General features: G+C 48.2%; 47 protein-coding genes and 2 tRNA genes (2 of these 49 cut by a window edge). 36 read left to right on the top strand and 13 right to left on the bottom strand.

The genetic code is table 11. The features are described 5' to 3' along the window. The 16 genes from ftsH to UF06_RS14875 all read left to right on the top strand — a co-directional run. A protein-coding gene (gene ftsH / locus UF06_RS14950; protein ID WP_082069714.1) for an ATP-dependent zinc metalloprotease FtsH crosses the window boundary here: on the top strand, positions 1-1,538 show its 3' portion. 421 nt of this gene lie to the left of the window's left edge; the window shows 1,538 of its 1,959 coding nt (coding positions 422-1,959); the start codon falls outside the window, past its left edge; it ends in the stop codon at positions 1,536-1,538. Between the two features lie 55 nt (positions 1,539-1,593). Then, positions 1,594-2,424, top strand: a complete 831-nt coding sequence (folP, locus tag UF06_RS14945; protein ID WP_045571145.1) for a dihydropteroate synthase — start codon at positions 1,594-1,596, stop codon at positions 2,422-2,424. 27 nt (positions 2,425-2,451) lie between these two features. Beyond that, positions 2,452-3,792 (top strand): phosphoglucosamine mutase, encoded by a 1,341-nt coding sequence (gene glmM / locus UF06_RS14940; protein WP_045571144.1) that lies wholly within the window; start codon positions 2,452-2,454, stop codon positions 3,790-3,792. 248 nt (positions 3,793-4,040) lie between these two features. Continuing rightward, complete coding sequence (gene secG, locus UF06_RS14935; RefSeq protein ID WP_045571143.1) at positions 4,041-4,373, top strand: preprotein translocase subunit SecG; 333 nt, start codon at positions 4,041-4,043, stop codon at positions 4,371-4,373. A gap of 12 nt (positions 4,374-4,385) precedes the next feature. After that, positions 4,386-4,469, top strand: a tRNA-Leu gene (locus UF06_RS14930). Positions 4,470-4,525: 56 nt separating this feature from the next. After that, positions 4,526-4,602 (top strand) — tRNA-Met (locus tag UF06_RS14925). Positions 4,603-4,815: 213 nt separating this feature from the next. Further along, positions 4,816-5,271, top strand: coding sequence for a ribosome maturation factor RimP (gene rimP, locus UF06_RS14920; RefSeq protein WP_039430384.1), 456 nt, complete (start codon positions 4,816-4,818; stop codon positions 5,269-5,271). A gap of 36 nt (positions 5,272-5,307) precedes the next feature. Further along, complete coding sequence (gene nusA, locus UF06_RS14915) at positions 5,308-6,795, top strand: transcription termination factor NusA (protein WP_045571142.1); 1,488 nt, start codon at positions 5,308-5,310, stop codon at positions 6,793-6,795. A 23-nt stretch (positions 6,796-6,818) separates the two neighbouring features. Continuing rightward, the gene (infB, locus tag UF06_RS14910) at positions 6,819-9,539 is read left to right on the top strand and encodes a translation initiation factor IF-2 (RefSeq protein WP_045571141.1); all 2,721 of its coding nucleotides are present in this window, start codon (positions 6,819-6,821) and stop codon (positions 9,537-9,539) included. Positions 9,540-9,639: 100 nt separating this feature from the next. Next, the gene (gene rbfA / locus UF06_RS14905) at positions 9,640-10,035 is read left to right on the top strand and encodes a 30S ribosome-binding factor RbfA (RefSeq protein WP_039430381.1); all 396 of its coding nucleotides are present in this window, start codon (positions 9,640-9,642) and stop codon (positions 10,033-10,035) included. Then, complete coding sequence (gene truB, locus UF06_RS14900; protein WP_045571140.1) at positions 10,035-10,979, top strand: tRNA pseudouridine(55) synthase TruB; 945 nt, start codon at positions 10,035-10,037, stop codon at positions 10,977-10,979. Before rbfA ends, truB begins: the two co-directional genes overlap by 1 nt. A 151-nt stretch (positions 10,980-11,130) precedes the next feature. After that, complete coding sequence (rpsO, locus tag UF06_RS14895) at positions 11,131-11,400, top strand: 30S ribosomal protein S15 (RefSeq protein WP_011079620.1); 270 nt, start codon at positions 11,131-11,133, stop codon at positions 11,398-11,400. Between the two features lie 304 nt (positions 11,401-11,704). Then, on the top strand, positions 11,705-13,837 hold the full coding sequence (gene pnp, locus UF06_RS14890; RefSeq protein WP_045571139.1) for a polyribonucleotide nucleotidyltransferase: 2,133 nt from the start codon (positions 11,705-11,707) through the stop codon (positions 13,835-13,837). Between the two features lie 119 nt (positions 13,838-13,956). Continuing rightward, positions 13,957-14,850: a lipoprotein NlpI gene (gene nlpI, locus UF06_RS14885; RefSeq protein WP_045571138.1), complete on the top strand. Its 894-nt coding sequence runs from the start codon at positions 13,957-13,959 to the stop codon at positions 14,848-14,850. Positions 14,851-14,963: 113 nt separating this feature from the next. Then, complete coding sequence (locus UF06_RS14880) at positions 14,964-15,374, top strand: MarR family transcriptional regulator (RefSeq protein WP_045571137.1); 411 nt, start codon at positions 14,964-14,966, stop codon at positions 15,372-15,374. Positions 15,375-15,432: 58 nt separating this feature from the next. Next, entirely contained in the window at positions 15,433-16,770 is a 1,338-nt protein-coding gene (locus tag UF06_RS14875; RefSeq protein ID WP_045571136.1) for an MATE family efflux transporter, read from the top strand. Positions 16,771-16,819: 49 nt separating this feature from the next. Here the strand turns inward: UF06_RS14875 and UF06_RS14870 are convergent, their stop codons facing one another. The 3 genes from UF06_RS14870 to UF06_RS14860 all read right to left on the bottom strand — a co-directional run bounded on the left by UF06_RS14870 (position 16,820) and on the right by UF06_RS14860 (position 20,913). Continuing rightward, positions 16,820-17,701 (bottom strand): U32 family peptidase, encoded by an 882-nt coding sequence (locus UF06_RS14870; protein WP_045571135.1) that lies wholly within the window; start codon positions 17,699-17,701, stop codon positions 16,820-16,822. Between the two features lie 12 nt (positions 17,702-17,713). Continuing rightward, a complete protein-coding gene (locus tag UF06_RS14865; protein WP_045571134.1) occupies positions 17,714-18,727 on the bottom strand; it encodes a peptidase U32 family protein in 1,014 nt (337 codons plus the stop codon). A 146-nt stretch (positions 18,728-18,873) separates the two neighbouring features. After that, a complete protein-coding gene (locus UF06_RS14860; protein ID WP_045571133.1) occupies positions 18,874-20,913 on the bottom strand; it encodes a bifunctional diguanylate cyclase/phosphodiesterase in 2,040 nt (679 codons plus the stop codon). A gap of 278 nt (positions 20,914-21,191) precedes the next feature. Between UF06_RS14860 and UF06_RS14855 the strand changes: the two genes are divergently transcribed. From UF06_RS14855 to rimI, 4 genes are all read left to right on the top strand, one after another. Then, positions 21,192-21,719 (top strand): SCP2 domain-containing protein, encoded by a 528-nt coding sequence (locus UF06_RS14855; RefSeq protein ID WP_045571271.1) that lies wholly within the window; start codon positions 21,192-21,194, stop codon positions 21,717-21,719. After that, positions 21,703-22,206, top strand: a complete 504-nt coding sequence (locus UF06_RS14850; protein ID WP_045571132.1) for an N-acetyltransferase — start codon at positions 21,703-21,705, stop codon at positions 22,204-22,206. Before UF06_RS14855 ends, UF06_RS14850 begins: the two co-directional genes overlap by 17 nt. 124 nt (positions 22,207-22,330) lie before the next feature. Next, positions 22,331-22,732: a DNA polymerase III subunit psi gene (locus UF06_RS14845; protein ID WP_045571270.1), complete on the top strand. Its 402-nt coding sequence runs from the start codon at positions 22,331-22,333 to the stop codon at positions 22,730-22,732. A 6-nt stretch (positions 22,733-22,738) separates the two neighbouring features. Next, positions 22,739-23,191 carry a ribosomal protein S18-alanine N-acetyltransferase gene (rimI, locus tag UF06_RS14840; protein WP_045571131.1) on the top strand — a complete coding sequence of 151 codons (453 nt, stop codon included), beginning with the start codon at positions 22,739-22,741 and terminating at the stop codon, positions 23,189-23,191. On the opposite strand, the gene UF06_RS14835 is transcribed toward rimI, so the two are convergent. Further along, positions 23,178-25,226, bottom strand: coding sequence for an EAL domain-containing protein (locus UF06_RS14835; RefSeq protein WP_045571130.1), 2,049 nt, complete (start codon positions 25,224-25,226; stop codon positions 23,178-23,180). The two genes, rimI and UF06_RS14835, sit on opposite strands and share 14 nt — an antisense overlap. Before the next feature lie 338 nt (positions 25,227-25,564). Here UF06_RS14835 and prfC point away from each other — a divergent pair, with 338 nt between their 5' ends. From prfC to deoD, 8 genes are all read left to right on the top strand, one after another. After that, positions 25,565-27,154: a peptide chain release factor 3 gene (prfC, locus tag UF06_RS14830; protein WP_045571129.1), complete on the top strand. Its 1,590-nt coding sequence runs from the start codon at positions 25,565-25,567 to the stop codon at positions 27,152-27,154. An 88-nt stretch (positions 27,155-27,242) separates the two neighbouring features. Next, positions 27,243-27,380 (top strand): DUF5363 family protein, encoded by a 138-nt coding sequence (locus tag UF06_RS26890; RefSeq protein ID WP_161782469.1) that lies wholly within the window; start codon positions 27,243-27,245, stop codon positions 27,378-27,380. After that, complete coding sequence (locus UF06_RS14825) at positions 27,367-28,140, top strand: TatD family hydrolase (protein ID WP_045571128.1); 774 nt, start codon at positions 27,367-27,369, stop codon at positions 28,138-28,140. The genes UF06_RS26890 and UF06_RS14825 overlap by 14 nt, the downstream gene beginning before the upstream one ends. 205 nt (positions 28,141-28,345) lie before the next feature. Then, positions 28,346-29,608, top strand: coding sequence for a NupC/NupG family nucleoside CNT transporter (locus UF06_RS14820; protein ID WP_045571127.1), 1,263 nt, complete (start codon positions 28,346-28,348; stop codon positions 29,606-29,608). Between the two features lie 575 nt (positions 29,609-30,183). Then, entirely contained in the window at positions 30,184-30,960 is a 777-nt protein-coding gene (gene deoC, locus UF06_RS14815) for a deoxyribose-phosphate aldolase (RefSeq protein WP_045571126.1), read from the top strand. 92 nt (positions 30,961-31,052) lie between these two features. Beyond that, positions 31,053-32,381 carry a thymidine phosphorylase gene (gene deoA / locus UF06_RS14810; RefSeq protein ID WP_045571125.1) on the top strand — a complete coding sequence of 443 codons (1,329 nt, stop codon included), beginning with the start codon at positions 31,053-31,055 and terminating at the stop codon, positions 32,379-32,381. Between the two features lie 54 nt (positions 32,382-32,435). Then, on the top strand, positions 32,436-33,656 hold the full coding sequence (locus UF06_RS14805; RefSeq protein ID WP_045571124.1) for a phosphopentomutase: 1,221 nt from the start codon (positions 32,436-32,438) through the stop codon (positions 33,654-33,656). A gap of 103 nt (positions 33,657-33,759) precedes the next feature. Further along, positions 33,760-34,479 (top strand): purine-nucleoside phosphorylase, encoded by a 720-nt coding sequence (gene deoD, locus UF06_RS14800; protein WP_039430363.1) that lies wholly within the window; start codon positions 33,760-33,762, stop codon positions 34,477-34,479. A 55-nt stretch (positions 34,480-34,534) separates the two neighbouring features. Here deoD and UF06_RS14795 read toward each other — a convergent pair whose 3' ends face one another. Further along, positions 34,535-35,143 (bottom strand): YtjB family periplasmic protein, encoded by a 609-nt coding sequence (locus UF06_RS14795; protein ID WP_039431638.1) that lies wholly within the window; start codon positions 35,141-35,143, stop codon positions 34,535-34,537. 102 nt (positions 35,144-35,245) lie between these two features. Here UF06_RS14795 and serB point away from each other — a divergent pair, with 102 nt between their 5' ends. Further along, entirely contained in the window at positions 35,246-36,226 is a 981-nt protein-coding gene (gene serB / locus UF06_RS14790) for a phosphoserine phosphatase (RefSeq protein ID WP_045571123.1), read from the top strand. 59 nt (positions 36,227-36,285) lie between these two features. On the opposite strand, the gene UF06_RS14785 is transcribed toward serB, so the two are convergent. Beyond that, positions 36,286-38,634 (bottom strand): PilZ domain-containing protein, encoded by a 2,349-nt coding sequence (locus UF06_RS14785; protein ID WP_045571122.1) that lies wholly within the window; start codon positions 38,632-38,634, stop codon positions 36,286-36,288. A gap of 134 nt (positions 38,635-38,768) precedes the next feature. Between UF06_RS14785 and radA the strand changes: the two genes are divergently transcribed. Both radA and fusA read left to right on the top strand, forming a co-directional pair. Beyond that, on the top strand, positions 38,769-40,148 hold the full coding sequence (radA, locus tag UF06_RS14780; protein ID WP_045571121.1) for a DNA repair protein RadA: 1,380 nt from the start codon (positions 38,769-38,771) through the stop codon (positions 40,146-40,148). A gap of 218 nt (positions 40,149-40,366) precedes the next feature. Further along, positions 40,367-42,454: an elongation factor G gene (gene fusA / locus UF06_RS14775; RefSeq protein ID WP_045571120.1), complete on the top strand. Its 2,088-nt coding sequence runs from the start codon at positions 40,367-40,369 to the stop codon at positions 42,452-42,454. 352 nt (positions 42,455-42,806) lie between these two features. Here fusA and UF06_RS14770 read toward each other — a convergent pair whose 3' ends face one another. Together UF06_RS14770 and chrA are read right to left on the bottom strand one after the other, a co-directional pair. Next, positions 42,807-44,492 (bottom strand): AMP-binding protein, encoded by a 1,686-nt coding sequence (locus UF06_RS14770; RefSeq protein ID WP_045571119.1) that lies wholly within the window; start codon positions 44,490-44,492, stop codon positions 42,807-42,809. 250 nt (positions 44,493-44,742) lie between these two features. Then, positions 44,743-45,885 (bottom strand): chromate efflux transporter, encoded by a 1,143-nt coding sequence (gene chrA, locus UF06_RS14765; protein ID WP_045571118.1) that lies wholly within the window; start codon positions 45,883-45,885, stop codon positions 44,743-44,745. 48 nt (positions 45,886-45,933) lie between these two features. On the opposite strand from chrA, the gene UF06_RS14760 reads away from it, so the two are divergent. The 3 genes from UF06_RS14760 (at position 45,934) to UF06_RS23190 (ending at position 49,604) form a co-directional block, all read left to right on the top strand. After that, a complete protein-coding gene (locus UF06_RS14760; protein ID WP_082069713.1) occupies positions 45,934-46,911 on the top strand; it encodes a LysR family transcriptional regulator in 978 nt (325 codons plus the stop codon). A 180-nt stretch (positions 46,912-47,091) separates the two neighbouring features. Next, positions 47,092-48,693: a methyl-accepting chemotaxis protein gene (locus UF06_RS14755; RefSeq protein ID WP_045571117.1), complete on the top strand. Its 1,602-nt coding sequence runs from the start codon at positions 47,092-47,094 to the stop codon at positions 48,691-48,693. A gap of 278 nt (positions 48,694-48,971) precedes the next feature. After that, positions 48,972-49,604: an outer membrane beta-barrel protein gene (locus UF06_RS23190; RefSeq protein ID WP_052702566.1), complete on the top strand. Its 633-nt coding sequence runs from the start codon at positions 48,972-48,974 to the stop codon at positions 49,602-49,604. Positions 49,605-49,634: 30 nt separating this feature from the next. Here the strand turns inward: UF06_RS23190 and UF06_RS14745 are convergent, their stop codons facing one another. Continuing rightward, positions 49,635-50,189, bottom strand: a complete 555-nt coding sequence (locus UF06_RS14745) for a gamma-glutamylcyclotransferase family protein (protein ID WP_045571116.1) — start codon at positions 50,187-50,189, stop codon at positions 49,635-49,637. Positions 50,190-50,323: 134 nt separating this feature from the next. Between UF06_RS14745 and UF06_RS14740 the strand changes: the two genes are divergently transcribed. Continuing rightward, positions 50,324-51,508, top strand: a complete 1,185-nt coding sequence (locus tag UF06_RS14740; RefSeq protein ID WP_045571115.1) for an NnrS family protein — start codon at positions 50,324-50,326, stop codon at positions 51,506-51,508. A 62-nt stretch (positions 51,509-51,570) separates the two neighbouring features. Here UF06_RS14740 and UF06_RS14735 read toward each other — a convergent pair whose 3' ends face one another. Then, complete coding sequence (locus UF06_RS14735) at positions 51,571-53,022, bottom strand: RimK family protein (protein WP_045571114.1); 1,452 nt, start codon at positions 53,020-53,022, stop codon at positions 51,571-51,573. Between the two features lie 66 nt (positions 53,023-53,088). Between UF06_RS14735 and UF06_RS14730 the strand changes: the two genes are divergently transcribed. Further along, positions 53,089-54,189, top strand: a complete 1,101-nt coding sequence (locus UF06_RS14730; RefSeq protein ID WP_045571113.1) for a GNAT family N-acetyltransferase/peptidase C39 family protein — start codon at positions 53,089-53,091, stop codon at positions 54,187-54,189. Between the two features lie 12 nt (positions 54,190-54,201). Here the strand turns inward: UF06_RS14730 and UF06_RS14725 are convergent, their stop codons facing one another. From UF06_RS14725 to UF06_RS14715, 3 genes are all read right to left on the bottom strand, one after another. Beyond that, on the bottom strand, positions 54,202-55,131 hold the full coding sequence (locus tag UF06_RS14725) for a zinc transporter ZntB (RefSeq protein WP_045571112.1): 930 nt from the start codon (positions 55,129-55,131) through the stop codon (positions 54,202-54,204). 98 nt (positions 55,132-55,229) lie between these two features. Continuing rightward, positions 55,230-56,768 carry a glycerol-3-phosphate dehydrogenase gene (glpD, locus tag UF06_RS14720; protein ID WP_045571267.1) on the bottom strand — a complete coding sequence of 513 codons (1,539 nt, stop codon included), beginning with the start codon at positions 56,766-56,768 and terminating at the stop codon, positions 55,230-55,232. Positions 56,769-57,009: 241 nt separating this feature from the next. Further along, positions 57,010-57,671, bottom strand: the 3' portion of a protein-coding gene (locus tag UF06_RS14715; RefSeq protein ID WP_039430350.1) for a DeoR/GlpR family transcriptional regulator. The gene runs 106 nt beyond the window's last position; the window shows 662 of its 768 coding nt (coding positions 107-768); the start codon falls outside the window, past its right edge; the stop codon is at positions 57,010-57,012.

Raw genomic sequence — 57,671 nt, 5'->3', positions numbered from 1 at the left:
GCAAAGCGCGCATGATGAGCGAAGAGCAAATCAAAACGACATTCGGAGATGTGGCTGGCTGTGATGAAGCCAAAGAGGACGTAAAAGAGCTTGTCGATTATCTGCGCGATCCCAGCCGTTTCCAGAAGCTCGGTGGTAAGATTCCGACGGGCGTTTTGATGGTCGGTCCTCCAGGTACGGGTAAGACGTTGTTAGCTAAAGCGATTGCTGGTGAAGCGAAAGTACCGTTCTTTACTATCTCTGGTTCTGATTTCGTTGAGATGTTTGTTGGTGTCGGTGCTTCTCGTGTTCGCGATATGTTTGAGCAAGCGAAAAAAGCGTCTCCATGTATCATTTTTATTGACGAAATCGATGCGGTTGGTCGCCAACGTGGTGCTGGTGTTGGTGGTGGTCACGATGAACGCGAACAAACGTTGAACCAAATGTTGGTGGAAATGGATGGCTTTGAAGGCAACGAAGGCATCATCGTCATTGCTGCGACTAACCGTCCAGATGTACTAGACCCTGCCTTGTTGCGTCCTGGCCGTTTCGACCGTCAGGTTGTAGTTGGCCTGCCAGATGTACGTGGCCGTGAGCAAATTCTCAAAGTGCACATGCGCAAAGTACCGCTTGCGGGTGATGTTGAGCCTTCATTGATTGCGCGTGGTACTCCTGGCTTCTCAGGCGCTGATTTGGCCAACTTGGTCAACGAAGCGGCTCTGTTTGCGGCCAGAGGTAACAAACGTAACGTTTCTATGGTTGAATTCGAGCTGGCAAAAGACAAAATCATGATGGGTGCAGAGCGCCGCTCTATGGTGATGTCGGAAGAAACCAAAGAATCGACTGCTTATCACGAAGCTGGCCATGCAATTGTTGGCCGTTTGGTGCCTGAGCATGATCCGGTTTACAAAGTCTCGATCATTCCGCGTGGTCGTGCACTGGGTGTGACTATGTACTTGCCAGAACAGGATCGTGTCAGTATGTCTCGTCAGCACCTCGAGTCGATGATCTCTAGTCTGTATGGTGGTCGTTTGGCTGAAGAGCTGATTTATGGCGCAGAGAAAGTGTCTACTGGTGCATCTAATGACATTGAACGCGCCACAGACATAGCGCGTAAAATGGTCACTCAGTGGGGCTTCTCTGAAAAGCTTGGACCGATGCTTTATGCCGAAGATGAGGGTGAAGTTTTCTTAGGACGCAGCGTGACACAGACAAAACACATGTCTGATGACACCGCAAAACTCATCGATGATGAAGTACGTAAGTTGATCGACCGTAACTACGAGCGTGCGAGACAAATCCTGATCGATAATATGGACATCATGCACGCAATGAAAGATGCATTGATGAAGTATGAAACGATCGATGCTGGCCAGATTGATGATCTTATGGCGCGTAAAGAAGTGATTCGAGATCCTGCTGGATGGGCGGATCACGTGCAAAATTCGCAGCCTGAGAAACCAGCTGCGCCAGAAGCAAATGCGGAAGCAAAAGTCGAAAAACCTGAGCAAGTTGATGAATCAACGGTTGAGGCTGCAGATAAAAAAGATGCAGAATAACGGTTAACTATGAAGGAAAGCCCCGAGGAAACTCGGGGTTTTTGTATTTATTGCTATGATTTTACGTTCTGATAAAAAACAACTTGACCTTTCTACCCCAAAAATAATGGGTATTCTCAACGTCACGCCAGACTCTTTTTCTGATGGTGGGCAATTTACACACTTAGATGCTGCACTTCGCCAAGCAGAGAAATTGACCCAAGCGGGTGCAACCATCATTGATATTGGTGGTGAATCGACTCGCCCCGGAGCGCCGGAAGTGTCACTAGAAGAAGAACTCACTCGAGTGATTCCTGTGGTTAAAGCGATCCGAGCAAATTCTGATGTCTGGATATCAGTAGATACCAGTAAAGCGGAAGTGATGCGCCAAGCCATTGAGGCAGGCGCTGATCTGATTAATGACATTCGCGCATTGCAAGAGCCAGGTGCACTGGAAATTGCCGCCAAAGCACAAGTTCCCATTTGCTTAATGCATATGCAAGGTCAGCCTCGAATTATGCAACATAGTCCTAACTATCAAGACGTGCTGCAAGAAGTCGGTGAGTTCCTGAGGGAAAGAGTTAAAGTGTGCGAACAAGCGGGGATAGCAAAAGAGTTGCTGATTTTGGATCCTGGCTTTGGCTTTGGGAAAACGATCGAACACAACTATCACCTTCTCGCGCATCTCGAATCCTTCCACCAATTTGGTTTGCCACTACTGGCTGGGATGTCGCGCAAATCGATGATCTTTAAATTGTTGGACAAAAAGCCTGCCGATTGCATGGTCGCTAGTGTAACATGTGCCACCATTGCTGCTTTGAAAGGGGCTCAGATTATTCGCGTCCATGACGTTGAAGAGACGGTTGAAGCGATGAAAATCATCCAGATGATGGAAAGCAACCACTGAGCCGAGAAGAAAAATAAAGGGAAAACTATGTCAGAAAAAAGACGTTACTTTGGTACTGATGGTGTGCGTGGAAAAGTTGGGCAGTACCCAATCACTCCGGACTTTGTACTAAAACTTGGCTGGGCGGCGGGTCGTGTCCTCGCCAAACAGGGCACAAAAAAAGTGATTATTGGCAAAGATACGCGTATTTCTGGTTATATGCTGGAGTCGGCTCTTGAGGCTGGCTTAGCGGCGGCAGGTTTAAAAGCCACGTTCACTGGCCCGATGCCAACGCCAGCGGTGGCGTATTTAACGCAAACTTTTCGAGCAGAGGCGGGGATCGTGATCTCGGCATCACATAACCCGTACTACGACAATGGCATTAAGTTCTTCTCTTCCGAAGGGACCAAATTACCCGATGAAGTGGAATTGGCGATTGAAGCAGAGCTAGACAAAGAGATCGAATGTGTTGAATCTGCGGCTCTCGGTAAAGCGACGCGTTTAAATGACGCCGCAGGCCGATACATCGAGTTTTGTAAAGGTACTTTTCCCTCTGCATTGAACCTTTCAGGGCTCAAAATTGTGGTCGATTGTGCCAATGGTGCCACGTACCACATTGCACCTAGTGTCTTTTCTGAGCTGGGTGCTGACGTCATAGCAATGGGTGTTGAACCGAATGGCATTAACATCAACCACGAAGTAGGCGCAACCGATGTGCGTGCATTACAAAAGCGCGTAGTAGAAGAAAATGCCGACTTAGGTTTGGCGTTTGACGGTGACGGTGACCGCATTATTATGGTCGATCATCTTGGCAATAAGGTCGATGGCGATCAAATTGCGTACATCATTGCCCGTGATGCTTTACGTCGTGGCGAATTGAAAGGTGGAGTGGTTGGGACATTGATGACCAACCTTGGCATGGAAAATGGGCTTAAACAGTTAGGTATTCCCTTTGTTCGCGCCGCAGTGGGTGACCGCTATGTGATGGAAAAGCTTTTGGAAAAAGGCTGGAAAATCGGAGCAGAAAATTCAGGTCATATCATTTTGCTCGATAAAGTCACCACGGGAGATGCGATTGTGGCGGCGTTACAAGTGTTAGCTTCAGTTGTCGGTAGCTCAATGACCTTGCATGACCTGTCGCAAGGGATGACACTTTACCCTCAAGTACTGGAAAACGTACGTTTTTCTGGCGACAGTAATCCGCTCGAAGCCGATGCCGTTAAGCAGGCGGTGACGGAAGTGGAAAATGTACTTGGCAGCAAAGGCCGAGTACTGTTGCGTAAATCTGGAACTGAACCGCTGCTGCGCGTGATGGTGGAAGGTGAAGATGCAGAACTGGTTACTCAGAGCGCTCTTAAAATCGCCGATGCAGTAAAAGCGAGCTGCTAGCGGCCGGTGCACCTTATCTCAGAGCCATCAATGGATGGCTCTTTTAGTAGCAAAACCTCCGATTTGTCCCTTTTTTGACCGCTTAATGCTTGAGTGAGGATTTTTTCTTAATTTTCGCTTGTCAGCACAGCATGCTTTCGATAGTATTGCTCGGCCTTCAGTTAGGAGGACGCTAGCCTTGTTTTAATGCTCTGTTTCTAGAGCCAAAAAACGGCGCTGGCTCAACAAATCGGAACATAGGTGGAAAAATGTTTACAGTTCTACTTGTGATTTACCTGTTGGCAGCGCTTGGTGTGATTGGCCTCGTGTTGATTCAGCAAGGTAAAGGCGCAGACATGGGAGCTTCATTCGGTGCTGGTGCGTCAAACACCGTGTTTGGTGCAAGCGGCTCAGGAAACTTCCTAACCAGAACGACTGCTATTTTAGCAACCGTATTTTTTGTTGTGAGCTTGTTGCTTGGCCGTATGTCAACGCACAAAGTCGAGTCTCAATGGGTTGATCCAACGCAGGGTCAAGTTATCGAACAAGTTCAGGACAATGTGAGTGATAAGCCTGCTCAGTCAGACGACATTCCTCACTAATCAGATTTGATTGCCGAGATGGTGAAATTGGTAGACACACTAGCATGAGGTGCTAGCGCCTATGGTGTGAGGGTTCGAGTCCCTCTCTCGGCACCATTGATTTACAAACTTGTAAATACTGCTGTTGCGCGTATAATGCACAGCAAGTCGGACGCGGGGTGGAGCAGCTTGGTAGCTCGTCGGGCTCATAACCCGAAGGTCGTCGGTTCAAATCCGGCCCCCGCAACCAATCTCCTTGAGATGCTATACAAGTTTGTCGTAGTGCTAACCACACTACTGTTAAGCGTTATCGGACGCTTGACATTTCAGGGTCCAGCAACAAAAAACCCCGACTGAATCGGGGTTTTTTGTTATCTGAATCTTCCTTTTTTAGGAAAATCAGATAGTTGCTTGGTTTTAGTATTGGGCTCTGAGCCCTTTTTTTGTTTCTGGAGTGGTTTAAATGACTGGTTTAGAGAGACAACTTACTGAAATGCTTGAAGCGCCTGTCGGTGCTTCAGGCTATGAACTCGTTGGATTAGAGTTTATCCGCGCGGGTGAACACTCAACATTACGTATTTACATTGATCATGAAAACGGAATTACGGTTGAAGATTGCGCCGAGGTTAGCCGTCAAGTCAGTGCTGTGCTGGATGTTGAAGATCCGATCACTGTGGCCTACAACTTGGAAGTTTCTTCACCAGGTTTGGACAGGCCGCTCTTTAAGCCAGCGCATTATGAGCACTTTATTGGTCACGAGGTCAGCATCGTTTTGAAAATGGCTGCAAGTAACCGCCGTAAATGGAAAGGTGTTATCCAGGGTGTGGATGGCGAAACCATCATGGTTATCGTTGATGGACAGCAGGAAGAATTTGCCCTGAGCAATATTTCAAAAGCTAACCTGATCCCTAAATTTTAGTTCCCTAAAAAAGTTTTCAGCTTAGAGGCTAATTAAATGAGTAAAGAAATTTTAGCGGTAGCAGAAGCGGTATCCAACGAAAAAGCGGTACCTCGTGAGCGTATCTTTGAAGCGCTAGAAATTGCTCTGGCGACATCAACTAAGAAAAAATACGAAATTGAAATTGATGTTCGTGTTGCTATCGATCGTAAAACGGGTGAATTCGAAACTTTTCGCCGTTGGCTAGTGGTAGAGAATGTAGAAAACCCAACCAAAGAGATCTCGTTTGAAGCGGCAAGCTTTGACGATGATTCGGTTGAAATCGGTGACTATATCGAAGATAAGATTGAATCAGTTACTTTTGACCGCATCACCACACAAACCGCAAAACAAGTGATCGTGCAAAAAGTACGTGAAGCTGAACGTGCACAGATCGTCGAGCAGTTTATCGACAACGAAGGTGATCTGATCACGGGTGTTGTGAAAAAAGTAAACCGTGAAACGGTTGTGCTGGATTTAGGTAACAACGCCGAAGCGGTGATTCTTCGTGATGATCAGCTACCACGTGAAAACTTCCGCCCAGGAGACCGTGTTCGTGGCCTACTATACAAGGTTGCACCAGAGGCTCGCGGCTTCCAACTGTTTATCACACGTTCAAAGCCAGAAATGCTGGCAGAGCTATTCCGTGTAGAAGTGCCAGAAATTGCGGAAGAGATCATTGAACTAAAAGGCGCTGCACGTGACCCAGGCTCTCGTGCTAAGATCGCTGTTAAAACGAACGACAGACGTATTGACCCTGTCGGCGCTTGTGTTGGTATGCGTGGTGCTCGTGTTCAAGCGGTTTCCGGCGAACTTTGCGGTGAGCGTATTGACATCGTTCTTTGGGATGATAACCCAGCGCAATTCGTGATCAACGCGATGGCGCCAGCGGATGTAGCATCTATCATCGTCGATGAGGATGCACACTCAATGGACATCGCAGTAGAAGCGGGTAACCTAGCACAAGCGATCGGCCGTAACGGTCAAAACGTTCGTTTGGCTTCTCAACTAACAGGTTGGGAACTGAACGTCATGACGGTTGAAGATCTGCAGAAGAAGCATGCTGAAGAGTCTCAAGCGTCTATTAATAACTTCATGAAATATCTAGATGTCGAAGAAGATTTCGCTCAACTGTTGGTTGAAGAAGGCTTCTCTACTCTTGAAGAGATTGCTTACGTTCCTGTGAATGAGCTGCTCGATATTGAAGGCCTTGATGAAGACCTGATTGAGGAGCTACGTAGCCGTGCAAAAGATGCATTGACCACTATCGCATTGGCACAGGAAGAAGCGTTTGAAGGCCTAGAGCCAGCAGAAGATCTGCTTCGCCTTGAAGGGCTCGAACGCGAAATGGCATTCAAACTGGCAGCAAAAGGTGTTGCGACACTGGAAGATTTGGCTGACCAGGGTATTGATGACTTAGAAGGTATCGAAGGCCTAACAGAAGCACGAGCAGGTGAACTCATCATGGCTGCGCGTAACATCTGTTGGTTCGGAGAAGAAGCATAATTTCAGCAAGGGGAGAAAGCGGCATGACACAACTTACAGTTAAAGCACTGAGTGAAGAAATTGGTACGCCAGTTGACCGCTTATTAGAGCAACTTGCTGATGCTGGAATGAAAAAAGCGAGCACAGATAATGTGACGGATGAAGAGAAGCAGAAGCTTCTCTCTCATCTGAAGAAAGAGCACGGTGACACGTCAGGTGACACGGCTCCGACTCGCTTGACTTTACAGCGTAAAACTCGCAGCACGCTTAGTGTAAGCGCTGGTGGCGGTAAGAGTAAGAATGTTCAGGTTGAAGTGCGCAAGAAACGTACCTACGTAAAACGCAGTACAATCGAAGACGAAGCAAAACGCGAAGCTGAAGAAGCGGCGCAACGTGAAGCTGAAGAAGCAGCAAAACGTGCAGCCGAGGAAGCAGCGAAGCGTGATGCGGAAGAAGCGGCAAAACGTGAAGCAGAAGAAGCTGCAAAACGTGCCGCAGACGAAGCAAAACGTGATGCTGAGAAATCGGTTGACCGTGATGCACAAGAGAAAGCGGAACGTGCTGCTGAAGAAAAAGCAAAACGTGATGCAGAAGAAAAAATTAAGCAAGAAGCAGCGCGAAAAGAGGCCGAAGAGCTAAAACGTCGTCAGGAAGAAGAAGCTAAGCGTAAGGCTGAAGAGGAAAGTCAGCGCAAGCTTGAGGAAGCTCGCGAATTGGCTGAAAAGAACAAAGAGCGTTGGTCTGCTGCAGAAGAGAAAAAGGGTGATATGGAAGATACAGATTACCATGTAACGACTTCACAATACGCACGTGAAGCCGAAGATGAAGCAGATCGTCAAGAAGAAGCCGCTCGTCGCAAGAAGAAAAAAACCAAGTCATCAACCAAAGCAAGTGAAGATGATGAGCGTGGTGGTCCACGCGTTCAGCGTGGCGGGAAAGGCGGACGTAAAGGCAAACTGTCTAAGCCGAAGTCAATGCAACATGGTTTCGATAAAACAGCAGTTGTGGCGAAATCCGATGTAGTTGTCGGCGAGACTATCATTGTCTCTGAGTTGGCGAACAAGATGTCGGTTAAAGCGACTGAAGTCATCAAGGTTATGATGAAGATGGGCGCGATGGCGACTATCAATCAAGTGATTGACCAAGAAACTGCGCAACTGGTTGCTGAGGAGATGGGCCACAAAGTCGTTCTGCGTAAAGAGAACGAACTCGAAGAGGCCGTTCTGTTGGATCGTGACGACAAGTTCGAATCCGTACCTCGTGCGCCTGTTGTGACTATCATGGGTCACGTTGACCACGGTAAGACGTCAACGCTGGACTATATTCGTCGTACACACGTTGCTTCTGGTGAAGCGGGTGGTATTACGCAGCACATTGGTGCCTACCATGTAGAAACACCAAACGGCATGATCACCTTCCTAGATACTCCTGGACACGCGGCCTTTACCGCAATGCGTGCTCGTGGTGCTCAAGCGACGGATATCGTTGTCCTTGTCGTTGCGGCAGATGATGGCGTAATGCCACAAACTGTGGAAGCGATTCAGCACGCGAAAGCGGCAGCTGTTCCTCTGATTGTTGCCGTGAATAAGATCGATAAAGAAGAAGCGAATCCCGACAACGTGAAGAACGAGCTGTCTCAATACGGCGTTATGCCTGAGGAGTGGGGCGGTGAAAACATGTTTGTCCACATCTCTGCGAAACAAGGTACCAACATCGACCAGTTGCTAGAAACGATTCTTCTACAAGCAGAAGTTCTCGAGCTGACAGCGGTGAAAGAAGGTATGGCTTCTGGTGTGGTTGTTGAATCTCGTCTTGATAAAGGACGCGGTCCGGTTGCTACCGTACTGGTGCAGTCCGGTACGCTACGCAAAGGTGATATTGTTCTATGTGGCCAAGAATATGGTCGCGTACGTGCAATGCGTGATGAAATCGGCAATGAAGTGAACGAAGCGGGCCCATCAATTCCTGTAGAAATTCTTGGTCTTTCTGGTGTTCCAGCCGCGGGTGATGAAGCTACTGTTGTTCGTGATGAGCGTAAAGCGCGTGAAGTTGCGAACTACCGTGCAGGCAAGTTCCGTGAAGTGAAACTTGCTCGTCAGCAAAAGTCTAAACTTGAGAATATGTTCTCTAACATGACGGCTGGTGATGTGGCTGAGTTGAACATCGTACTGAAAGCAGACGTACAAGGCTCTGTTGAAGCAATCGCAGATTCACTGACGAAACTTTCAACAGAAGAAGTGAAAGTGAACATCGTTGGCTCTGGTGTTGGCGGTATCACGGAAACTGACGCAGTCTTGGCTGAAGCGTCTAACGCAATCATTCTTGGCTTTAACGTTCGTGCCGATGCCTCTGCACGTCGTGCAATCGAAACGGCAAGCGTTGATCTACGCTACTACTCAATCATCTATCAGCTGATTGACGAAGTGAAACAAGCAATGAGCGGTATGCTTGCTCCAGAATTCAAGCAAGAGATCATTGGTCTAGCTGAAGTTCGTGACGTGTTTAAGTCACCAAAACTGGGCGCAATTGCTGGCTGTATGGTGACAGAAGGCCTGATCAAGCGTAACGCACCAATTCGCGTACTACGTGATAACGTGGTTATTTACGAAGGTGAGCTTGAGTCCCTACGTCGCTTTAAAGATGACGTTGCTGAAGTTAAGAATGGCTACGAGTGTGGTATCGGCGTTAAGAACTACAACGATGTTCGCGTTGGCGACCAGATCGAAGTATTCGAAACGATCGAGATTCAGCGTACCATCGATTAATTGACTAACGTTATTGCCACCTGGCAATGATAGGTTGTTGAATACGCCATGGGGGGCTGGATTATCCATCCCCCCATTCTTTCTATATATGAGAAAAGATATGTCAAAAGAATTTAGCCGTACGCAGCGTGTCTCCCAGCAGCTGCAAAAAGAACTTGCGATGATCCTTCAGCGCGAAGTTCGCGATTCTCGTCTGGGAATGGTCACCATCTCCGATGTTGAGGTTTCCCGTGACCTGGCTTACGCCAAAGTGTTCGTTACCTTTTTGTGCATCGGCGAGCAAACACCAGAGTCTTGTTTGGCTGCGCTGCGCGAACATGAAGTACACATTCGAATGATGCTCGGTAAGCGCATTCGCCTGCGTTTGACTCCAGAAGTGCGTTTCTACTACGACAATACCTTAGTTGAAGGTATGCGGATGTCGAACTTAGTGACAGAAGTGGTCAACAAAGACAAGCTCAAGCAGAAAGATTCTGGCCGTGAGGACGAAGAGTAATGGCTCGTCGTCGCAAAGGTCGTCCGATTGATGGCGTTATTTTGTTGGATAAACCCACGGGTATCTCTTCTAACGATGCGCTGCAAAAAGTCAAACGAATCTACTTTGCTGAAAAAGCGGGGCATACAGGCGCATTAGATCCGTTGGCAACTGGTATGTTGCCGATTTGTCTTGGCGAAGCAACCAAGTTCTCTCAATTTTTGCTCGATTCAGATAAGCGTTATCGCGTGATCGCCAAACTTGGTGAGCGTACCAACACCTCCGATTCCGATGGTGAAGTGGTCGAAACACGTCCAATTGACGTGAGTCTTGCTAAGCTCGAAGCCTGTATTGAGCAATTTCGTGGCGAATCGGATCAAGTTCCTTCGATGTTTTCGGCGCTGAAGTATCAAGGTAAGCCCTTGTATGAGTACGCACGCAAAGGCATCGAAGTTCCGCGAGAGTCGCGCAAAATCACGGTACACGAGATCGTGCTGCACCGTTTTTCTGGCGATGAAGTAGAGATGGAAGTGCATTGCTCGAAAGGCACTTATATTCGTACCATTGTCGACGATCTCGGTGAAATGTTGGGTTGTGGTGCACACGTTACGATGCTGCGTCGCACTGCGGTCGCTAACTACCCTTACCAGAAAATGGTAACGCTTGAGCAACTCAACGAATTGCTGGAGCAAGCGCAACGTGAAGAAATCGCTCCGCGCGAACTGCTTGATCCCCTGTTGCTGCCGATGGATACCGCCGTTGAAGATTTGCCGGAGGTGAATCTTATCCCTGAACTAGCGGATATGGTGCAGCATGGTCAAGCCGTGCAAGTGTTTGGTGCGCCAACCGAAGGGACGGTGCGTTTGACCATGGGTGAGGAAAGGCTGTTTATTGGTGTCGGAGAAATGAACGACGACGGTAAGATTGCGCCCAAACGTTTAGTGGTCTTTCGTCACGAAGAGTAATGAAACGACTGACAGTGACAATGCTGGTCAATGTGCCAGCATTTTTTCATTGCGTGGCAAGTGAATATTCCCTATAATCCGCGCTTCGCGTGTCGGCTGAATCAGAGATTGGCTGGCACAAACACTAACCTACTCTTATTAGGAGAGAATTATGTCTCTGAATGCAGAAACTAAAGCAGCAATCGTTGCTGACTACGCACGTGGCGAAGGCGACACTGGTTCACCAGAAGTACAAGTAGCTCTACTGACTGCTTCTATCAACCACCTACAAGGTCACTTCCAAGCGCATAAAGGCGATCACCACAGCCGTCGTGGTCTGCTACGCATGGTTTCTCGTCGTCGTAAGCTTCTAGATTACCTAAAAGGTAAAGATCTAGCTCGCTACCAAGACCTAATCAAACGTCTAGGCCTACGTCGCTAATCAGTGGCTGCATAGTACAGTTTGTTTAAAAAAGGGGCGTAAGCCCCTTTTTTGTTACCTAAATTTAGCCAAATCGGTTTCAAGTCGTTATACTACGCACGGCTTTATCTCAACTCATGAGATAACTCATCAGTTCAGGCATTACAGTCAACCTCGTCGACCTAAAGGTCGCGACTATTAAAAGTCGGTTTGTTTTCCCATCGTGTCAAACGCGCAGCGCAAGCCTATTTTTACTAGTCGCGATTCGTAGTGTTCTGAGCCTCATTTAATTTATCTAAGCGTGTGCTTAGAGCAAGGAATAAACATGTTCGAAAAACCAGTTGTTAAAACATTCCAGTACGGCAACCACACCGTGACACTGGAAACTGGCGTAATCGCGCGTCAGGCTACTGCCGCTGTGATGGTGACCATGGACGATACTGCGGTATTTGTTTCTGTGGTTGGTAAAAAAGAAGCGGTTGCAGGTCAAGACTTCTTCCCGCTAACCGTAAACTACCAAGAGCGTACTTACGCTGCAGGTAAAATCCCTGGTGGTTTCTTCAAGCGTGAAGGTCGCCCATCTGAAGGTGAAACTCTGACGGCTCGTCTAATCGACCGCCCAATTCGTCCTCTATTCCCAGAGGGTTTTAATAATGAAGTACAAGTTATCGCAACGGTCGTGTCTGTTAACCCAGACGTACAACCAGATATCCCAACCATGATTGGCACCTCTGCAGCGCTTGCTATCTCTGGTATCCCATTCAACGGTCCTATCGGTGCTGCACGTGTTGGTCACATTGATGGTCAACTCGTACTAAACCCAAGTAACACTGAACTAAACGCATCTCGTCTAGATCTCGTTGTTGCGGGTACTGAATCTGCAGTTCTAATGGTTGAGTCAGAAGCGGACAACCTAACCGAAGAAGAAATGTTATCTGCAGTGGTATTTGGTCACGACCAACAACAAGCCGTGATCAAAGCGATCAACGAATTCGCAGCAGAAGTTGCGACGCCATCTTGGAACTGGGTTGCTCCTGAAGCGAACACCGTTCTAAACGAGAAAGTGGCTGATCTAGCAGAAGCGAAACTGGTTGAAGCTTACCAAATCACTGAAAAAATGGCTCGTTACGACCGTATCCATGAGATTGCGGCAGAAGTGAATGCAGCTATCCTTGCAGAAGACCCAGAAGCCGATGCGAAAGAAATTCACACTATCTTCCACGATCTAGAGAAGACCGTTGTGCGTCGTAGCATCATTGCTGGCAACCCTCGCATCGATGGCCGTGAAAAAGACATGGTTCGTGCACTAGATGTTCGTACTGGTGTTCTTCCACGTACTCACGGCAGTGCGCTGTTCACTCGTGGTGAAACTCAGGCGCTAGTAACGGCAACGCTAGGTACTCAGCGTGATGCACAAATCATCGATGAGCTCACTGGTGAGAAGAAAGATTACTTCCTACTACACTACAACTTCCCTCCTTACTGTGTAGGCGAAACGGGCTTTGTCGGTTCTCCTAAACGTCGTGAAATTGGTCACGGTAAACTTGCGAAGCGTGGTATTGCCGCGGTAATGCCATCAATTGATGAGTTTCCATACACAGTACGTGTTGTTTCAGAAATCACGGAATCTAACGGTTCATCTTCAATGGCTTCTGTATGTGGTACTTCTCTAGCGCTTATGGATGCTGGTGTGCCAATCAAGGCTTCTGTTGCGGGCATCGCAATGGGTCTAGTGAAAGAAGGCGACGATTTCGTTGTTCTTTCAGATATCCTTGGCGATGAAGACCACCTAGGTGACATGGACTTTAAAGTCGCGGGTACTTCAACTGGTATCACTGCACTTCAAATGGACATCAAGATCGAAGGTATCACTAAAGAGATCATGCAAATTGCGCTTAACCAAGCTCAAGGTGCACGTAAGCACATCCTATCGGTTATGGATCAAGCGATTGCTGGTGCTCGTGATGATATCTCTCAGTTCGCGCCACGTATCCACACCATGAAGATCAGCGTTGACAAGATCAAAGACGTGATCGGTAAAGGTGGTGCAGTGATTCGTCAGTTGACTGAAGAAACTGGCACTACCATCGAAATCGAAGATGACGGCACGATTAAGATTGCAGCTACCTCTGGTGAGCAAGCGAAAGAAGCGATCCGTCGTATCGAAGAGATCACCGCTGAAGTGGAAGTTGGCCGTATTTACACTGGTAAAGTGGCACGTCTTGCTGACTTCGGTGCATTCGTTAACATCCTGCCAGGCAAAGATGGTCTAGTGCACATTTCTCAAATCGCTGACAAGCGCATCGAGAAAGTGTCAGATGTGCTGTCTGAAGGCCAAGAAGTGCAAGTTAAAGTACTGGAAATCGACCGCCAAGGCCGCGTGCGTCTGAGCATGAAAGAAGCGGTAGAAAAGCCTGTGGAGGCAGAAACGCCAGCAGCACCAGCGGTAGAAGAGTAAGCCAACACGCGGCATAACACCGTAATTTGGCGCTTTTCTCGCTTAAGGCGCTGAAAGCATGTTATAAAGGGAGCAACTTTGCTCCCTTTTTTATTGCGGTCTAACAGGAGTCTCCCTGAGTGAAATGGTTTCAAACCGTCGGCCTTTGCCTAGCCTTAGCGACAACAGGCTGTGCCTCTACCCTTAGTAGTAACAAGAGTCAGTGGATGTACCCTCCAATGGCCGTACCTTTGCAGGCGAGCGTGCAGCAAGAAGTGCAGATTGCACGCCTATCTCAGCTTTTACAGCGCCCAGATCTCAGCGATCCCGTTCGGGCAAAAATGCACTATGAACGCGGCAATTACTATGACAGTGTCGGTTTGAGAGATTTAGCGCGCTTGGACTTTAGCCAATCTCTACAACTGAATCCATCTCAGCCAGATATCTTTAATTTGTTGGGCGTCTACTACACTCAGGTTGGTGAATACGACGCGGCCTATGAAGCTTTTGATTCAACCTTAGAGCTTGACCCACACAATAGTTACGCAGAACGCAATCGTGCTATTGCTCTCTACTATGGTGGTCGTTTGGATTTGGCTCGCGACGAAATGGCGAAACATTATCACGATGACCCAAGCGATCCTTTCCGTGCACTGTGGCTGTATATTATTGAAGCGGAAATCGATCCCGTAGTGGCAAAAAATGATCTGCTTGAGCGCTATCGCCAACGCAGTGAAGAGTGGGGATGGGTTTTAGTGGCGCTGATGGCGGAGCAAGTCTCAGAAGAACAGGCATTCAAAGCGATCATTGACGCATCGAGAGAAAATGTTTTGCTGGCTCAGCGTTTGACGGAAGTCTACTTCTATCTGGCAAAACGCTATCAGCTGAAAGGCGACTTTGCTAATGCTATATCATTGTATAAACTGGCTATTTCTTTTAACGTCTATGAATACGTTGAGCACCGTTATGCTTTTCTTGAGTTAGGTAATATTTTTGACCAGCTACAGGCTGAACGCATGGCGAAGGCTAAATAGTTACATTATCCCGTTATTTTATGACCGCCTTTTTGGCGGTTTTATTTTTTGGGGCTAGGCAAAACCAATTGAGTTATTATAATAGTTAGTTAGGCTAATTAAATGAGTGTGTTATGACCCTGAGTTTACAGCTAGAAAAGTTGGAACGCTTTTCTGCCAAAGTATGGCGACAAACTGCCAAAGAAGATCCTATTGGCCATTTGAGTTTTAACGAGTACGACTACCTAAAAGCGGTGCAATCTTTACCCGATCCTATTCGACTCACCGACTTAGCGAATGCTTTAGAAGTGTCGAAGCCTTCTGCGACCAATATGGTGACCAAATTGGAGAGCAAAGGCCTGCTTGTCCGCGTACCGTGTTCAACGGATGCGAGAGCCAAACGGATCTCTTTGACCGAACGAGCGAAGCAACATTTGGCACTTGAGCTTGCGGTCTATGCACTTATCGCCGATGAAGTTGGCAAAAATCTCTCTCAGGATGAGCGTATTCAGTTAGACAATCTGCTAACCAAGGCATTGGGATAAGCCCAAGGTTAGCTTGTTGAATTATCTCTTCGTTGAAGAGCATACAGAGTAGTAAAAAATGCAAGTGTCGATTTACCGCCAATTTTGGCGCTACGCGATTCCCACGATTGCCGCCATGTTGGTTAACGGTTTATACCAAGTTGTGGATGGGATTTTTATTGGCCACTACGTTGGGGCAGAAGGGCTGGCGGGGATTAATGTCGCTTGGCCGCTGATTGGTTCGGTGCTCGGCATCGGTTTGATGGTTGGAGTCGGCACTGGCGCTTTGGCGTCAATCAAACTGGGTGAGAAAGATCTTGAGCAAGCCAGAAAGCTTCTGTCGACAGGCTTGTCGCTGCTGCTGTTGATAAGTCCCATTGTTGCCTGGCTGCTGGCCAACTACGCGGACGATTTTCTCCGTTGGCAGGGCGCCGAAGGTGCGGTATACCAGCTTGGATTGCAGTACTTAGAGGTGCTGGTGTACTCGTGCGTCTTTACCTTGGGGTCGATAGCGATGCCCATCTTACTGCGCAACGATGGCAGCCCCAATCTGGCGACTATGCTGATGATCCTGGGTGCGGTGAGCAATATTGTGCTCGATTATCTTTTGATCGGGGTGTTGCAGTGGCAATTGACGGGCGCAGCAATCGCAACGGCGTTGGCGCAGATGATCGTCACTGTTGTCGGACTGAGTTATTTCCTATCACGCAAAGCGAAACTGCGCTTAAGTCGCGATAGCTATGCGTTCCAATGGCGCGCATTGCCGAACATAGTGGCAGTCGGTACTTCCAGCTTTTTTATGTACGCTTATGGTTCGATGATGGTTGCGCTGCACAACAGTTTACTCCTTCAATATGGCAGCCCGATTTTAGTGGGGGCGTATGCCATTTTGGGCTACATCGTGGTGGTTTACTACTTGATTGCAGAGGGGATTGCCAACGGCATGCAGCCTTTGGCCAGTTTCAATCACGGTGCGGGTAATCGCAGCAATATTCGTAAGTTGCTCAAAGTGGCGATGAGTTCGGCTGTGCTCACCGGAGTCGTGTTTGTCGTGCTTTTGAATCTTTTTCCGGAAAATGTGGTCGCGGTGTTTAACGCTCATGATCAAGCTTTAACCGAAAGTACCGTCACCGGAATTCGACTGCATATGTTCGCGATGTTTCTCGACGGTTTTTTAGTGGTGTGTGCCGCCTACTATCAGTCGATCAATCGTGGCGGCAAGGCGCTGTTTGTCAGCATCGGCAATATGCTGGTGCAACTGCCTTTTCTTTTCGTCATGCCTAAGTTATTTGGCATTACTGGCGTGTGGTTGGCATTCCCGTTATCGAATATTGCCTTAAGCAGTGTGGTGGCGGTGATGTTATGGCGAGATATGAGGCAAATGCCAGCGGATGCGCTAGCGGCGAAAGCCAACTAAAGTGCGGAGCGAAGAGAAATCGATCCTCGGCTCCGCCTTGATGAATGGATCAACAGATGTTTTTGACTTCCAGTCCAGCAATCTGATGCCAGTAACCATTGCATTGATGATCACCAATTGTGCTCGGTTGCTGGCCATTTTCATTGGCTCTGAATCGATCGAGCTGCGAAAAGGTATCCAGACCAAGCGGGCTTAGGCGCACCACATCAACCAAACCGTGCATCCCCGCCAGATCGTTTATCAGGTTGTAGCAGTAACCGGATTGGGTTTGGATGCCATTGAGGTTAAACACGCTCTGCCCCTCTTGGCTGCAAACCTGAATACCTGTGGGATATTTGATACAGCAAGTTTCGCAATCGTCTTTGGCGCGATTCTCCGCTCGAGCGGTAAAACAACGCGCCGAATACGCCAAAGGCAGATAACCGTGGCTGAATACTTCCACTTCAAACTGCTGACGGATGCCGAGCGACTCACATTGAGTTAAGACATTCTGCAACCACTGCTTTGATAGCTCAACCGGCATACACCAGCGAATCATGCCTTGCTTTAGCAACACATTGAGTGTGTGGGCGTTGTAGCTGTTTATCGCCGGGCCGACGATAAATGGCACCTTTTTTTCATGCGCCATTTGAATCGCGGCCACGTCGTTGGCTTCGATGGCAAAGTCACCATTATCGATGTATTTCTTCATCACATTGACTTCGCTTGGTGCTTCAAGCAGTGCCATGGTCGAAATCACCACTTGTTTTCCTGCCGAAGAGAGCTCTTTAGCCAACTCAAACCAGTGAGCGGGTTTCATTTCACGTCGTTTTGAACAGACCGATTCGCCTAGATAGATGATGTCTGCCGAGCTCTGCTTTGCCTGTTGGTAGAAGGCTTCGACATTCTGTTTTGGCCAAAAGTACAGCAAAGGGCCAAGTGAGTATTTCATGCTAATTCCTCGTTACTGCCACTGGCGATGGTAGGCGCCGAGCGTGGTTTGTCGGCCTTCTGAGACATTGGCCAGTGCGGCATTCCACGCCTCTTGCACTTGATAAGCGTGTGGGTTGGCTTGGTAGTGATCGATGGCCGCGCGCCAGGTACGAGTCACTTGCTCGACGTAAGCGGGGCTACGTTGTCGCCCTTCGATCTTCACCGAGGCTACATTGGCGGCAAACAGTTCCGGCAAGAGTGAAAGGGTATTGAGGCTGGTGGGCTCTTCCAGTGCGTGATAGCGTTTGCGTTCGCCCTCAATATCAACCTCAAAGCGACCTTTACACAGCGTCGGGTAACCTGCGTTTTCTCCGTGTGCGTATCGGTCGATCAAAATGTTGTTCAATCTCGACTCCAGACCCGAGTCGGTCTCTTGCCAGCGAACATATTTAGCGGGCGAACAGGCTCCGACGGTGTTCGGTGACTCGCCAGTCAGGTAGGAAGAGAGATAGCAGCGACCTTCCGACATGATGCACAAGCTACCGAAAGCAAACACTTCCAGTTCAACATCTTTTGGGGTGTTTCTGGAGAGCTGTTTCACTTGATGGATGGAAAGAACACGTGGTAGCACGACACGTTTGACGTTGAAATTCTGCTTGTAGAACTCGATAGCCGCAACATTGGTGGCGGAAGCTTGTACTGAAAGATGCAGCTCTAATTCAGGGTACTTCTCGGCGGCGTATTGCAAAATGGCGATGTCTGCAACAATCAAAGCATCCACGCCGATCTCAGCGGCCCTGTCCACGGCGTCAGTCCAGCGATGAAAACCATCCGGATGGGCAAAGGTGTTTAATGCTATGTGGATTTTTTTTTGTCGGTCGTGAACGTACTCAACCGCTTTATCCAGTTTTTTGCCAGTAAAGTTGAGGCCAGCAAAATGGCGGGCGTTGGTATCATCTTTAAAACCGATGTACACCGCATCGGCACCGCAATCGATGGCGGTTTTTAGCGCAGGGAGGTTACCTGCCGGGCAAAGGAGTTCCATATGCTGTCTAAAATCGAGACGAAAAGGTGGCAGCATTTTATGAAGGATTATGAATAGTCGATTTGATGTAAATTAGGTTTGTCGCAATAAATCCGATATTTACCCATTATGGGTAGTGGCGATAAAGGGGTAATAGCCAACATTGATTAGTTTTTGTGGCGACGGTTTTGCGCGAACAGCTCTTCGATGTCATGCTTAGGCTGAGGGCGATAGAAGTGAAAGCCTTGGATAGAGTGACAACGTAAATTGGAGAGCAAAGCGGCTTGTTGATGGGTTTCCACCCCTTCTGCCACCACAGTGAGATCCAGTGATTTGCCGAGATTGATGATGTTTTCGATCACCGTAACTTGTTTGGGTAACACGTCAATGTCGTTGATAAAGGCTCGGTCAATTTTCAGCTCATCAATCGGAAAGCGAGCGAGGTAGGCCAGTGATGAATAGCCAGTGCCAAAATCATCTATCGATAATGAAAAGCCTAATTTCTTGATGGAGTTGAGCATTTGCAGCGTATGCTCGCTGTCGCTCATTACCGCGCTTTCGGTCAGTTCAAAGGTGATGCAGCTAGGATCGAGCTCTGTGGTTCTGAGCAGCTTTTCCATAAAATCAATCAATTGGGGATTACCGAACTGCTCGGGAGAGAGGTTGATTGCCACACGACCGGGTAAAATACCTTGCAGCTTCCAGCGTTTAACCGTGTTAAACACTTCACGCATCACCACGCGGCCTAAGTGCTCAATGAGGCCCGCTTTTTCAGCGACCGGGATGAACGCGGCTGGGCTGATGTAGCCTTCGACAGGATGTTTCCAGCGTACTAACGCTTCGGCGCCATTAATGCTGAAGTCACGCGCGTTAACCTTTGGTTGATACCACACTTCCAAACCGTTCTGTTGCAGCGCTTTTTGTAGCTCTATCTCCAGCCATAAGCGCATCCGCGCTTCTTTGTTCATCTGATCATTAAACTTAATCAGACGATTGCGGCCGCGATCTTTGGCTTCGTACATCGCGGTATCGGCATTTTGCAGCAAGACACGAGCGTCTTGCCCGTCTTCTGGGTAACGCACACTACCAATCGAGCAGGCGAGGCGTTTACTGAAATGGTGCAGATCAAAGGGTTGATTGATCAATGCGATGATTCTATCTGACAACAGCTCTGCCATGCGGTTGTTTTCAGGTTCGGGTAAAATGACACCAAACTCATCTCCGCCTAAATGGCCAATCACGGCATGCTGCGGTAAAAGGCGTTTTAACCGCGCAGAGACTTCCAGAATCACGCGATCGCCAATATGGTGGCCTAGCGAGTCGTTGATGTTTTTGAAGTTATCAATGTCCAAATACAAAAGCAGCAACGGGGTTTGGTTTTTTATTAACTGTTCGAGTCGTTTGGTAAAGCCAAAGCGGTTATACAGCTTAGTCAGAGAGTCGATATGAATATCGTCATCGCCTTGATTAGAGAGCTGTTTGGGCGTTTCATCCGCATCTTGGATCAAAATGAGTTGTGACTGGTTGCCCAATACCGTGGTGTTGTCGGCATGCAACTGAACGCGGCGCTCGAAACCGCAACGTGCACTGGTCATACAGACAAACGCTTTGCTGGAAAGCAAAGTCGAAAGCTTGTGGCGAAAGACCATTTTGGTCTTTTCATCCATGAACAAGCGGCTCAACTCTTCCCCGAGCAAGTCATGAGGGGAGTTAAAACCCAGCAGCCGAGCGGCAGCAGGATTGGCAAATAAAACCGAATCATCCTCAACCAGCAACAAACCGTCTGGTAGCAGTTGCGTTAACTGTGAGAACTTACTTTCTGATTCTTCAAGCGATTTGATTAAAATCTGTTTTTCTGAGGTGTCGATGGAATGGAAAACGATGTGCTTAATGCCATTTTCGTCGCGCAGTGGCGATAGGCTGAAATGCAAACTGGTTTCCAGATCGGTTTCATCCAGAGTCACTTCCGCTTCTATATATTCACCGTCAAACGCACGTTGATAGTAGGGACGTAGTTTTTGGTAGAAATTTTCGCCGAGAATTTTTGCATCATTCATACTGATCAACTCTTGCTCAGAGAGTCCAGAGATATCGCAGTAGCGCTCATTCACCATGCAGTAGCCATGCTGACGATCGAGGATAGCAAAGAAGAATGGGCTGTTGGCTGTAAGTGTCTTAAACCAATGATGTAATTGCTTGGATGGCATTAAAGTACTACCGAGCTCCAGGGAGCGTGATTATTCGTCCATGTAATGAAAAACGCAGAGCCATCTAACTATAACTGTGAAAGTATGCTTATTAAAGGGTTTATCAATACAATAGTGACAATAAATTATCAAAGGTCAAAAAAACGTCGGACATTGTCATCTATTTACTCAGTGTGTTATGCAATCGGTATAAAAGTCTTTTTTGATGCACAACAGGTATTCCTCTCATGCTATCCACTAAGATAGATGCTCTTTTGACAAAGTAACGGAAAATGAGCGTGATAAACAAGATTCGCAGTCAACTAGTTCAAAACGCCGCATCAATTTTGCGATCTCCAGTCCAGTTATTGCCGCAAGCTGTACAGAAAAAAGCCTTGCTTGAAGGGCTGAAACTGGTTTTTAAAGAAGCGCTCGATGATGGTGATTTTGAATTTCTACAAGATAAGTGGCTAAAAGTAGAGATAAAAGACCTGCAACTGTATTGGTACATCAGCTATCAGAATGAACAACTGGTGGTGGCCAAGAATGAGGTGGAAGCGTCGGTGAGCTTCGCTGGTAATCTCAATGATCTAGTACTGATCGCTGGACGTAAAGAAGATCCAGACACCCTCTTTTTCCAACGCCGTTTGTCAATTGAAGGCGACACGGAACTGGGTTTGGAAGTGAAGAATCTGATGGATAGCGTTGACTTAGAACAGTTACCGAAAGCGCTACAACAGTTGTTAAATCAACTGGCCGAGTTTGTTCATAAGGGAGTACAATCAGCCCAAATAGACAATGGGGTTGTAAATGCTTATTCGAACTGAAGCGCCAGCGGATCTCCTGGCGATTGATGCACTGCTCAAAACGGTGTTTCCCACCGACGCAGAAGCGAATTTGGTGATGGCGCTGCGTGAGAATGGGCGTTTGACTTTGTCGCTGGTGGCGTGCAGTGAAGAAGGGGAAGTGATCGGCCATGCGATGTTTTCTCCGGTGACGCTCAATGGCGAGGACTTTTCATGGCAAGGCTTGGCGCCGCTCGCTGTCAAAGCGCAGTACCAAAATCAGGGCATAGGGGCAGAGTTGGTGCGAGAAGGGCTGACCTGCTTGGCGGAATTCGGTTATCCGGCCTGCTTTGTGTTAGGAAATCCAGCCTACTATCACCGCTTCGGTTTTACTGCTGCGAATGAGTTGGGTTTTGCATGTCAGTGGGAGGTACCTGAAGGGGCTTTCCAATCTCTCGCGTTAGCCGACAATGAATTTCAGGGCCGCCAAGGTAACATTGAGTACAGTGTGGAGTTTTCCATGTTTTAAGCAAAACGGCCTGCAGTACAGGCCGTTTTGCGTTCCGAGGCTCGCAGAAAGTCAGTTTCAGACTTGCTCTGACTCGACGACAAATTTTTGATACTATTGTGCCGTTGATGGAAATGGTCAGATGATGTCAGAAAACGAAAAACTCTACTTACAGCAAATGGGTATCGCCACCTGGGAACTCACTCATCCTGAACGGTTGGCCGGATTTCAATTTGCCCAAATCGAGCTACCGGCTGAGTGTTGCTTGCTATTGGTGGCAGAACAGTGCCCCAAAAATCAAACCGCGCAGCTGTTTGAAAGAGTGCTGAAAAGCATCAAGCTTGAACTTTCACAAGCGAGACACGTCTCTCCCGCAGAGCTTGCGCTGGTAAACCTAGAACCTCTCACTTGGATCTGGTTTGCTGGCACAGTCGCTCAGCCAGTACCTGCCATGGTGAACGTACTGCATTCTCCTACATTGAGTGAAATCGATGGGAATACCGAGCATCGCCGTGCACTTTGGCAGCAAATTTGTGCTTATGAGTAAATAGAAATGAGTTGTACTTTAGTCGCTATGAACGTCGAGCACCTCGACGCGGTTTATCAGATCGAAACTCGTGCTCACACTCACCCTTGGGCGCAAAGCTTGATCCGCGATCTCTCTAGCCGTGGTGCAATGCATCACGTGATGCTGGTTGATGGCAAAGTGGTGGGCTATTTTTATGCGCAAAATATTGTCGGTGAGGTGACTTTACTCAATATCGCCGTCTGTCCGACGCAGCAAGGCAAAGGTTACGGACGTGAGCTGTTGGACGCTTTTATTGAGTTAGGTGAGCAACAAAACGCACAAAGCGCTTGGCTTGAGGTGCGTGAGAGTAACCAGCGTGCATTGGACTTGTATCAAGAAGCTGGCTTTAACGAGGTGGATCGTCGCCGCAATTACTACCCGACCCAAACCGGTCAAGAAGATGCCATTATTATGAGTTATCTGTTCAACTGCTTTTGAGCATCACTGCGGCTCGAGTCTCTCCGTAGCTGTTCTCTTTTAATCTTTGCGTGATGATATCAACTGGTTGGGGCTTATCAAAGAGATAGCCCTGAAACTGCTCACAACCAAGCTTCATTAACGCTTCCATCTCTTCGTGCTCTTCCACACCCTCGGCGATCACTTCTAAGTTGAGACGATCCGCGGTCATGATAATGGTATCGACGATCGCTTGGTCGCTTTGATCCAGATGCAATTGAGTAACAAAGGAGCGGTCGATTTTCAGCACATCCACCGCCAGATGTTTGAGGTAGCGCAGGGATGAGTAGCCTGTACCGAAATCATCGATGGAAATTTTCAGATCAAGCTCTTTGAGCTGTGCCATCTTGTTCATCGCGCTTTCAACGTTTTCTAACAACAAACTTTCCGTAATTTCCAGCTCGATATGCTCGCCGGAAATCCCCGCTTGTTTAAGGGCATGGGTAATGTGCTCGACAAAAAACTGTTGAGAAAACTGCAGTGGGCTGATGTTGATTGCTAAACGACGGAAGGTGTCCGGCAAAACGCCCAATTTTTTCCACTGTGCGTATTGGTAACAAGCTTGTTCGATAATCCAGTCACCGATTTGCAGAATTTGTCCGGTTTCTTCTGCAATAGGCATGAAAACACCAGGAGGGAGCAATCCGCGCTCTGGGTGATTCCAACGAATCAAGGCTTCCACGCCAATGATCTGCATCTTGTCGTTCACTTGAGGTTGGTAATAGAGTTCAAGTTGTTGTCGATGCAGCGCTTCATGCAGACCTTTTTCAATCTCCAGAAATGACTCAACTTGAGCGTGCATTTCCGGCTCATAAAACATGTATTTGTTGCGTCCAGCGACTTTTGCGCGATACAAGGCTGTATCAGCCTGGCGCAATACGTCAATGCTGGAGATTCCTTCACTGGGGAATTTAGAAATACCAATACTCACCGTGCAGTAAAGTTGGTGGTCATCTATCGAATACGGATTCGATACTAAAGCGAGTAGCTGCTGTGCTTTGTTTGCTGCATGCTCAAGCGACAAGTTGGGGATCAGAATGGCAAATTCATCGCCACCGATACGAGCTGCCGTTTCTCCATCATGCAACCAACCCTCCAACCGTTTGGCGATGGCCCGCATTAAATTGTCGCCGATGGTGTGGCCGAGTGAATCGTTGATGGTTTTAAATCGATCCAAGTCCATGTAAAACAAAACCCCACTACTGTTGTTTCGCAGCGCTTCATTCAGGCTATCATTGAGCGTTTTCAACAGCAGACTACGGTTGGCGAGGCCAGTTAAGGTGTCGTAGTACGCCAGTTGGTTTAACTGGCTTTCCGCCGCCGCGCGCGCTTGCCATAAATTGTGAAAAGAGAGCGCCAAACGGCCTAGCTCGTCATTACTGTTGCGAGGAGGAAGTTCGATGGCTGTCTTGCGGTTTTGCAGCGAGTTCACCCAATTGTTTAAAGTAATAATCGGTTTGGAGAGCTTCATATAGAAAAAAGCCAACAAAATGGTGGTCAATAGAATATTGCGAAACAAATCAAATAACAGGATGCGGCTCGATTTGTTGATAAACGCTTCGGCAATGCTGGAGCCATTGACGGAAAAGCTGAGCGTGCCAACCACTACGTTTGAGTTGGGCTGGTGGAGCTCCGTTTTGTAAAACGGTGAGGCTGGCGTCAAGATGGTGGAGAGCAGTTGCGTGATCATATCTTGAGCTTCAATCGGCCTGTTTTTTTGCGTGAGAACATCACCGAAATCGTCGACAATTGCGACACTGTAGACGGCGTTATCCATCATCAAACTGGAGGCGACTTGCTCCGCGAGCAAGTGGTTTAAGTGGTATGCCGCTTGGCTGGCGTTGGAGTAATTTTGCATCAACTTAAACTGATAGTGTTCTTCGATGCGCCGTTGCTCCTGATGGAGATCAATCAGGATATGGTACAAGCTAAAACACAGGCCGAGCACAACCGAAACCAGAAACACGGTTCTTGCCTGCTTAAAAGCTAAAGAATGTACTTTTTTATTTTTTAGCATACCGTCAACCAATCCTTCTTACTCCTATAGTTATAGAACATATAGCCAAGTAACCCAAAATACTTGAACGAGATAAAATGGTTTGTGTTGCTACACATAGATGTGAAAAGTTGTGCCATTGTGATGGGATTTTGCCTGCTCGCAGGCCGTCGATTATCTGTTGAGCACATGGCTCTTTGCTGTCCAGAGTTGCCGATTGGCGAATAATAAGCGAGAATACCGCGCAAAATTGAATCTACCTTAGGAAGGGGCGTCGCAGATTCCTATCTGCAAGGGTTATTGAGCAAAAGCGATAGCCGCCCGTTTCCCCGTCCAGAACACACAAGAAGACCAGTTTCATGTCAAATGCTCCATTTTTGAGCGAAGTTGCCAAGCGCAGAACGTTCGCTATTATCTCGCACCCGGATGCGGGTAAAACCACCATCACAGAAAAAGTCCTGTTATTCGGACGTGCTATCCAGACGGCAGGTACCGTGAAAGGTCGCGGTTCAAGCCAGCATGCCAAATCCGACTGGATGGAAATGGAGAAAGAGCGTGGTATCTCGGTGACCACCTCTGTGATGCAGTTTCCTTACAATGACTGCTTGGTCAACCTGCTTGATACCCCAGGACACGAGGACTTCTCTGAAGATACCTACCGTACGTTGACCGCCGTAGACTCGTGCTTGATGGTGATCGATGCCGCCAAAGGTGTTGAAGATCGAACGCGTAAGCTGATGGAAGTCACTCGCCTACGTGATACACCGATCGTGACCTTCATGAACAAATTGGACCGTGATATTCGCGACCCGATGGAGCTGCTGGATGAAGTCGAAAGCGAACTCAGTATCGCGTGTGCGCCTATCTCTTGGCCAATCGGTTGCGGTAAAGAGTTCAAAGGTGTCTACCACATTCACCGCGATGAAACGATTTTGTACGCCACTGGACATGGTCACACGATTCAAGAAGAGCGCATTATCAAAGGGCTAGATAATCCAGAGCTGGATAATGAGATTGGCGCTGATCTGGCTGAGCAACTGCGTGAAGAGCTCGAATTGGTGCTGGGCGCTTCGCACGAGTTTGATCTGGAGATGTTCCTCAAAGGCGAATTGACGCCTGTGTTTTTTGGTACCGCTTTAGGTAACTTTGGTGTTGACCACATGCTGGATGGCCTGACGCAATGGGCGCCTGCGCCACTGCCGCGTATGGCCAATGAGCGTCAGGTTGAAGCGACCGAAGACAAATTCACGGGGTTCGTGTTTAAGATCCAAGCCAATATGGATCCGAAACACCGTGACCGCATCGCTTTCATGCGCATCGTTTCAGGCACTTATAACCAAGGAATGAAAATGAACCACGTTCGCCTTGGTAAACAGGTCAATATTTCGGATGCTGTGACCTTTATGGCGGGGGACCGTTCTCGTGCTGAGGATGCCTACGCTGGTGACATCATTGGTTTGCACAACCACGGCACGATTCAAATCGGTGACACCTTTACTCAAGGTGAAACACTGAAGTTCTCGGGTATTCCCAACTTTGCCCCAGAGCTGTTCCGTCGTATTCGTCTACGCGATCCTCTAAAGCAAAAACAACTACTCAAAGGGCTGGTTCAGCTGTCTGAAGAAGGCGCAGTGCAAGTTTTCCGTCCGCGGCAAAACAACGATTTGATAGTCGGCGCGGTCGGTGTGCTGCAGTTTGATGTGGTGGTGGCGCGTTTGAAATCAGAATACAACGTGGAAGCGATCTACGAGGGCGTAAACGTCGCTACGGCTCGTTGGGTTGAATGTGCGGATGCGAAGAAACTCGATGAGTTCCAACGTAAGAACCAAGCCAACCTAGCGCTGGATGGTGGTGACAATCTTACCTACATTGCGCCAACCATGGTCAACTTGAACTTAGCCAAAGAACGCTTCCCTGAGGTTGAGTTCCGTGCCACACGTGAGCACTAAGCGCTGAGTGATTGAGAATCGTCGCCCTGGGTTTGCAGCCCGGGGCGCTTTTTTATATGGTGAGTAAAACAGTATGGAGGTGATGAGCATGCAGTGGTTGAAAAAGTGGTTAAAGCGCTACGACGATTGGTGCCGAGAGCTTGGTTTAACGCCGGAGCAAAAACGCAGTTGCGTACCTTACAAACAAGATCCCGCGCGAGAACGCAATAACAATGACGCTGTTTGATAGTCACTGCCACCTTGATTTTCCGGTGTTTGAGAGCGAATTTTCACATATCTTGCACTCTGCTCAGCACGTGGGTGTGAAGCGATTCCTCATTCCTTCCGTTGGCCCGGAAAATTGGTCGCGAGTCGCTGAGCTGTCGTCGCAACATCCAGAGATTTACTACGCACTCGGCTTGCACCCTTACTTCTTAAAAGCTGACTATACGCTCTACCAAACACAGCTAATGGCACGATTAGATGCGCGTCCGGCGCGCTGTGTCGCCATTGGTGAATGTGGCCTAGACTTTGCTATTGAGGTTGACTCGGCCTTACAAGAAGAAGCGTTACGGTGGCAATTCGAGTTAGCGAGGCAGTATGGCCTGCCCGTTATTTTACATTGCCGTAAGGCGCACAATCGTCTGATCCAGATGGTCAAAGCCGCTCAGTTGCCTAAAGGGGGCGTGCTGCACGCATTCTCAGGCAGTTATGAACAGGGAATGGAGTGGGTGAGATTGGGTTTCTCGCTCGGTATTGGCGGCACGATCACCTATCCGCGCGCCAACAAAACTCGCCAAGCGGTGGCGAAACTGCCGCTTGAGCATCTGCTTTTGGAGACCGATGCGCCAGATATGCCACTGAGTGGCTATCAAGGGATGGTAAATACGCCATCACAAATAGTTAACATCCTGACTATACTCTGTGAGCTGAAAAATCAGACAAAGCAAACGGTTGCTTCGCAACTTTGGAAAAATAGCAATTCGCTGTTCTCTATCTGTGAATAAAATCCAACATTCCCACCCAAACGATACGTCGTCTCATATATTATTGTGAAGATACTCACAAACAAAAGTGAATTTGCACCGAGTCTGATGGGAAAGTGTGAAGGTGGCATTACTTTAATTATTAAGGCGTGAGTATAATTGCCCCCGCTTTATAGCTCCATTTTGTAACACGCCAATAAATAACTTAATAAGGAAGTCATAAACTATGAGCCTGTTTATGAGCCTAGTCGGTATGGCAGTATTGCTAGGAATTGCATTACTACTGTCAGATAACCGTAAAGCTATCAATCTTAGAACTGTGGCTGGCGCTTTTGCTATCCAATTCATCATCGGTGGTTTCGTTCTTTACGTTCCATGGGGTCGTGATCTACTAGCGGGTTTCTCTGCTGGTGTTCAAAACGTGATCGACTACGGTAAAGACGGTACTGGTTTCTTGTTCGGCAGCCTAGTTAACTTCTCAGTTGACGGTATCGGCTTCATCTTTGCTTTCCAAGTACTACCAACACTGATTTTCTTCTCAGCACTTATCTCTGTACTTTACTACATTGGTGTGATGCAGTGGGTTATCAAGATCCTAGGTGGCGGTCTTCAGAAAGCGCTAGGTACTTCTCGTGCCGAGTCAATGTCTGCAGCAGCGAACATCTTCGTAGGTCAAACTGAAGCACCACTAGTGGTTCGTCCGTTTGTACCAAAAATGACTCAATCTGAGCTATTTGCAGTAATGTGTGGTGGTCTAGCGTCTGTTGCTGGTGGTGTACTAGCAGGTTACGCATCTATGGGGGTACCTCTTGAGTACCTTGTAGCAGCATCATTCATGGCAGCGCCTGGTGGTCTACTGTTCGCTAAAATCATCAAACCAGAAGTTGATACTCCAAATGAAAGCTTGGAAGACAACATTGATGGTGGTGACGACAAGCCAGCTAACGTTATCGACGCAGCAGCAGGCGGTGCATCAGTTGGTCTACAACTAGCCCTTAACGTTGGTGCAATGCTACTGGCATTCGTTGGTCTAATCGCACTAGTTAACGGCATCCTCGGTGGCGTTGGTGGTTGGTTTGGCATGGAAAACCTCACTCTAGAACTACTTCTAGGTTGGTTGTTCTCGCCGCTAGCATTCCTAATCGGTGTACCATGGGCTGAGGCAACATTTGCGGGTTCTTTCATCGGTCAAAAACTGGTTGTAAACGAATTCGTCGCTTACCTAAACTTCGTACCTTACGTTGGTGATGCAGCACAAGTTGTCCCAGCAACAGGTCAAGTAATGTCTGAGAAGACTCAAGCAATCATCGCCTTCGCTCTATGTGGTTTCGCAAACCTTTCTTCTATCGCGATTCTACTTGGTGGTCTAGGTAGCCTTGCTCCTGCTCGTCGTCACGACATCGCTCGTATGGGTGTTAAAGCGGTTGCAGCGGGTACGCTATCTAACCTGATGGCAGCGACCATCGCTGGCTTCTTCCTGTCTTTCTAATTTAGTTAAGAGACAGTATTTATAGACGCCGTTTAGCTTCGCCCCGTAGCAAGAGATTGCTGCGGGGCGTTTTCAGTTTTTGCGCCACAGTGAATGAAATGGGCTCAGTTAGAGCGAATCGTCATGGGCGTTGAGGCTGAGTTTTTTTGAGATACAAACCGTTTGCGCTCTATTTGGTGCTACAGTTTTGCGATGAATATCTATAATGTATTAATCACAGAAGAGGGATGAAGCAGGACGTTTCATCGCTCATCTGAATAGATATGTTTAGGGCAAATGAGCTGCCCGACACTCTCTGCCTTGGTCAGTAAGCTAATAGAGCGACTTACACCAAGTGCAGATAAAAAGACACCGCAATCATAGATTGTTGTGCCATAGGCCAAATTGGTACTGTGCGGTGACAAGGATAGCAATTGGCAAGTAATGACTGCCGAGTCTTCAGGGAACCAAGTCCGTTCATCAATGACTGTTTAGCAAAGACCTTTTTTACTGATTTGCTGTTTGCTTTTGAGGTGAGCAGAAACAGGGAAAAGGGGCTGAGTAGTAAAATTTTTGAATATTGATCGGAGATAGAAATGAGCGATTTAAAAGCAGCAGCACTACGTGCACTGAAACTTATGGACCTAACCACGCTAAATGACGATGACACGGATGCGAAAGTCATCAAGCTTTGTCATGACGCCAAAACGCCTGTAGGTAACACGGCTGCGATCTGTATTTACCCTCGCTTTATTCCTATTGCTAAGAAGACACTTCGTGAGCAAGGTACACCAGAGGTTCGCATTGCGACTGTAACCAACTTCCCACACGGTAACGACGATATCGCTATCGCCGTGGCAGAAACCAAAGCTGCAGTCGCTTACGGTGCTGATGAAGTTGACGTCGTTTTTCCATACCGCGCGCTGATCGCTGGTGATGAAAAAGTCGGCTTTGAACTGGTTAAGCAATGTAAAGAAGCCTGTGGCAATATTCTTCTGAAAGTGATCATCGAAACCGGTGAGCTAAAAGAAGAAGCGCTGATTAAGAAAGCATCGCAAATCTGCATTGAAGCGGGTGCCGACTTTATCAAAACCTCAACGGGTAAAGTGCCAGTTAACGCAACCCCAGAATATGCACGTATGATGCTCGAAGTTATTCGTGACATGGGTGTGGCTGAAAAAGTGGGCTTCAAGCCTGCTGGCGGCGTGCGTACTGCGGAAGACGCTGCGGCTTACTTAGCAATGGCAGATGAGATCCTAGGTGCTGACTGGGCGGATAATATGCACTACCGTTTTGGTGCATCTAGCTTGCTAACCAATCTACTCAATACATTAGAAGTGACAGATCAAGTCGCCGATCCTGCGGCGTACTAATTCTAATAAATGTCTGAGCGTGGCGCGTTTTGCGCCACGCAACCTTCTTACTCTACTGTTACCACGGCTCATTTTGAGCTTGGGAGGCTCTAATGTATTTACCTCAAGAAATTATTCGTAAAAAACGTGATGGCGAAGTGCTGACTGCCGATGAAATTAATTTTTTCATCCAAGGCGTGGCGAAAAATACCGTGTCTGAAGGTCAGATTGCGGCCTTTGCTATGACGATTTTCTTTAATGAAATGACCATGCCAGAACGCATCGCGCTGACGTGTGCCATGCGCGATTCCGGTATGGTGATCGACTGGAGTCACATGAACTTCGGTGGCCCAATTGTCGACAAACACTCCACTGGTGGTGTGGGCGATGTGACGTCACTGATGCTTGGCCCTATGGTGGCAGCATGTGGTGGTTTCGTGCCAATGATTTCCGGTCGTGGCCTTGGTCATACTGGCGGCACCTTGGATAAACTGGAAGCGATTCCGGGCTACAACATCACTCCGAGTAATGACGTTTTCGGCCAAGTGACAAAAGACGCTGGCGTAGCGATCATCGGCCAAACGGGCGATCTGGCGCCTGCGGATAAACGTGTTTATGCCACGCGTGACATCACAGCAACGGTTGATAACATCTCGTTAATCACCGCGTCCATTCTATCGAAGAAGCTGGCGGCTGGCCTTGAATCACTAGTGATGGATGTGAAAGTCGGTTCGGGTGCCTTTATGCCAACTTACGAAGCGTCACAAGAACTGGCGAAATCGATTGTAGCCGTGGCAAACGGTGCGGGCACCAAAACCACCGCCATTCTTACCGACATGAACCAAGTGTTGGCGTCGTCGGCGGGGAATGCGCTGGAAGTGCGCGAAGCGGTGCAGTTCCTCAAAGGCGAATACCGTAACCCTCGTTTGCTCGAAGTGACGTTGGCGCTGTGTGCGGAAATGTTGGTGCTGGGTAAGCTGGCGCAAGACACTGACGAAGCGCGCGCGAAGTTGATGGCGGTGCTGGATAACGGCAAAGCCGCCGAGTGTTTTGGCAAAATGGTGGCTGGTTTGGGCGGACCTGCGGACTTTATCGACAACTACGATCACTACTTAGACAAGGCGGAAATCGTCAAGCCGGTTTATGCCAAAGAGAGCGGCGTGGTGTCGGCAATGGATACGCGTGCTATCGGTATGGCGGTGGTGGCGATGGGCGGTGGACGCCGTGTTGCGACCGACAGCATCGATTATGCGGTTGGCTTTGATAGCTTCATCCGCTTGGGTGAAATCGCAGACAGTAACAAGCCTTTGGCGGTGATTCATGCGCGTAGCGAAGCGCAATGGCAAGAAGCGGCAAATGCGCTGCAAGCGGCGATTAAAGTGGGTGGCGACTACGTACCCACCCCCGACGTTTACGGCCTGATTCGCGAAGAAGATATTTAATGACTATTGGGCCTGCTTGCACATTTTCGTACCGGCAGGCCTGAGGAAGAAGTAATGAAAAGAGCATTTATTTTGGTACTGGATTCTTTTGGTATTGGCGCAACGGCGGATGCCGAGCAGTTTGGCGATGTGGGGTCTGACACGCTTGGTCATATTGCGGACCAGTGTGAGCAAGGCTTGGCAAACAACGACAAGCGCCAAGGGGCTCTTCGTCTGCCAAATCTGTCCAAATTGGGCTTGGCAATGGCGCACAAAGAGTCAACGGGTCGTTTTGCACCGGGTTTGGATGCCAACGCGGAGATTATTGGCGCGTACGGCCATGCCGCTGAGCTCTCGTCTGGTAAAGATACGCCGTCTGGCCACTGGGAAATCGCGGGTGTGCCAGTTCTGTTTGAATGGGGCTACTTTACCGACAAAGCCAACAGTTTCCCGAAAGAGCTGACCGATCGCATTCTTGCCCGTGCTGGCATTGATGGTTTCCTCGGCAACTGCCATGCGTCAGGTACACAAGTGCTTGATGACCTAGGTGAAGAGCACATGAGAACGGGCAAGCCAATTTTCTACACCTCTGCGGACTCTGTATTCCAAATCGCCTGTCACGAAGATACATTCGGCCTTGATCGCCTACTTGAGCTTTGCCAAATTGCTCGTGAAGAGCTGGAAGATTACAACATCGGTCGTGTGATTGCGCGTCCATTCATTGGTCCGGGTAAAGGTCAGTTTGAGCGCACTGGTAACCGTCGTGACCTTTCTGTTGAGCCGCCATCAGCGACGGTATTGCAAAAGCTGGCTGAGGAAAAACAAGGTCAAGTGGTCTCTATTGGTAAGATTGCCGATATCTACGCTAACTGCGGCATCACCAAAAAAGTGAAAGCAACGGGCATCCCTGCGCTTTTTGAAGCGACACTTGAGCAAATCAAAGCGGCGGGCGATAACACCATCGTCTTCACCAACTTTGTTGATTTCGACTCTGCTTATGGCCACCGCCGTGATGTTGCGGGTTACGCCGCTGCGCTTGAGTACTTCGATGGACGCATCCACGAAGTGATGGAATTGATGCAAGACGATGACATCCTTATCCTCACGGCTGACCACGGCTGCGACCCAACTTGGCCGGGCACTGACCACACTCGTGAGCACATTCCAGTGCTTGTCTATGGTCAAAAAGTCCCAGCGGGCTCATTGGGTCTCCGCGAAACGTTCGCGGATATTGGCCAAACACTGGCGAGCTACTTTGGTACATCGCCAATGGATTACGGCAAAAACTTTCTCTAATCCAGAGCTATAATGGAACTTATCGAATAGAGAGGTATGCCTCTCTATTCTTTTGCGAATACAAAGCAAGTCTTTTGTGAATGAAAAACAAGGAAACAAAAACATGGCAACTCCGCATATTAATGCTGAAATGGGTGATTTTGCAGACGTCGTTCTGATGCCTGGTGACCCACTACGTGCAAAATACATCGCAGAGACGTTCCTAGAGGACGTCGTTCAAGTGTGTGATGTTCGTAATATGTTCGGTTTCACTGGTACTTACAAAGGTCGTAAAGTATCGGTTATGGGTCATGGTATGGGCATCCCATCTTGCTCTATTTATGCGACTGAACTTATCAAAGACTACGGCGTGAAGAAAATCATTCGCGTAGGTAGCTGTGGTGCAGTGAGCGAAGCGATCAAAGTGCGTGATGTCGTGATCGGCATGGGCGCGTGCACGGATTCCAAAGTGAACCGCATCCGTTTCAAAGGTCATGACTTTGCCGCTATCGCGGATTACAAAATGGTCAAAGCCGCTGAAGAAGCAGCGAAAGCGCGTGGTATCGATGTAAAAGTCGGCAACCTATTCTCTGCTGAACTGTTCTACACGCCAGATCCAGACATGTTCGACGTGATGGACAAATACGGCATTGTCGGCGTAGAAATGGAAGCGGCAGGTATCTACGGCGTTGCTGCGGAATACGGCGCGAAAGCACTGACGATTTGTACCGTCTCTGACCACATCAAAACCGGTGAGCAAACCACGTCGGAAGAGCGTCAGAACACCTTCAACGATATGATGATCATCGCGTTGGACTCTGTGCTACTGGGTGATGCTGAGTAAGTGTTTTAGATTTTACAACGCAATATCAAGAGCCTGCGACAATGCAGGCTCTTTTTTATGGATCTTTATGGGTGAGTAACAGGTTCTCGACTTTGGGCTGCGGCTTTTTGCGTAGGATGAGAATAAAGAGCATGCCGCCGACGAAACTCATCAAGATCATCAAAAACATATAGCGGTCACTTTTGCGATAGTGATGATCAGAAATTGCCGTCACCTTGCCTGTCTCAAACGTGATGCGGATAAAACCTATGATGCTGTTATCGGCATAAACGGGTTCGACCAACTGTTGGCGGCCAATGCCCGCTGTCGCTAGCGGCGTATCTAGCCCCAACACCTCACGCACCGTCAGCGCTTTTTCGCTGGAGGCAAGACGGATGCCTTCTGCGTCGTAAATGGTGGCATCAAAGACCAAACGCTCTTTCGCTAACTGATTGGTTAACTTGAGCAACTGTTCCTGATCTTTTTGCACAATCATATCACTGGCCGAAAGGGCAGCCTGAGAGCTTAACACCTTGGTTAAGGTTTCCAGTTGTTGCGCCTGGATGCGTTCGTTCCCTTTGCTGATCACCACGCTGTTTTTGATGGTGATGAAAAACATCACCCCTAAAATGATCAGCGCGACGACGCGTAAGGCATTCCGCAGTGAAAAAAGAGACTCTTTCATATCTAGCACTAACTTTGATTCGCGAACAAATGCCAGTTTGGGGCTTGCCTTTTCAAATTGCAATAGGTTAACGTTTGCCAAGGTTCACAAAGGATTAGATTCATGGAAGCGCTAAAGACACTGCCGCTGAGAAGGCATACTCAACTTTTGACTCGTTTGCCAGAAACTCGATTTGCTACACAACTGGATAAAAACAGAGCCAACTGGCTGATGTATGCTGAGTATTTAGCTCCGGGGCATTTTGAGGACATCGATTTTTTTACCGGAATGTACAACCCGATCATCGATACTTGGAAAGTCGGACGCTACGAGGTGGCGCTGATGGCGGGCGAACTGACCGCAGAACACGAAACCATTTTGCAAAGCCTCCAAATTGATTACGCCAATTTGCAAGATGTCCCTGATCTCTCCAAACCGGGGTTGATCGTTCTGGATATGGATTCCACCGTCATTCAAATTGAATGTATTGATGAAATTGCCAAGTTGGCGGGTGTGGGCGAAGAAGTTGCCGAAATCACTGAGCGGGCCATGCAGGGCGAGCTGGATTTTGAGCAGAGCTTGCGAGCACGTGTTGGAAAGTTGCAAGGTGCCGATGAGTCGATTCTCGAAAGTGTGCGTGCGCAGTTGCCCTTGATGCCGGATTTACCCGAGCTTATCAACACCTTAAAAGCGTTTGGTTGGAAGACGGCGATTGCCTCAGGTGGATTTACCTATTTTTCTGATCATTTAAAGCAGAGTTTGGGTTTAGATCATGCCCAATCTAACCAACTAGAAATTATTGACGGACGGTTGACGGGGCAAGTGTTGGGAGAGGTGGTCTCTGCGCAAACCAAAGCCGATACCCTCATCGAGCTTGTCGAGAAATATGACGTCGAAATGCACAACACTGTTGCTGTCGGCGATGGTGCTAATGATTTGGTGATGATGCAGGCCGCTGGGTTGGGGATTGCGTATCATGCCAAACCCAAAGTGGAAAAGCAGGCACAAAACGCGGTGCGCTTTGCTGGTTTAGGTGGCATTGTGTGCATTTTGTCTGGTGTATTGGCACGGCAGCAAAAAATCAGTTGGCAAACCAAGCCTTAATCGATTGAGATTTCTCTAAACAACAAGGAGCGATTATCGCTCCTTGTTGTTCATGAGCTTTAATCGCTTAACTCAAGACGAATCAATACTTCTTCAGTAATGTCTTCCATTTCGCAATAACCCATTAAGGTGGAGAGCTCTTTCTCCAGCTTGCTGGCTTGGTGCATGCTCAGATGGGCTAAATCGTTAAGATCTTTTTGCAGTAAAGAGGTCATCGGGCTGAAAATCGGCGCGGTGGAAAGCCTCAGCACATAAAATTCACCAGACATTTTTGCCTTTTTCACAAATTGGATGCGCTCTTTGACGCTGTCGAATTCCATCGGCATCTTGGTCTGAACGGCTTTGATCTTGTCGCTGAATTTAGTCACCGCAATATAAATTTCATGATGAGTCGGCTCTATGCCGTCGATCCTCTTCGTTGGATTCGCGATCAGCGTATTCGAGCGGCCTTTGTAGATTGGCTCGAGAGAGAAGTTCTCTTTGTGGCCTAGCTTTGCCAACAGCATTAAGTGCTTCTCTAGTGGAAAATTCACGCCAATCACTTTAGTGCGATAACCTGATGGTGTTTTGCTAATAAAAATAGGTGTGCTCACCATCTTGGAGAGCAATATGCTATGCAATGACTCCAATAGCTCATTGTTCGGCAGGATCTCTTGCTGGGCAATCAGCTTATCTTGGTTGTGTTCTATAATGCTGTTGAAAAAAGCGATGGTTTTGATGGTTTGACTATTTTCATCAATCACCAGCTGCACTTGCTGGCCGTCTGGGCTTACACGTATTACTCGATACGGCACTTTATCTAGCGGGAGTTTTTTGTCATACAGTTGCAGTTCAAGGTAATTGACCTCAACCTCTTCTCCGGCAACCAGTACCAACGGCGCATTCAATTGCAAACTCAGCCCGCGCTTGGACAAATCAAGCGTATTACCTTGCGCTTGTAAGCCGCCACTCTTAGTCAAAAGCAGTGGCGACTGAAAGCTGTATCTTGGCTCTTTGCGCCTCGACTTTGCGTCGAAGAAAATTCCCTTGGGCGAGCCGACGATCTTTCTTGGGTGACGAAATGTATTTAGCGTGCTGGCTGGAATACGAGGTTTCTCGGTAAATAGATAATCGTCACCCACACTGTCATCGGCAATTTCTTGCAAAATACCGCAGTGAGTCAGGGCGGTTGACGCATCGGCAAGCTCAGAAGAAAAAGAGGCTAATTGCTGCTTCTCTTTGTCTGAAAGCTCAAAAATGGTAATGCGGAATGCGCGCCAGCTTGAACGACGTGCTCCCAAATGCCAAAAAAGCTGTCGTTGTTCTCGAGTCGCTTCAGGCATCAGCATCGAATAGAAGAAGGTCTTGCCCTCATGCTCGTGAGTAAAGGAGTAGATGACATTGCTGGCCCCTTTCACGCCAGACTTAATCAACATCTCCATTCTTTGTGGATTAAATAGCGTGCCGAAGACTTGCTGCTTGCGCTCATCGTGCCAGTAATTCCAAATCGGCGCATTGTTGGGCGTCATCATCGCCAGTTTGAGCTCACTTCCTTGGAAAAACAGCGGCAGGTTGCAGGTGTGTTTAAGATAGATGTGCTCGTATCCACGCGTTCTTGAACGAATGATTTTGTCTTGGTTATCGTGGCGAGTCCGTTTGGCCGAATTGCTTAGTGATTCATCAATCACGCGGGCAATGATGTTGGTTTCGGTCAGGCGCAGACAACGTAGAAATTTGACCGCATCGTTCTCATAAGAGTCTTCTACGGCAATCACGCGATACTCCAATTTTTTGTCGATGTTCGCCACTTGCGAAGTTTTGGCGAGCTCGGAAAAGGAGACCTGTATAATTTCACCGAGGTTGTAATTAAAGGCACTCGGCACTTTGAATTTAGCGCCAGAGCTAGAGAGATCGACGCTCACACCATGCAAAACTTGTCCTTTAGACAGTTTTATTTCCACCTGCGACTGCACGCGCAGGCGCTTTTCTTGTCTTTTAAGATCGTAGCCAAGGTAAATGGTTTCCGCTTCATAAGGGCTAGCCGGATCCGTTAACCCGAGACCTTCCGGCTGTTGCGTGTTTTTGCCCAACACACGGAAACTATTGCGTGTATTGCTTAATGCTTCCCATACCCCTTCGGTATAGCGGCCAAATTTCTTCGTGTTTTTGTGGTAGGCATTAAAAGCGACATCATCAAGCCAGTGCTTTAAACCATCCAACTCATATTCACGGCACTCACCTTGCACACGACCACGTAAGTCGATACTTTTTTTGCATGGCGCCATGATGCGGTTAAGCTCCATCTTCACCAGCAATTTAGCCGATGGCGGTTCTCCCTCGGTCAGTTGACTCAGGACAAAATCAAAATCTTCCGCGTTGTACAGCGGGATGAGTCTTTCTGCGATTGAGAGAATTTCAGCTTGTTCCATCTTTTCTGTTACAGTATCTGTTCTTGATAAGAGTATCGGCAAAGTGATAATAAACTTAAGTATAACAGCACTTTGTTCTGTGTTTAATGAATCAGTGGTCTGACAGGATCACAGGCTGGACAATTTGAGGCGGCATGGTGAAAGCAAAACGCGCGTATGTATGTAACGACTGTGGGGCGGATTTTCCTCGTTGGCAGGGGCAATGCAACGCCTGCGGTTCTTGGAATACCATTACTGAAGTCAGGTTAGCGGCTTCGCCGAGTGTCGCACGTAATGAACGTTTGTCAGGGTATGCGGGCAGTGCGATAGAGTCTAAAGTCCAGACCTTGTCTGATATCGATTTGCAGGAAGTACCGCGTTTTACCAGTGGCTTTAAAGAGCTGGATAGAGTATTGGGTGGTGGCATCGTGCCTGGTGCGGCGATTTTGATTGGCGGAAGCCCAGGAGCCGGTAAATCGACCCTGCTGTTGCAAACGATGTGCGCGCTCTCGGCACACATGCCTGCCTTGTACGTCACTGGCGAGGAGTCTTTGCAACAAGTCGCGATGCGTGCTTCTCGCTTGGGATTGCCGAAAGAGCATTTGAAAATGCTGTCAGAGACCAACGTGGATAAGATTTGCCAAATTGCCGAAGAGGTGCGACCACGCATCATGGTGATTGACTCGATTCAGGTGATGCATGTTTCAGATGTGCAATCTTCACCCGGTAGTGTCGCGCAAGTGCGTGAATCTGCGACGGCATTAACCCGGTACGCCAAACAAAATAATGTCGCTGTCTTTATTGTTGGTCACGTAACTAAAGATGGCACCCTAGCGGGTCCGAAAGTGTTAGAGCACATTATTGACTGTTCCGTGCTGCTCGATGGCGATACCGATAGCCGCTTTCGTACCCTGCGTAGCCACAAAAACCGCTTTGGTGCGGTGAATGAGCTCGGTGTGTTTGCGATGACGGGGCAAGGGCTGCGAGAAGTGAGCAACCCGTCGGCGATTTTCTTGTCACGTGGAGAAGAAGCGACCTCTGGCAGTTCGGTGATGGTGGTTTGGGAAGGCACTAGGCCGCTTCTGGTCGAGATCCAAGCTTTGGTGGACTACTCGCAGCTTGCTAATCCTCGCCGGGTCGCTGTCGGCCTTGAGCAAAATCGTCTCTCTTTATTATTAGCGGTTTTACATAAGCACGGTGGCTTACAAATGGCTGACCAAGATGTCTTCGTCAATGTGGTCGGTGGGGTAAAAGTGAGTGAAACCAGCGCTGACTTGGCGCTGATTATGGCGCTGCTGTCGAGTTTTCGCGATCGGCCGCTGCCTAAAGACGTAGTGGTTTTTGGCGAAGTGGGCTTAGCTGGCGAGATCCGTCCAGTACCCAGTGGCCAAGAACGTCTCAATGAAGCCTTTAAACATGGCTTTAAGAAAGCGATTGTCCCAATGGCGAATATGCCGAAAGGCGGAATTGCGGGCATGCAAATCCACGGGGTGAAAAAACTCGCCGATGCGATCAGTGCCTTTGATGAACTCTAGAGAGTAGAGAGTTCGATCTTCATAGTCAGGAAGGAAAATTTTGTGCGTGAACAGAGGAAGCAAAAATATAGTTTCGCGCCGCTTTGCAAGCTAAGCATTGGTAAGCTTTACTGTTGTAGAAGAAAATTTTTCTTAACGAATGGCATGCAAGGGTATCAGTCTTGAACGATTGTGATATACTCTGCGCGCACTTTATACCTTATTAACAGAGTAAGACAATGGCAGATTTATCAAAATACAGAAACATTGGTATTTTCGCGCACGTTGACGCGGGTAAAACCACTACCACTGAGCGTATCTTGAAGCTTACTGGTAAAATCCACCGTCTGGGTGAAGTACACGACGGCGCTTCAACGATGGACTTCATGGAACAGGAAGCTGAGCGTGGTATCACTATCCAGTCTGCTGCGACTACCTGTTTCTGGAAAGACCACCGTTTTAACGTAATCGACACCCCTGGACACGTTGACTTCACTGTTGAAGTTTACCGTTCTCTGAAAGTTCTTGACGGTGGTATCGGTGTATTCTGTGGTTCTGGCGGTGTTGAACCTCAGTCAGAAACAAACTGGCGTTACGCGAACGAATCAGAAGTATCTCGTCTGATCTTCGTTAACAAACTAGACCGTATGGGTGCAGACTTCTTCCGCGTTGTTGAGCAAGTGAAGAAAGTACTAGGCGCCAACCCTCTAGTGATGACTCTACCTATCGGCCGTGAAGACGAGTTTGTAGGTGTAGTTGATGTATTGACTCGTCAAGCATTCGTATGGGATGACACAGGTCTTCCAGAAAACTACGAAATCAAAGAAATTCCAGCAGACATGGTAGATCAAGTTGAAGAATACCGTGAGATGATGATCGAATCTGCTGTTGAGCAAGACGATGATCTGATGATGGCTTACATGGACGGCGAAGAGCCATCTATCGAGCAAATCAAAGCTTGTATCCGTAAAGGTACTCGTGATCTAGCGTTCTTCCCAACGTACTGTGGTTCTGCATTCAAAAACAAAGGTATGCAGCTTGTACTAGACGCGGTTGTAGATTACCTACCGTCTCCAACTGAAGTTGAGCCTCAGCCTCTGACTAACCCAGAAACGGGTGAGCCAACTGGTGAAGTAGCAACAGTATCTGTTGATGCGCCTCTAAAAGCGCTTGCGTTCAAGATCATGGATGACCGTTTCGGTGCTCTGACTTTCGTTCGTATCTACTCAGGCAAAATTAAGAAGGGTGATACCATTCTTAACAGTGCAACTGGTAAGACTGAGCGTGTTGGCCGTATGGTTGAGATGCACGCAAACGACCGTAACGAGCTTGAAGCAGCACAAGCGGGTGACATTATCGCGATCGTTGGTATGAAGAACGTTCAAACTGGTCACACTCTATGTGATCCTAAGCATGAATGTACTCTTGAGCCAATGATCTTCCCAGATCCAGTTATCTCTATCGCGGTTAAGCCAAAAGATAAGAACGGTTCTGAGAAAATGGGTATCGCGATCGGTAAAATGGTTGCAGAAGATCCATCATTCCAAGTTGAAACTGACGAAGATTCAGGTGAAACCATTCTGAAAGGTATGGGCGAACTTCACCTAGATATCAAAGTGGATATCCTGAAACGTACTTACGGCGTTGAGCTTGAAGTGGGTGCTCCTCAGGTTGCTTACCGTGAAACTATCACCAAAGCAGTAGAAGACAGCTACACGCACAAGAAACAGTCTGGTGGTTCAGGTCAGTTCGGTAAGATTGACTACCGTATCCGTCCAGGAGAGCAAAACACTGGTTTCACCTTCAAATCAACCGTTGTGGGTGGTAACGTTCCTAAGGAATTCTGGCCAGCAGTTGAGAAAGGCTTCAAGTCTATGATGGCGACTGGTACTTTGGCTGGTTTCCCTGTGCTTGACGTTGAAGTTGAACTGTTTGACGGTGGCTTCCACGCAGTTGACTCATCTGCAATCGCATTTGAAATCGCAGCGAAAGGCGCATTCCGTCAGTCAATTCCTAAAGCGGCTCCTCAGCTTCTTGAACCAATCATGAAAGTTGACGTGTTCACTCCTGAAGATCACGTTGGTGACGTAATCGGTGACTTGAACCGTCGTCGCGGCATGATCAAGAACCAGGAAATGGGTGTAACTGGCGTTCGCGTTAAAGCAGACGTACCACTTTCTGAAATGTTCGGCTACATCGGTACTCTACGTACAATGACTTCTGGTCGTGGTCAGTTCTCTATGGAGTTCTCTCACTACTCAGCATGTCCAAACAACGTAGCAGAGCAAGTGATTGCTGAAGTTAAAGAGCGTAACGCTAAGAAGTAATTCTTAACTTAACTCGATAACAGAAAAACCCGCAGGCAACTGCGGGTTTTTTATTATTTGGATATCAAGATGCGGTAAGCTGCTCTTAGCCTCTTTATCTATTCGCCTCGACTAATCGATATTGCTGATTACATCAATGCCAGTGAGTGGATAAGCGTACTGAAAGTTCGCTATTTCGTCGAGAAGCCACTGGCGAAAAAGCAGGACTTTCTCTCGTCGGAAATAGCCAGCATGCGCGCACATGTAGTTGCTGAGAAAGGTCATATCGATGTTTTTAATTGAACAAACCGCAGACTCTATATTAGGAGTGAGGCTGCGGCTTTTGAGTCTTTAAGGCGTGTCGATGAACAGGTTATTCTTCCCAAACCACCAATTTATCTTTTGGCCAGTTGTGACCAACTTCGTGATACTTCTGCTCAAGCACATGACGTTTTATTTTCAGGGTTGGCGTCAAAATGCCGTTTTCGATACTCCATGGCTCCTTAATCATCAGAACTCCCTTGATCTGCTCATGAGATTCCAATTCGGCATTCATGCGTTTGATGACCTTTTGCGTTGTCCGTTCATACCGCTCACGGTCAAAATGGGGGAAGTTATGTGGCACAACAAGCAAGATTGGTGCAGGTAGCCCCGAGCCTATAAGGCACATCATTTCCACTCGGCTGTATTCAAAGAGTTTTTTCTCGATGGGGACAGGAGCGACAAACTTGCCTTTGGCGGTTTTGAAGGTGTCTTTCTTACGACCTTGAATGGTCAAATAGCCTTCGCTGTCGATGGATCCTATGTCGCCAGTATGTAGCCAGCCTTCTTTATCAAAGGATTCTTTGGTCGCAATGTCATTCTTATAGTAGCCAGAAAAGAGTCCTTTGCTGCGAACCATGATCTCGCTATCTTCGGCGATTTTCAGTTCAATACCCGGCCCGGCATTGCCAACACTGCCGATTTTGTCGGCCTTAAAAGGGTAGTTCAATGTGGTGTAGGCAAAGGCCTCTGTCATCCCCCAGGCTTCAGTAATGTTGAGCCCGACACTGTGGTACCACTGGAGCAGAGCCGGGGAAACTGGGGCGGAGCCACAACCCAACACGCGTGCTTGATCCAAACCAAGTCCATCGGCCAATTTCTTTTTGATCAAGGAATTGACCAAGGGAATCTTCAGCAAAAAATTAAGACGTTTTTGCGGCAATTTGTCTTGGATGCGCTGCTGGAACAGTGTCCATAAGCGTGGTACGGAAATGAACAGCGTTGGGCGCTGCATTTTGACATCTTCGATAAAAGTATCCAGCGATTCGGGAAAGGCAGTAGGAACACCGCCGATCACTGAGGAGCCAAAGATATAGACGCGCTCAGTGATGTGCGCGAGAGGTAAATAGGAGAACAGGCGGTCGTTTTCTTGAATTCCGATGTGTTTAATCAGTTGATGCACCGACCAACAAAATGCGCCATAAGTGAGCATCGCGCCTTTCGGCAGACCAGACGTTCCCGAGGTATAAACTAAAGACATCAGTTTATCATCGTCGTGCTGTGGGCGCTCTTGACTCGGCTCGGCCTTGGCAATCAAGTTTTTGTACTGATACTGGCATTGTGGCGCAGAATCATACGGTAACGCGATGCTCTTGATATCGGTCATCTCATCAATGACTTTTTGTGTGGTCTCCGGATTATCAAGTTTACCCGCGATCAAAATTTTACTTTCACTGTGGCTCAAACAGTATTCAATCGTTTCCGCACTCGCGGTTGGAAAGATCGGGACACTGACGTAATCACCAAGCATCATCGCCAAATCGCAAATAAACCATTCGGCGCAGTTTTTCGAAATCAGAGCGACGCGATCGCCCGGTTGTGCACCAAGTTCGCGAAGAGCGGTGACTAAACGCAGGGCTTGGTCAGCGACTTGCGCATAGGTGAACTCGACGAACTGGCGGTTAATGATTTGTTTTAGATAGACCTCATTCGGGCGTTCCGCTGCCCATTTTAAGATCATTTCATTTGGCGGTGGGAGAGCACAGTTGGGTTTGCTTAACTCGTTAGGCTGAATCATTCTCTAACTCCATGTTATTGGCAAAACAATCGTTATTGTTATGTTAATTTGTTGTTAATTTAGCATGTTTTAGAGGAGTCAGAAATAAAAATCCACGTTTTGCTGTTGAGAATTTGCGCCAAGTAATTGATCCAATCCGTTTCGCTGACTTTTTCTGGATGTGGTATTGAAAAGAGAATTAGGCGTTGCCCAACTGCAGTCAAAACAACCCGTTGGGCAGACAACACGCTTAGAGATCCAGCGAGCAGGACTAGAACCCGCCGCTGACAACACCAGCGAGCATAAAGAAAATAACCAGTACTAATATGGGTAGCTTTATCTGTTTGTGCAGAAAAAATCCGCACAAAATTAGCCCGACATCAAGACCAGAGCTTACCGCACTGCTAAACACGGGTTGATAAAGCGCCGCTACCAGTAGGCCCACCACTGACGCGTTGACCCCCATCAATGCGCCACTGACTTTCGGCTTGTTCGCCAGTTGTTGCCAGTTTTTCAACACAGCGAGCATCAGAAGAAAACCAGGCAGAAAGACGGCGCATGTCGCGACTAAGGCTCCGAGAATCGGTGCCTGTGGATGAAGCACATAGCCAATGTAGGTGGCAAAGGTAAACATAGGCCCGGGCACGGCTTGTGCAGTGGCGTAACCGGTTAAAAAGGCGTCTTGACTGAGCTTATCGCCCACAATGTTTTGCAAAAGAGGCAGCACTACATGACCACCACCAAATACCAGACTGCCTGCTTGGAAGAAATCGTTGAAAAGCGCGAGAAGAGAGTGTTGTGTCGTAGCAATGGGCACAGCCAAAAGCAGCAGAACAAACATCACCAGTGGCCATAGTGACGGTTTAAACTCGGATGGAGAAGCGACCTTATCGTTTTTTATAAAGGCCACACCAATCACGGCAGCCAAAAGCAACAGCAACATTTGTGTCGCGATAGAAGCGAAAACCAACAAGGCAAAAGCGGTGACAACACACAGCGCTGTGGTTAGACGTGTGCGGCAAAAATTCTGATACATGCCCCAAGCCGCATCGGCGACCACGACCACGGCTAGTAGCTTGAGACCATGCACGACCTGTTCGAACCAAAAGTTGCCCATGATTTGGCTGCTCAGCAGCGCCAACAGCAACATGACAATGACTGAGGGAAGCGTAAAACCGAAAAAAGCCGCACAAGCACCGGGCAGGCCCCCTTGTTTGTAGCCTAAACCAAAGCCGACTTGACTTGATCCCGGCCCAGGCAAAAACTGACTTAAGGCGACCAATTGGGCGTACTCCTCGTCGCTCAGCCAATGGCGTTTTTCCACAAACGTATGACGAAAGTAACCAATATGTGCTGCAGGGCCGCCGAAACTGATCCAGCCCAAGTAAAAGAAGGTTTTGAAAATTGTGAACATGGATTTTTCTCATATAAATGATGAGCACACTGTACGCAGCGACTTATAATGATTCAAATTAATAGTTTTAATTTTTTGTATGAACAGGATGGGATGAAAGTGCTCGGCGATCTGAATTGGAAGAATATGGATCTGAACCTGCTGGTGGTCTTCTCACAGCTTTACCGCTACCGGAGTGTCAGCGTAGCCGCCGAAATGGGCTTCGTTAGTCAGTCTGCCATGAGCCACAGCTTAGGCCGACTACGCATCATGTTGGACGACCCGCTGTTTGAACGCAAAGGACACAAGATGGAGCCAACCGAGTACGCGCATAAAATTGCGCCGTTTATTGATGGGCTACTTGAATCGATTGCACGCGAGCTTTTGACTCGGCGTGAGTTCTGTCCATCACAGTTTGCAGGTGTTTGCCGCATCGGATTGACAGACTATGCGGAGTTTATCTTTGCCGCCCAATTGTATGACGCGATACGATCTGAAGCGCCTGGCGCGCAAGTCAGCTTTGTCAATGTCAATCGTCAAAACTATATCTCCTTGACGGAACAAGAAAAGTTGGATGTGGTGATAGGATCGATCCCGCAATTGGACAGCAAGTTTTGCGAGCAGTACCTCTACACTGAGCGCCATGTATGCCTGTGCGATCCACAGCTTATTGATGTGCAAGGCATGACGTTAGAGAAATTTGCCGCGCTCGAACAAGCGTTGGTCAGTACCGATGGCAGTTTGACGACACAAACCGACAAAACGTTAGCTTCATACGGTTTGAGCCGCCGTGTCTCTTTAGCCAGTCGAAATTTTCTCACTATTCGCCATCTTCTCGTTGGCCGAGAGTTAATCGCCATCGTGCCGGAACGTATGGCGAAAGCGAACGGTTTTGACGATGGTCTTGTGACGTTTCAGCCACCTCTCACCGTGGCCGATTTCGATATCTCCTTGGTTTGGCATTCGAGTGTCACGCAGAGTGATAAGGGACTTTGGCTGAGAGAGGTGGTGAAGAGAACCATCATTCAGGCGAAATGGCTAGAATAGAAGTATAACCACCGGGTACATTTCATGGTCTTGCATAATGTTTTTTGAGCTCAATAACAATCTGCATATCTATACTGGCAAAGTAAAAACCGTCGACCATGATAAATACATTCAGTCCCAAAATAACAAAATTATCAGTCTCAACATTTATTCAAGATTGATTTAGGGTGGTATCGCGTCATGTTGAAGCTAAGAAACATCAAAGTCAGCTACAAGCTGGCTATTATTATTGCGGTTGGAATACTGGGATTTCTCTCTCTTCTGGCTATTTCTGCCAATGTACTCAAACAAAACCTCATTTTTGAAAGAGAAGCCCGCTTAAATGCGGTGATCCGCGGTGTGTTTTCTCAAGTGGCTTACCTCAATCAGACGTTACCGAGACAAGAAGCGCAGCAACAAGCGCAAGCATTGATCAAACATACGCGCTTTGACGGCGAAAATTACCTGTTTGTGATGGATGAAAACCGCTACACCATTGTCCATCCCATTCGTGATGATCTGGTCGGAAAACAGATGGGCAATGGCAGTGACGGGCAGTTCTGGTTCACTATGGTAGAAAAAGGCAGTGATGGCCGAAGCGGGTCATTGATCTATCCTTGGCAAAATAATGCTGGGCAGCCAGCCGATAAACTCTCAGTGGTGCAAGGATTTGCTCCGTGGGGATGGATTATTGGTTCGGGTATGCTGCTAGATGACATTGAATCGGCGGTCAATCAGCAGATCATGAAAATGGGGCTGGCCACTTTAATTGCCACCTTGCTAATGAGCGGCTTGGGTATCGTGATTACCCGCGCAGTGGTTGAGCCATTGCAAGCGATTCGCGAAAGCATGAAGCAAGTGGCGAAAGGTGATTTAACCGCTCGCGTGAAGGTTGAAGGTCGAGATGAGTTCGGCCGCTTAGCGCACGATATTAATCAAAGCATTGCCTCGGTTCGAGATGCTCTGTATGAATCCGTGCAGTCAGCGTCAGAAGTGGCCGATGCCGCGGTGCGTATTGCTACTTCAGCGGAAGAGACCAGCCAAGCGGTAGTCAGTCAGCGCGATCAACTCAATCAACTGGCGACCGCGATGAATGAGATGAGTGCGACGGTGGCCGATGTGGCCGGGCATGCTGAAGATACGGCGCGCGATACACTCGACGCCACCAAAGAAGCCAACCTCGGGGACAAGGATGTGCATTCCAGTGTCGATAGCATTCGCCAGCTTTCCGTTGAGTTAAATGTGGCTAATGAGCAGGTCAACAAACTCAAAGAAGGCGTGATGCAAATCAGTGAAGTGACCAGTGTGATTAGTGGCATTTCTGAACAAACCAACCTTCTGGCCCTCAATGCGGCGATTGAAGCGGCTCGTGCTGGTGAGCAAGGGCGAGGCTTTGCCGTGGTCGCTGACGAAGTACGTAATCTCGCGGCACGTACTCATCATTCGACCGATGAAATTCAAACCACCATTCATCGTCTACAGCAACTTGCGGTGGCTGCGGTGGCTGCAATGCAAAAAAGCCGCTCTTTGGCCGACAGCAGTGTGGCCCAGGCAGAGCACGCCGGAGCAGATTTACAGCTTATCGTTGACCATATTCGTCATGTGAGTGACAAAGCAACGCAAATAGCTACAGCTGCGGAAGAACAAAGTGCCGTGGCGGAAGAGATGAATCGCAACGTCAGTGGGATTAACGACGCCGCGATGGAGATGTCGCAAGCCGCCAGTTTCTTAGCCGAAGAGAGTGAAACATTAGCGGAACTCTCTCGCCAGCTCGATGAAAAAATGACACGTTTTAGACTTTAACTATTTTGGTGACAGGCTAAGGGACGTGCTGAGCATTGGGCTTTGCATGTATTCATTTCTCTGATTTCTTATTCTAAAGCCCATGTGCAAACTTAACGACATATGGGCGTAAGAACGCTTTATTGTGTTTAATTCATATACAAAAGTATAAATATATCACCCATTTTTATGGAATCTGTCTCATTTTATGAGATTCCTAATTGGTTAAAAAGCAAGAGATATTATAATCCTGCGCGATTGGTTTACTGTTTAACAGTATGATATACAAGGGAATTATAATGAATAAAATCTTGCCGATTCTGGCATTGGCTATGGGTGCTGCATTTGCAGCAGGTGCGGAAGAGATCGAACAAACTCAAGTTGGTCCTAAACAGGGCTGGTATGTGGGGCTTGAGGGGCTAAAAACAGAAGTTTCTATCAATGATGCAAATGCGAAGTCTTATGATCTGGATGCTGGTGCCGCATTTGCGATTGGCTTCGATAAAAAAATCACTGACAATTTCGTTACTGGTATTGAATTTGAGTACGTAAACTACGGCTCTAAAACATTGGGTAGTGCACTAGCAACGACCACTAATGGTGGGATTGTTTCTGCGGACGTTGAAGGATCATTTTCAGGCTACGGTCTGAACATTCGTCCCAAGTACTATTTCTCTAATACTAAGTTTTACGTAGGGGCTTTGCTGGGTTATTCAGCAACTAAGTTTGAAGTAGAGCTAACTAAGAGCAACTACAACTCGGCGACAATGGAGAGCGAAAGTGGCAATGGTTTCACTTACGGCATTGAAGCTGGCTACGAGTTTGACTCTGGTTGGATGATCCAAGGTGGTTACCGTGGCCTTGGCACTGAATTTTACGATACCAATGTCGATCTAACAGCCCTTTATATTGGTGGCCGTTACAAGTTCTGATGATTATTTGATGCTTGACCCAAGGGAGTATTATGCTCCCTTTTGAGTAATCAGTGCATCGATCAGTGGATAGTGATGCGGCTCAACCCCAGCCAAATTGCCATATTTCGGCGCGTGGCGGTCGTTTTCTTTGGGAAAGTGCCAACCAACGGTGTAGTCGATAAAATGACGGGCGAAATCGGCGGAGATTTCCAAGCAGCCAGCTAAAACCGTATCGACATAGGTTTGCATGATTGGGCTTAAAGTGCAGGGCGGCTCCGGCTGCTCTTTTACATAAACCCAAATCGGATAGTCACGATCAAATGTGTGCTCCGTTTCTATCTGCTCTGCGCTGATGGCGATGCGGTGATAACCGCGCTCTCGTCGATCAAACTCGGCTAATGCCTGCTCATCAATCTCAAGCAACACACCGTTGACTTGGCTGTCGCCGCGGTTAACCACTAAAGGTGAGAGAACATAGCTATCGTCCACTTTGCCCCAATAGCGCACTAGGCCATGCGCAATGACAGGAATTGCTTCGCCTGTCTGTCCGGTTAATTGGCGCGACGCCGAATTGATCAAACTACCATAACCAAAGATGTACATAAGAGCTCCCCAAGTGATCGCAGTGGGACTATTTATACCCACCTGAGAATAATTTTAAAGTTGTATTTATTTTACATCTTTTGGTGTTACACTGCGGCCAGCGAGCAAAATCAAATCAAGTTATGGGAGCTGCGATGCTAAATATTACGGATAAGCGGGTGGAGGAAGCGATCCCACCTTGGTTAAGATTGGGGTTTCGTCCTTTCTTTCTACTGGGCTCTGTTTATGCGGTCGTCGCCATTTTTTCCTGGGTGTGGATGTTTCAAAAGGGGCAACCTTCTTGGTTGGCAGTACCCGCGCTGTGGTGGCATGTCCACGAAATGTTGTTCGGATTTGCCATGGCGATCGTCGCTGGCTTCTTACTCACCGCGGTACAAAACTGGACAGGGGTTAATGGCACCAAACACCATCGTCTCGCTTGGTTAGTGGTACTTTGGATCTTGCCAAGAGTTTTGCTCTGGACACCCACGCCACTTTGGCTGACCTCCAGTATCGAAGCGCTGTTCCTTGCCTTAGTCGCGTATGAAGTTGGAAGCCGTGTTGTCAAAGCGAAAGGTTGGCGCAACCTGTTTTTCGTGCCCCTTTTTCTGTTGGCGATTGCGGCCAATTTTGCCAGTTACGCCACCGTAAAAGGCATGCCGCCTTTTAGTGCCTCCGCAGTGTGGCAGGCGATGTTGTGGTGGTTTACGTTACTCCTTTCGGTCATGGGCGGCCGCGTTATCCCGTTTTTTACTGCCCGTCGTTTTAACTTTGAAAAAGCGCCGGCTTTAGTCTGGCTAGATTGGCTGGCAAACTTGCCACTGGTTCTACTGTTTGTTCTCAGTTTTTTCCCGGTCACTTTTCTTCAAATTGGTCCGGCGCTTATGTTGTTCACTGGGATTATTCAACTGGTTCGTTTTTACCGTTGGCAACCATGGCGAACATTGAGCGAGCCGTTGGTTTGGTCACTGCATGGCGCGTATTTGTGTCTGCCGCTTAGCTTGATTTTACGAGGCGTTGGGCATAACCCGCTAGCAACGCATAATTTACTGCATTTGTTTGCCATCGGTGCGCTGGGCGGCTTGATCTTGGCGATGATTGCGCGTGTGACGATGGGGCACACCGGGCGGATGATATACAAAGGACCAAATCTGCGCGTCGCTTTTCTCTCCATCTTGTTGGCGGCGTGCGTGCGCAGCTTTGGGGTGATTGCCTTTCCTGAATATCTGTTTGTGTGGGTAAACTTGAGTGCGGCGTTGTGGATTGTCGCTTTTACCTTGTTTGTGGTTAAGTTTGGCAAGATGTTACTCACGCCAAGGGTGGATGGGCATCCGGGATGATAGAAAAAACCAAGCCACTCATTGCTAGTGGCTTGGTTGTTAGCAGAGCTTGTTGTGTAAAATTAGAAACCGCGCATCTGAATACGACGCAAGAATTCGGTCATAATGCGATCGTAAAGTAAATCACCGAGGAAGGCGTCTTCGACATGATGATCGATGCTTGGGTTGTCATTGACTTCAATCACGTACACTTGGCCATCAATTTCTTTGAGATCCACGCCGTAGAGGCCATTGCCGATCAAGTTGGCCGCTTTGAGCGCTACATCAACCACATTTTTCGGCACTTGTTTTAGATCCAGCGTCTCAAAACCACCAGAAGAGACGCGGCCGCTGTTGTGATGCTGATAAATCTGCCAGTGACCACGGCTCATCATGTATTTACAGCCAAAGATCGCTTGGCGATTCAAAATCCCAATGCGCCAGTCAAAGTCGGTTGGCATAAAGGCTTGAGCCAAAATCAACTCGCTCTTTTCAAACAGAGCAGCCGCTTCTCTTTCCAGCTCTTCTTCATTACGTACTTTTACTACGCCACGTGAAAAAGCACCGTCTGGAATTTTTAGTACCATAGGGAAGGTTAATTCGCTGAGTAGATCACTTTTCCACTCCGGGTCAAAGTTTTTCAAAATCACACTGTCTGGCGCAGGCACTTTGTTGTTTTTTAGCAGCTCAGTGAGAAAGACCTTGTTGGTACACTTCATGATCGACTCGGAGTCGTCCATCACCACCAGCCCTAGTTTCTCGGCCGTTTTGGCAAAGCGGTAGGTATAGTTGCTGATATTGGTGGTCGCGCGGATAAACAGGCCATCGAACTCGCCAAGACGCGAAATTTCATCACGAGAAATGGTTTCCAAATTCATCCCTAAACGTGCAGCGGCACGCTTAAAGCGTTTGAGCGCGGAAGGGTCTGACGGGGGCATTTTCTCTTCGTTATCGACCAGCATCGCGATATCGTAGCGATATTTTTTCTCTTGCTTGGGTTTGCGCCATACTTTGTTTGAGAACATCTCTAGCGATTCGATAAAGAAGTTTTCCTCTTGTTCTTCAAGATCTTGGAATGGGAAAGGCTGTACTGAGTCGATTTGCCAGTTGTGCTGATTGCGGGTCATTTTCAGCTCAATCACTGGCACCATAAATTGTTCAAACAGGCGTCTGGCCAGCTTTTCTAGCCCTTTTTGCTCTGTGCGGCCAAAGTAGATCTTGCACGCGATTTCATCTTGATCTTTCGGTAGACGATGAAGGCGAAGAAAACCGGAGGAGATCAATAATGGCTGGGTAATGTCGTTGATGGCGGTGACGGTCGGGATGACGCGATGTCCGCGTGCGCCCGCCATCAGAGAGCAGTAGTAGCCACTGCTCATGTAACTGTAATCTCGGCACAGGTTAACAACCTGTACACTGCGCTGATTGTGTTGCCATTCACTGTCTAAATATTGGGCAACATTGACCACTTGTTCGGATGGAAAATACTGCTGCCAATCACTGGTTTGGTCAGTCACAATTAAAAGATTTGCCATCTCTTTTTTTCCTTAATAAACGAGCTATGATGAGGAAGCTTTCTTACTCATTCCCGAAGGTGCCAAATGGATTTTCGTGTCGCGAAAATGACCGATCTTGATGCGTTGAACAAGCTGGAAAAAGAACTTTTCACCGGTGACAGAATTGCACCGAGACAAATGAAACGTTTTATCCAATCTGACCATGCCATGCTGCTGGTTGCGGATAGTGGCCAACAGTTAGCAGGCTATGCGCTGTTACTGTTTCATCAAGGAACACAACTATCAAGATTGTATTCGATTGCTGTAAGACCTGAGTTTCGTGGGCAGAAAATTGCTCAGTCTTTGATTGAACTATGTGAGCGTTCGGCCATTGAACAGGGTTTCACTACATTACGCCTTGAGGTTCGCGAAGACAATACAGCCGCAATAAATTTGTACCAAAAATTGGGTTACAAAACCTTTAAATTGCTGATTCATTATTATGATGATTTGTGTGATGGCATCCGCATGCAAAAACGGCTGGCGCACTATGGGCCGAAAACGTTACTACCGATGCCTCTTTACGTGCAGACTACGCCATTTACCTGTGGTGCGGCGTGTTTGCTGATGGCCTTTGCACATAGCACCCCGGAATTTACGCCGTCAAGAAAAGAGGAATTACAACTGTGGCGTGAAGCGACAACGATTTTCATGGCAGCTGGGCACGGTGGATGCAGTGGCCACGGATTGGCACTTGCTGCGGCGCGACGCGGTTACCATGTCGAGCTGTGGAGTCATGCCAAATCGACCCCGTTTATCGACAGCGTGCGAGATGAAAATAAAAAACAAGTGATCGAAATCGTCCATCAAGATTTCTGCCAACAGTTGCAAGAGTTTGACGTCAGCATGATTGAAGCGCCGCCAACCCAAATGCAACTGGAGCAGTGGGTCAGAGAAGGGGCGAGCGTGCTGCTGCTGATCAGCACCTACCGCTTTAATGGTAGTAAGGAGCCGCACTGGGTGTTGTTGAGCGGCATGAGCGAGCGCTTTTTCTTTATTCACGATCCGCATGCCGAGTCTGAACAAGATGCCATAGCCTCGGCACATGTGACGGTGAGTAAAAAGGCGTTGTCGCAGATCATTGGTTTTGGCAAACAGAAACACACGGCCTGCGTGGTGATCAAACCAGGCCGTGTGCCCCGATAATAATGGCAATGGTCACCAAAATTTGAGCCGTTTGAGTAGCAACACTTCGGCGGTAAAAATCACCACTAAGCCGATGCAAAACCACATAAAAGCAACAGGGGATTCGACACCCGGGATACCACCGATGTTGATGCCCAGCAATCCAGTTAAAAAACTGGTCGGCAGGAAAATACTGGCAATCAAGGTAAACAAGTAGCTGTTGCGGCTGATCTTGTCTTCACGCAACTGTTGAATTTGTTCTTTCAACAGTTGCAGCTCATCTAAGTAGAAATCGATAGTTTCATTGATACGCGTGATATTGCTGAGCGCGTAATTAATCAGCAGTGTTTTGTTTTGTAAAAGATTGAGTTCAGACATAGCGAAGTCGGCAATCGCGTATTGCTGTGGACGAATGAAGCGTTTGACGCTCAGGAGCGATTTCTGCACCTCAATCACATCGCCAATCTGTTCGGTGTCTAACTCAAAGCGTTCGATTTGATCCTCAATGGTTTGCAGATAGCTCTGCATTTTCCCCGTCAAGCCATCAATAATGGCGAGCAGCAGATCGCCGAGTGTTTGCGGCCCTTTATGTTGCGTCAGCGTGTCGCGGATCTCGGAAATGGCTTTGGAGGAGATTTTGCGTGTAGAGATTAAGCAGCCGTTAAAATAGAGAATACGCACACTTAGCATGTCTTCCGGTGTGGCGTTTTCGTTCATGTTCACACCACGCAGGATCAGCATGAAGCTCTCATCATCATAGCGGTGAAAAGAGGGCCGAGTCTCGTCAGCTAAAAGGTGGTTAATGGTGCTCAGTGGCACTTGATTGTCGATTAACCAGCGGCGGATATCAGGATGGTGGCGTTCACAATGATACCAGTGACCCGCTTGCATGCGCAGTTGATTGTCACTTGGCTGATTCGCCGGGGCGGAATTGAAATCCCAGTGAGCAATGATAAATCCCATGGATAGGCTCTCTGTTTCCTAAAAAATGGCAGTGTTCAAAGTACGCGACTTACTGCCATGACGCCAGTGTTGTTTGCTAAGAAACAGAGAGCTTAGGTTTAACAGGCCGCTTTAAGTAGCGCTGGCTGAGTACCTTCTACTTGCTGCTGAATATAGCGTGTGAGTTCATCTACCTGCTCTGGGGTGAGGTAAAGGCCAAGTTTAGTGCGTCGCCACAGTACATCGTCTGCGCAGCGGGCAAACTCATGGTTCAGCATATAATCGATCTCTTTTTGGTAGACGCCTTCGGCAAACAGCAGGCCCATGTCGCTCTCTTGAGCTACATCTTGCAGCAGCACCCGAGCATCGCTACCAAATTGCGCTACGTAGCGTTGTGCCAAAGCAGGGGGTAGCCATGCGTGCTGCTGGGTCAGTGACGTGGCGAGTTGCTCGCGTGTGCAACTAAAGTGTCCGCCTGGCAGGGCTTGGTTGGCGGTCCATGCTTGACCCATCTCGGTAAAGTAGGGCGCTAATTTACGCATCGCCGATTCCGCCAGCTTGCGGTAAGTGGTTAGCTTGCCACCAAAGATGGAGAGAAGAGGTGCTTGGTCTAACTCTTGCTCAAGCTCGATGGTGTAGTCGCGGGTAATGGCTTGCGGTGAGTCCGACTCATCATCACACAAAGGGCGCACGCCGCTGTACGTCCATACTACGTCTTTGCGCTCAAGCTGGTGGATAAAGTGCTGATTGACGATATCAATCAAGTACTCGATCTCTTGCTCCGCGATCGCCACTTCGCGCGGGTCGCCTTTGTATTCCACATCGGTGGTGCCGATAATTGAGAACTTATCTAGATAAGGGATAACAAAAACGATCCGACCATCGTTGTTTTGTAAAATATACGCCTGAGGATCGGGATGCACGCGTGGTACCACGATGTGTGAGCCTTTGATCAAACGAATATTGCGTGGTGATGGCGTAGCCAAACTTTGATCGTAAAACGCTTTTACCCAAGGGCCAGCCGCATTGACCAACGCACGCGCCATGCGCTCAAAACGCTCGCCAGTGTGCTGATCTTGCAGCGTTACTTTCCACATCCCTTCGGTGCGTTCGGCTTTTTCCACTTTGCAATAGTTGCGCACTTCCGCGCCATTTTGCTGTGCGGAAAGGGCATTCAAGAGTGTGAGTCTGGCATCATCCACCCAGCAATCGGAGTACTCAAAGCCCACTTTCATCTCTTCTTTGAGAAGGCCTGTCTGCGCCAGATTGACCTTTTCACTGCCAGGTAACGTTGTGCGTTTGCCAAGGTGGTCATACAAAAATAGCCCACAGCGAATCATCCACGCTGGGCGCAGATAGGAGCGATGTGGCAAACGAAAGCGCATCGGAAAGGCGATGTGCGGTGCTTTTTTGATCAGCACTTCACGTTCAGCAAGCGCTTCCGAGACCAAACGAAACTCATAGTGTTCAAGATAGCGCAGCCCACCGTGGATCAGTTTCGAACTGGCTGACGAGGTAGCTGAAGCGAAGTCTTTCATTTCGTATAAACCAACGCTAAGCCCACGGCCTGCTGCGTCGGCGGCGATACCAGCACCATTGATCCCACCGCCAACGACAATGAGATCAAGAATTGGAGATTGTTGAGGTTGTGAGTTCATCATAGAAGCTGACCTATTTTTGTATTGTCATGTTGAGCGAACGAGCATTTTAGAAACTAAAAGAAGCCTAACCGAATTTTCGAATGAGATCATCTTTTATTTTCGTTTTTGAGCGTTTGTGTGATTTGCGCATAAGAACAAAGAAAAGGAAGCTGATAAGGCGCGCGTTTGGGTGTTTGTGGAGACGAAAACAAAAACGCCCCACCAAAGAAGTGAGGCGCAAAGGGAGCTTGAGGAAAGGTCAGTGGCTAGCGATTTCTAACGGGATTTGATGCTCTTTGAGTATGGCGCTGATCTCTTCGGGAGGTTGCTGATTGGTGATCAGCAAGTTAATTTGCGAGATGTTGCCCAGTTTCACCATCGCATTACGGCCAAATTTGCTGTGGTCGACCGCTAAGTACACACTGCGGCTGTTTTCGATAATGGCCTGTTTAACGCGCACTTCGTGATAATCGAAATCGAGCAAGGAGCCATCGTAATCAATGCCGCTGATGCCTAAGATGCCGAAATCGAGGCGGAACTGTTTGATGAAATCCAACGTGGCTTCTCCGACAATGCCGCCATCTCGGTTACGCACTTCTCCGCCCGCGAGGATAACTTTGATCTCTGGATTGCTGAGCAAAATACTGGCGACGTTGATGTTGTTGGTAACGACGCGCAATTGCTTGTGATTTTTGTTGAGCGCTTTGGCAACCGCCTCTGGCGTGGTGCCGATGTCAATAAACAGCGTAGCGCCATCGGGAATGTGCTTGGCTAGCTCTTCGGCGATCAGATCTTTCTCGGTAAAGTGCTCTTTTTTGCGGGTCGAGTAGGAGGTGTTTTCTGAGCTGAGCGGAATGGTTGCGCCACCATGGTAGCGGCGGATTTTATTCTCGTCGGCAAGTTCGTTCAGATCACGGCGAA

The organism is Vibrio sp. S234-5 (assembly GCF_000960595.1).
Lineage (GTDB): Bacteria > Pseudomonadota > Gammaproteobacteria > Enterobacterales > Vibrionaceae > Vibrio.
Note: the sequence above shows the minus strand (reverse complement) of the source record. Positions and strands in the feature narration are given on the sequence as shown.

Coding starts and splice junctions, on each gene's coding strand:
- serB (WP_045571123.1), top strand. CDS start 35,246: ATGGAAGCGCTAAAGACACTGCCGCTGAGAAGGCATACTCAACTTTTG.
- UF06_RS14755 (WP_045571117.1), top strand. CDS start 47,092: ATGTTGAAGCTAAGAAACATCAAAGTCAGCTACAAGCTGGCTATTATT.
- UF06_RS14730 (WP_045571113.1), top strand. CDS start 53,089: ATGGATTTTCGTGTCGCGAAAATGACCGATCTTGATGCGTTGAACAAG.
- UF06_RS14845 (WP_045571270.1), top strand. CDS start 22,331: ATGTCAGAAAACGAAAAACTCTACTTACAGCAAATGGGTATCGCCACC.
- UF06_RS26890 (WP_161782469.1), top strand. CDS start 27,243: ATGCAGTGGTTGAAAAAGTGGTTAAAGCGCTACGACGATTGGTGCCGA.
- UF06_RS14725 (WP_045571112.1), bottom strand. CDS start 55,131: ATGGGATTTATCATTGCTCACTGGGATTTCAATTCCGCCCCGGCGAAT.
- UF06_RS14785 (WP_045571122.1), bottom strand. CDS start 38,634: ATGGAACAAGCTGAAATTCTCTCAATCGCAGAAAGACTCATCCCGCTG.
- UF06_RS14735 (WP_045571114.1), bottom strand. CDS start 53,022: ATGGCAAATCTTTTAATTGTGACTGACCAAACCAGTGATTGGCAGCAG.
- UF06_RS14875 (WP_045571136.1), top strand. CDS start 15,433: ATGCAAGTGTCGATTTACCGCCAATTTTGGCGCTACGCGATTCCCACG.
- glmM (WP_045571144.1), top strand. CDS start 2,452: ATGTCAGAAAAAAGACGTTACTTTGGTACTGATGGTGTGCGTGGAAAA.
- UF06_RS14850 (WP_045571132.1), top strand. CDS start 21,703: ATGCTTATTCGAACTGAAGCGCCAGCGGATCTCCTGGCGATTGATGCA.
- infB (WP_045571141.1), top strand. CDS start 6,819: ATGACACAACTTACAGTTAAAGCACTGAGTGAAGAAATTGGTACGCCA.
- pnp (WP_045571139.1), top strand. CDS start 11,705: ATGTTCGAAAAACCAGTTGTTAAAACATTCCAGTACGGCAACCACACC.
- UF06_RS14760 (WP_082069713.1), top strand. CDS start 45,934: ATGATTCAAATTAATAGTTTTAATTTTTTGTATGAACAGGATGGGATG.
- UF06_RS14795 (WP_039431638.1), bottom strand. CDS start 35,143: ATGAAAGAGTCTCTTTTTTCACTGCGGAATGCCTTACGCGTCGTCGCG.
- rimP (WP_039430384.1), top strand. CDS start 4,816: ATGACTGGTTTAGAGAGACAACTTACTGAAATGCTTGAAGCGCCTGTC.
- UF06_RS14870 (WP_045571135.1), bottom strand. CDS start 17,701: ATGAAATACTCACTTGGCCCTTTGCTGTACTTTTGGCCAAAACAGAAT.
- glpD (WP_045571267.1), bottom strand. CDS start 56,768: ATGAACTCACAACCTCAACAATCTCCAATTCTTGATCTCATTGTCGTT.
- secG (WP_045571143.1), top strand. CDS start 4,041: ATGTTTACAGTTCTACTTGTGATTTACCTGTTGGCAGCGCTTGGTGTG.
- rimI (WP_045571131.1), top strand. CDS start 22,739: ATGAGTTGTACTTTAGTCGCTATGAACGTCGAGCACCTCGACGCGGTT.
- nusA (WP_045571142.1), top strand. CDS start 5,308: ATGAGTAAAGAAATTTTAGCGGTAGCAGAAGCGGTATCCAACGAAAAA.
- truB (WP_045571140.1), top strand. CDS start 10,035: ATGGCTCGTCGTCGCAAAGGTCGTCCGATTGATGGCGTTATTTTGTTG.
- UF06_RS14865 (WP_045571134.1), bottom strand. CDS start 18,727: ATGGAACTCCTTTGCCCGGCAGGTAACCTCCCTGCGCTAAAAACCGCC.
- UF06_RS14835 (WP_045571130.1), bottom strand. CDS start 25,226: ATGCTAAAAAATAAAAAAGTACATTCTTTAGCTTTTAAGCAGGCAAGA.
- UF06_RS14825 (WP_045571128.1), top strand. CDS start 27,367: ATGACGCTGTTTGATAGTCACTGCCACCTTGATTTTCCGGTGTTTGAG.
- fusA (WP_045571120.1), top strand. CDS start 40,367: ATGGCAGATTTATCAAAATACAGAAACATTGGTATTTTCGCGCACGTT.
- UF06_RS23190 (WP_052702566.1), top strand. CDS start 48,972: ATGAATAAAATCTTGCCGATTCTGGCATTGGCTATGGGTGCTGCATTT.
- deoD (WP_039430363.1), top strand. CDS start 33,760: ATGGCAACTCCGCATATTAATGCTGAAATGGGTGATTTTGCAGACGTC.
- deoC (WP_045571126.1), top strand. CDS start 30,184: ATGAGCGATTTAAAAGCAGCAGCACTACGTGCACTGAAACTTATGGAC.
- deoA (WP_045571125.1), top strand. CDS start 31,053: ATGTATTTACCTCAAGAAATTATTCGTAAAAAACGTGATGGCGAAGTG.
- UF06_RS14860 (WP_045571133.1), bottom strand. CDS start 20,913: ATGCCATCCAAGCAATTACATCATTGGTTTAAGACACTTACAGCCAAC.
- radA (WP_045571121.1), top strand. CDS start 38,769: ATGGTGAAAGCAAAACGCGCGTATGTATGTAACGACTGTGGGGCGGAT.
- UF06_RS14805 (WP_045571124.1), top strand. CDS start 32,436: ATGAAAAGAGCATTTATTTTGGTACTGGATTCTTTTGGTATTGGCGCA.
- chrA (WP_045571118.1), bottom strand. CDS start 45,885: ATGTTCACAATTTTCAAAACCTTCTTTTACTTGGGCTGGATCAGTTTC.
- UF06_RS14740 (WP_045571115.1), top strand. CDS start 50,324: ATGCTAAATATTACGGATAAGCGGGTGGAGGAAGCGATCCCACCTTGG.
- rpsO (WP_011079620.1), top strand. CDS start 11,131: ATGTCTCTGAATGCAGAAACTAAAGCAGCAATCGTTGCTGACTACGCA.
- UF06_RS14820 (WP_045571127.1), top strand. CDS start 28,346: ATGAGCCTGTTTATGAGCCTAGTCGGTATGGCAGTATTGCTAGGAATT.
- prfC (WP_045571129.1), top strand. CDS start 25,565: ATGTCAAATGCTCCATTTTTGAGCGAAGTTGCCAAGCGCAGAACGTTC.
- rbfA (WP_039430381.1), top strand. CDS start 9,640: ATGTCAAAAGAATTTAGCCGTACGCAGCGTGTCTCCCAGCAGCTGCAA.
- folP (WP_045571145.1), top strand. CDS start 1,594: ATGATTTTACGTTCTGATAAAAAACAACTTGACCTTTCTACCCCAAAA.
- UF06_RS14745 (WP_045571116.1), bottom strand. CDS start 50,189: ATGTACATCTTTGGTTATGGTAGTTTGATCAATTCGGCGTCGCGCCAA.
- UF06_RS14770 (WP_045571119.1), bottom strand. CDS start 44,492: ATGATTCAGCCTAACGAGTTAAGCAAACCCAACTGTGCTCTCCCACCG.
- UF06_RS14880 (WP_045571137.1), top strand. CDS start 14,964: ATGACCCTGAGTTTACAGCTAGAAAAGTTGGAACGCTTTTCTGCCAAA.